We start from the raw sequence: 54,093 nt of genomic DNA, 5'->3' as shown, positions 1-54,093 counted from the left end.
CTCAAGGCGAATTACTGATCATGGCCTTCGCCCTGTCGCTTCCCTCGCTGCCGAAGCGTTACCAGCCGGCGGCCATCTGGCTGGTCTATGTGATCGGCCTCTGTCCCGGCATCTGGTATTTCTATCTCGCCGCAACCGGCGGCCTCGGCTTTAATCCGGTCAAGGATTTCGAGCACCTGCTCGGCATCTGGGCGCTGCGGTTCCTGTGCATCGGATTGCTGGTCACGCCGCTGCGCGACCTGTTCAACATCAACCTCATTGCCTATCGCCGTGCTTTGGGGCTGGTCGCCTTTTATTACGTGCTGGCGCATTTCACCGTCTATCTGGTGCTCGATCGCGGGCTGGTCTTCAGCTCCATCGCCGGCGATATATTGAAGCGGCCCTATATCATGCTCGGCATGGCCGGACTTGCCATGCTCACACCGCTGGCGCTGACCTCCAACCGCTGGTCCATCCGCAAGCTTGGCAGCCGCTGGAACACATTGCACAAGCTTGTCTATCTCGTGCTCATCGTCGGCGTGCTGCATTTCGTGCTGGCACGAAAATCGATCACGCTGGAGCCGGTGTTTTATATCAGCACGATGGTGGTGCTGTTGGGGTATCGGCTGGCGCGGCCGACGATCATGGCAGCGAAGCGTGCGAAGCGCGCCAGACCCGTCCGACAATGAAGGACGCGACCCCAATTCCCACGACATAACAGACGATATTCCACAGCGAAAAAACCCGGCCGAGCAGCAAAGCCCCGGCCGTCGTTGCACGAAACGCATCAAGCGACGGAAAATGAACAAGCCGTACGAGTTCCACAGCAACGGCGAGAAGAATCGCGGCTTGAACCTGATAGCCGTTCCAGCGCAAGGGAAAGACGGCCGCCAGCAGCAGATATACCATCGCGCCCCAGAGCACGGATCCGCCATATTTGACGACCACGAAAGGTAGCCCCACGTCGTAACCGAATACCCGCAGGCAAAGACCGCAAACGATCACCGTCATCGCAGCCGCTAGAAAGCCGATGCGCGCGAAATAAGACGGGGATAGGCGTGACAAACCCATGCGGGCTCCTTCCGGTTTTCGTATGAAACGTGACGGATGCAAATCGAGGCGGGAACATGAGCACGGGAACAAGTCCAGCCGCAAGCCGCCTCTCCTTCTTGGACAATCTGCTTTGCGATACCTATCCCTGGGGAGAACTCAAGGGTATCCGGCGCTTTATCTTCGAGTTTTTATACTTCGGCATCAAGGAAGCCCGCGCCTGCCTGTTTGCGGGATTGTTCTTCATTTCGATCTTCGTGGTGCCGCATGGCGGGCTGTTCGGCATTCCACGTTATGATGTGCTGCTGATAATCGCTCTGGCCATCCAGTTCTTCATGATCTGGAGCAGGCTGGAAACGCTCGATGAGGCCAAGGCCATCCTGCTGTTCCATATCGTCGGCTTCGCATTGGAGGTCTTCAAGACCTCCAGCGCTATCCAGTCGTGGTCCTATCCGGATTTCGCCTATAGCAAGGTCCTCGGCGTGCCGCTCTTTTCCGGCTTCATGTATGCCGCCGTGGGCAGCTACATCATTCAGGCGTGGCGTCTGCTGGATGTGCGCATTCGCCACTATCCCAGCTACTGGATGGCAACGCTGATCGGTATCGCCATCTATGCCAACTTCTTCACCCACCACTTCCTTGGGGACTACCGCTGGTATATCGCCGCCTGCGCCATCGGCCTTTATTCACGCGCAACCGTGGTCTACCGCCCCTATGATCGCGACCGCAAGATGCCGCTGCTGCTTGCTTTCATCCTCATCGGCTTCTTCGTCTGGCTGGCGGAAAACATCTCCACCTTCTTCGGCATCTGGAAATATCCCGATCAGATCGGCGCCTGGTCCGTCGTGCATATCGGAAAGTGGAGTTCATGGTCGCTGCTGGTCATCATGACTTTCACCATCGTTGCGCACCTCAAGCACATCAAGGCCCGCATCCACGTTCCTGAGTGAGAAAAGCTCTCTATCAAGGTGAAGAGGGTATTCGCCGCCCACGCGCTTACCGTGAACTGCATGCTCTCGCCTTTTGACGTCAATGCCATGGCCTAACGCAAAAAAGCCGGACGATCTCTCGCCCGGCTTTTCAACTCACGACGCCCAAAGGCGTCAGACCTTATGCAGCTTCGGCAGCAGCGATCTCAGCGGCAACGCGAGCCTTGTCGGCTGCGCCCTTGGCGTCGACGTCGCGCTCGACGAATTCAACGACGGCGAGAGCCGCGTTGTCGCCCTGGCGGTAGCCGGCCTTCATGATACGCAGGTAGCCGCCATTGCGGGTTGCGTAACGCGAAGCGATCGCGTCGAACAGCTTGCGAACGGCGTCCTGATCCTTGATCTGCGAGATCGCCTGACGACGAGCGTGCAGGTCGCCGCGCTTGCCGAGGGTCACGAGACGCTCGACGATCGGACGGATTTCCTTCGCCTTGGGAAGGGTGGTGACGATCTGCTCATGGGTGATGAGCGAAGCAGCCATGTTGGCAAACATTGCCTTACGGTGGCTGGCGGTTCTATTGAGCTTGCGGCCTGAATTACCGTGGCGCATTGCTATTCTCCTTCTACGCAGGTTTCCTTTTAGGGCCTGCCGTTTCCTGGCACATGCAGATGACTTATCTGCTGTTTGACGGGGAAAGGCAGTCTTTAAAGGGTCTGCCTTTTTTGCTTGTTAATATTGGTCTTCGTAACGCTTTGCGAGATCTTCGATGTTCTCTGGCGGCCATGCCGGCACTTCCATGCCGAGGTGCAGACCCATGGAAGCGAGAACTTCCTTGATTTCGTTCAGCGACTTGCGACCAAAGTTCGGCGTGCGGAGCATTTCGGCTTCGGTCTTCTGGATCAGGTCGCCGATGTACACGATGTTGTCGTTCTTCAGGCAGTTTGCCGAACGAACCGACAGCTCAAGCTCGTCGACCTTCTTGAGAAGCGCCGGGTTGAACGCGAGTTCGGTAACCGATTCTTCTTCTGCTTCCTTCTGCGGCTCGTCGAAGTTGACGAAGACGCCCAGCTGGTCCTGAAGAATACGAGCGGCGAAGGCAACGGCGTCTTCGCCGGAAACCGAACCGTTGGTCTCGATCGTCATGATCAGCTTGTCATAGTCGAGAACCTGGCCTTCACGGGTGTTTTCCACCTTGTAGGACACTTTCTTGACCGGAGAATAGAGGCTGTCCACCGGAATGAGGCCGATCGGGGCATCTTCCGCGCGGTTGCGCTCAGCCGGGACGTAACCCTTGCCGTTGTTGACGGTGAATTCCATGCGGATTTCAGCGCCATCATCCAGCGTGCAGATCACGTGGTCGGGGTTCAGGATCTCGATGTCGCCAACCGTCTGGATGTCACCAGCAGTCACGGCACCCGGACCCTGCTTGCGCACGACCATGCGCTTGGAATCGTCGCCATCCATCTTGATGGCGATTTCCTTGATGTTGAGCACGATATCCGTCACATCTTCCCGAACGCCGGGGATGGAGGAGAATTCATGCAGGACACCGTCGATCTGCACGGCCGTTACAGCGGCGCCACGCAGGGAAGACAACAGAACGCGACGCAGCGCGTTGCCGAGGGTAAGACCGAAACCACGCTCCAGCGGCTCGGCAACCAGCGTTGCCTTGGTGCGGCTGGACGAGGTGAACTCGACCTTGTTCGGCTTGATAAGTTCCTGCCAGTTCTTCTGAATCATCTTTAAACCTTCCGTTCGCCGCCACCATCCAATCGTGACGGACCGAGCATGAAAACACCGAGAGGAACCTAATTCAGTGGTTCATCAGTGGGTTCTTGAGCGCAAGTCCGTCGATCGAAATCGACGCGCACACGCCAGATACACGAAAATTCCGCCAGACCTGAGGTAAGGCGGAATTTCCGAACCACGGTCGCGTCAGACGCGGCGCTTCTTGCGCGGACGGCAACCATTGTGCGGGATCGGCGTCACGTCGCGAATGGAAGTGATCATGAAACCGGCAGCCTGCAGAGCGCGAAGTGCCGATTCACGGCCGGAACCCGGACCGCAAACTTCAACTTCAAGCGACTTCATGCCGTGTTCCTGAGCCTTCTTCGCGCAATCTTCAGCAGCGATCTGGGCAGCAAACGGGGTCGACTTGCGCGAACCCTTGAAGCCCTTGGCACCAGCAGACGACCAGGCAATGGCATTGCCCTGTGCGTCGGTGATGGTGATCATCGTGTTGTTGAAGGTCGAGTTGACGTGCGCGACGCCCGACGTGATATTTTTGCGTTCGCGACGACGGACGCGTGCGGCTTCCTTGGCCATTGTATACCTTTCATTGATCTCTTCACCGCCGTAACACCAGCGGCTACACCGGCGATCGACCCGTATCCGGGCTTCACGCCAAACTCAGAAAGGCTGGCGCGGACTGCACCAGCCTCCCCTTTCCGGAGAACCGGAAAATTACTTCTTCTTACCAGCGATAGCCTTCGCCGGACCCTTGCGGGTGCGGGCGTTGGTGTGCGTGCGCTGACCGCGGACCGGAAGGCCACGACGGTGACGCAGGCCGCGGTAGCAGCCGAGGTCCATCAAACGCTTGATGTTCATCGACGTGTCGCGACGAAGGTCGCCTTCGACCTGATAGTCGCGGTCGATGGCTTCGCGGATCTGAAGAACTTCAGCATCCGTCAGCTGATGAACGCGCTTGTCAGCCGGAAGACCGACCTTGTCCATGATTTCCTGCGCGAATTTCGGACCAATCCCGTGAATATAGGTCAGCGCAATAACAACGCGCTTCGCAGTCGGGATGTTGACGCCAGCGATACGTGCCACGTCTTTTCTCCTTGGTTCCAGTTGCCATCCGGCAAGTGGTGATTCCAGTCGAGCGACCAACAGGGCCGCCAGTTCAAAATTGATGTCCGTGACAGGTCAAAACGACCGTACCCGGATCTCCCTTCCCTAAGGGAAATCCGCGCCAGTCGCTTGGGATGTCGCGAGTTGACGCGGTGTTTAACGGAATCAGCGCAAAAAAGCAACCGGCTCCGCCAAGATTCTTTTGCTATCCAAAGGATGAGCTAGATCATGAGAGTGGCAAATCGGGCGAAAATCGCCAGCAGATTTTGCCACCCCGCCCCAGCCTTCAGGCTGAGGCCTTTTCGAGGACGTTTTCGATAGCCTCGGTCACGGCATCGACATCCGCCATGCCATCCAGCGTCACAAGCTCGCCCTGTTCGCTGTAATAGCTCGACAAAGGCGCGGTCTTCTCGCGATATTCCGTCAGCCGCTTGCGGAAAGCTTCCGGATTATCGTCCGAACGAACAGTGCCGCCGGCGGCAATGGTTTCCGCGACGCGGTTTTCGATTCGGCGAATCAACGCCTCCTCGTCCACCTTCAGTTCAATGACGGCATCAAGGGCAAGATTCTTCTTGCGCATGTTCTCGGCAAGCGCCTTGGCCTGCGGAACGGTGCGCGGATAGCCGTCGAGAATAAAGCCCTTGGCACAGTCAGGCGCTTCGATGCGTTCGGAAACGATCTGATTGACGATATCGTCGGAAACCAGCCCGCCGGCGTCCATGACGGCCTTGGCTCGTTTGCCGATTTCGGTGCCCGCGCTAACCGCAGCGCGAAGCATGTCACCGGTTGAAAGCTGCGGGATCCCGTACTTGTCAGTCAGCCGCTTGGCCTGGGTTCCCTTGCCCGCACCCGGCGGACCCAAAAATATCAGTCTCATCGTCCCCTCTTTCCTCCACGCAACTTCGACTTCTTGATCAGCCCTTCATATTGCTGCGCGATCAGGTGACCCTGAATTTGCGCAACCGTGTCCAGAGTTACACTGACAACGATCAAAAGCGAAGTACCACCAAGGGCTAATGGAATGCCCGTGCGTGCGATAAGTGTCTCAGGAAGGATACACACGAAGACCAGATAAACCGCGCCGACCACCGTGATACGGGTCAGGACGTAATCGATGTACTCCGCGGTGCGCTCACCCGGACGAATGCCCGGAATGAAGCCGCCATGCTTCTTGAGGTTATCGGCCGTGTCCTTCGGATTGAAGACGATAGCCGTGTAGAAAAACGCGAAGAACGCGATCAGCAGGCCGTAGAGCGCCATGAACAATGGCTGCCCGTGCTGCAGCGACGCAATGATCGCGGTCGCCCAGGACGGCAGATTGGTGTTTCCGGCGAAACCGGCAGCCGTCGCCGGCAGAAGCAGCAGCGAGGATGCGAAGATCGCGGGAATGACGCCGGCGGTGTTCAGCTTCAGCGGCAGATGCGAGGTATCGCCCTGGAACATCCGGTTGCCGACTTGTCGCTTCGGATATTGTATCAACAGGCGACGCTGGGCGCGTTCCACAAAGACGATCAGCGCGATAACGCCGATGGCGACGATGACGACCATGAGAATGAGCGGCGTCGACAGCGCACCGGTGCGGCCGAGTTCCAGGGTGCCGGCAAGCGCCTTGGGCAGGCCTGCGGCAATACCCGCGAAGATGATAAGCGAAATACCGTTGCCGATACCACGCGAGGTGATCTGTTCGCCGAGCCACATCAGGAACATCGTGCCACCGAGCAGCGTGATGACGGTGGAGACGCGGAAGAACCAGCCCGGATCGACCACAAGGCCACTGCCGCTTTCAAGACCGACTGCAATGCCATAGGCCTGCAGCGTGCCGAGCAGCACCGTGCCGTAACGGGTGTACTGGTTGATGATCTTGCGGCCGGCTTCGCCTTCCTTCTTCAACGCTTCGAGCGAGGGCACGACCGAGGTCATGAGCTGCACGATGATCGAAGCGGAGATGTAAGGCATGATGCCGAGGGCGAAGATCGCCATGCGCTCGACAGCGCCACCCGCAAACATGTTGAAAAGACCAAGAATACCGTTGGCCTGGCCCTGGAAGGCCTGCGCATAGGCTTCGGGGTTCAGGCCCGGAAGCGGAATATGGGTGCCAAGACGGTAGACGAGAAGTGCGGCAAGAGTAAACCAGAGACGCTTTTTCAGATCCTCCGCCTTAGCGAAGGTCGAAAAATTCAGGTTCGAAGCCAGTTGTTCCGCTGCGGACGCCATAAATTTCTCCGAATGACCCTTGCCAGCCAGCAAAACCGACCGATGCGGAAAGGTCTAAAAGATACCGGTTCAAAAACCGGGCTTCGGACGAACACGGCTCTGCGCCGCCATCATGCCTCACCCTGTTTTTTTATGTCCTATCCCCTCCCCTACGGAAGTTCAAGAACTGTGAGGCTCTCCCTGCAGCACTTTATGCCGCAAGCGGCGCGCATAACAGCTGCACCGCGAAGAGTTTGCCATGATGCATCTCTAAATCGATTTAGATCGAAAGCAACATAAGCCAGGGAGCGCAGACGCCCGGAGCACGAAGCCCCGGGCGCCTGAAGTCTATATATTACTCGGAAGCTTCGGCTGCAACCACGAGAAGCTTGATAGAGCCGCCGGCCTTCTCAATCTTTTCGAGTGCGGGCTTGGAAGCACCGGCAACTTCGAAGGCAACCTTGGCCTTCAGCTCGCCGTCGGCGAGAATGCGAACGCCGTCCTTGACGCGGCGGATGACGCCGGCTGCCTTGAGAGCAGCAGCATCGATCGTTGCGGAAGCGTCGAGCTTCTTGGCGTCGATGGCGGTCTGAATGCGGCCGAGCGACACAACAGCATATTCGGAACCGAAGATGTTGTTAAAGCCGCGCTTCGGCAGACGACGGTAGATTGGCATCTGACCGCCTTCGAAGCCGTTGATGGCGACGCCCGAACGAGCCTTCTGACCCTTCACACCGCGACCACCGGTCTTGCCCTTGCCAGAACCGATACCGCGACCTACGCGGATACGGTCCTTGGAGGAGCCTTCGTTGTCTCTGATTTCATTGAGTTTCATGATAGGTTACTCCGTCTCACTTCTCGTCAACGACGCGAACGAGATGCTGGACCGCACGGATCATGCCGCGAACCGCCGGAGTATCTTCCAGGGTGCGCTGACGATGCATCTTGTTGAGACCCAGACCGACCAGCGTCTGACGCTGGATTGCCGGGCGGCGAATAGGGCTGCCGATCTGTTCGACCGTGACAGTCTTCTTGGCTTCAGTAGTTTTCTTGGCCATGATCCAGCTCCTTATTCTTCAGAAGCGTTGCCGGACGCGGCGCGGCGAGCCTGAAGGGTCGCAAACTTCAGACCGCGCTGTGCAGCGATGTCCTTCGGATGAACCTGATGCTTCAGAGCGTCGAACGTTGCACGAACCATGTTGTAAGGGTTCGAGGAACCGGTCGACTTCGCAACGACGTCATGAACGCCCAGCGTTTCGAAAACAGCACGCATCGGACCGCCGGCGATGATACCGGTACCGGCCTTGGCCGAACGCAGCAGAACCTTGCCTGCGCCGTGACGGCCATTGACGTCGTGATGCAGCGTGCGGCCATCGCGCAGCGGAACGAAGATCAGATCGCGCTTTGCGCTTTCAGTTGCCTTGCGGATCGCTTCCGGAACTTCACGAGCCTTGCCGTGACCGAAGCCAACGCGGCCCTTCTGGTCGCCGACAACAACGAGAGCGGCGAAGCCGAAGCGACGGCCACCCTTAACAACCTTTGCAACGCGGTTGATCGCGACCAGCTTGTCGACGAATTCGCTATCGCGTTCTTCGCGGTTCTGGCGATCGTCGCGAGAACCTCTTTTTTCCTGTGCCATTGTCCTTGTCCTTTTTCTTTTACGGGTGGAACGGCAAACGAAAAGACCACCGGCCTCGATGAAGAGACCCGCATGGTCCGGTGAAATTCCGCCCGGATCGTTGTCCGGGCGGAATAAAAATTAAAAGTTCAGACCGCCTTCGCGGGCAGCATCTGCCAGGGCCTTGACGCGGCCGTGATAGATGAACGCGCCACGGTCGAATACAACATCCTTGACGCCAGCCTTGACGCCCCGCTCGGCAACCAGCTTGCCCACGACGGATGCCGCAGCAACGTCGGCGCCGGTCTTGAGCGAGCCGCGCAGATCGGCTTCGAGCGTGGAGGCAGACGCAAGCGTCTTGCCAGCAACATCATCGATGATCTGGGCGTAGATGTTCTTCGACGAGCGATGAACCGACAGGCGCGGGCGGCCATTGGCAACCGCCTTGATCTGGCGGCGCACACGGCTCGCGCGACGTGCAAGTGCTTCTTTCCTGCTAGCCATTTCGCGTGATCCTTACTTCTTCTTGCCTTCTTTGCGGACGATACGCTCTTCAGCGTACTTCACGCCCTTGCCCTTGTAGGGCTCGGGACCACGGTATTCGCGGATTTCCGCGGCTACCTGACCGACCTGCTGCTTGTTGATACCGGAAACGATGATTTCCGTCGGCTTCGGCACGGCAATGGTGATGCCGACCGGCGGCTCGTAAACCACGTCGTGGGAGAAACCGAGCGCCAGCTGCAGGTTCTTGCCCTGCAGAGCGGCACGATAACCAACGCCGTTGATTTCGAGCTTGCGTTCGTAACCGTCCTTAACACCCTTGAAGATGTTCTCGATCATCGTGCGGGACATGCCCCACTTCGAGCGAGCTTCCTTGGTGCCATTGGCCGGCGTTACGGAAACGCCGTTATCTTCGAGTTTCAGCTGAATATCGTCGTTAGCGACGAAAAACAGTTCACCCTTCGGGCCCTTCGCAGTGACCTTCTGGCCGTCGACATTGGCCGTCACACCTGCGGGAACCGGAACGGGCTTTTTACCGATACGAGACATTGTTCAATCCTGTCTGTTCGTTATGGAGATCCGTGCTCGATCTTAGAAGACCGAGCAAAGAACCTCGCCACCAACGTTCTGTTCGCGAGCCTGGTGATCGGCCATCACACCCTTCGGAGTCGAAAGGATGGTGATGCCGAGGCCGTTCGCGACCTGCGGAATGGACTTTACCGAGACATAGACTCGGCGGCCCGGCTTGGAAACGCGGCCGATCTCACGGATCACGGACGCGCCTTCGTAGTACTTCAGTTCGATGCTGAATTCGGACTTGCCGTTTTCGAAATCGACCTTGGAATAACCGCGAATGTAGCCTTCAGCCTGCAGCACGTCGAGAACGCGTGCGCGGAGGCTGGAAGCAGGCGTGCTGACCGCAGACTTGCGGCGAGCGGCACCATTGCGGATGCGGGTGAGCATATCACCCAAAGGATCAGTCATGGTCATGTGCCCGTCTCCTTACCAGCTCGACTTGACAATGCCCGGCACCTTGCCGGAATTGCCCAGCTCACGAAGCGCGATACGCGACATCTTGAGCTTGCGATAGAACGCGCGCGGACGGCCCGTTACTTCGCAGCGGTTGCGGATACGCGTCTTCGAACCGTCACGCGGCAGCGAAGCGAGCTTCAGAGTGGCCTTGAACCGGTCTTCGATCGGAAGGGACTGGTTCATTACGATCGCCTTGAGTGCAGCACGCTTGGTAGCCTGCTGGGCGACCGACTTGCGGCGGCGCTTGTTCTTTTCAACTGCGCTTGTTTTCGCCATATCGGAGTTCCTTTTCTACGCTCGTCGTTACGGTTAGTGACGGAACGGGAAGTTGAACTCTGTAAGCAGAGCCCGAGCTTCGTCGTCCGACGTCGCCGTCGTGCAAACGATGATGTCCATGCCCCACATCTGATCAACCTTATCGTAGTTGATCTCAGGGAACACAATGTGTTCCTTGATGCCCATGGCGAAGTTGCCACGGCCGTCAAAGCTCTTGGGGTTCAGACCCCGGAAGTCGCGAACGCGCGGCAGCGCGATGTTGATCAGACGATCAAGGAATTCATACATGCGTGCGCCACGAAGGGTAACCTTCGCACCGATCGGCATGCCTTCGCGAAGCTTGAAACCAGCGATCGAATTACGAGCGCGGGTAACGACCGGCTTCTGGCCGGCAATCGCAGCCAGGTCACCGGCAGCAATGGTCGGCTTCTTGGAATCGGCAGTCGCTTCGCCAACACCCATGTTGATCACGATCTTTTCAAGCTTCGGGATCATCATTACGTTGGCGTAGGAGAACTTCTCCTGCATGGCGTCACGGATACGCGACACGTATTCCGCCTTGAGACGCGGCTCGTACTTGTCAGCCATCGATCACTTCTCCCGAACGCTTGGCCACGCGGACCTTCTTGCCGTCTACAACAGAAAAGCCAACGCGGGTCGGCTTGCCATCCTTATCGGCGATGGCAATGTTGGAGATGTGCAAGGATGCTTCCTTGTTGATGATGCCGGCTTCCTGGCCCTGGGTCTGGCGCTGGTGACGCTTCACCATGTTTACGCCACGCACAACGGCACGGTCTTCTTTCGGCATAACCTGGATTACTTCGCCGGTACGGCCCTTGTCCTTACCGGTCAATACGACAACTTTGTCGCCTTTACGAATTTTCTGCATCGCAATTGCTCCTTACAGTACTTCCGGAGCCAGCGAGATGATCTTCATATGGTTCTTGGCGCGAAGTTCGCGCGGAACCGGTCCGAAGATACGGGTGCCGATGGGCTCTTTCTTGTTGTCGATAAGAACGGCTGCGTTGTTATCGAAACGGATGACGCTGCCGTCAGCGCGACGGATGTCCTTGGCGGTGCGCACGACAACCGCCTTCATCACATCGCCCTTCTTGACGCGGCCGCGCGGAATAGCTTCCTTGATGGAAACGACAATAATGTCGCCAACAGAAGCATATTTGCGCTTCGAGCCGCCCAGCACCTTGATGCACATGACACGACGTGCGCCGGAATTATCCGCCACGTCGAGGTTTGTTTGCATCTGAATCATGTCAGGTCGCCTTCTTGTTGTTACCGGAACGGTTGGGCAAACTCTCTCGAGTGAGCCCCCTGCCCCAGCTTATGAATATCTCTTTTTTTGCGCGGAAAAATCGTGACAGGGTGGTTTCCCGAGGGACCTTCCGTGCGCATCAAAGCAAAAGACGCTCGATTCACGAGCGTCCTTGCGGTGCTTCATACAGGAATTCGCGCCAAGTACAAGATGCCTGGCGCGATTCTGATGAAATTAAGCCTGGGCGGCAACAACCGTCCAGCGCTTGTCCTTGGAGATCGGTGCGCATTCCTCGATGGAAACGACATCGCCGACCTTGTATTGATTGTTTTCGTCGTGTGCCTTGTACTTCTTCGAACGACGAACGGTCTTTTGCATGAGCGGGTGAGCGAATCGACGCTCAACCCGGACCACGACAGTCTTCTCGTTCTTGTCGGACACTACGACGCCCTGCAGAATGCGTTTCGGCATATTATTTTTCCTTAGGCCTTGGCTTCTGCCGCCTTCTGGCGGGCAATGGTTTTAACGCGGGCGATGTCCTTGCGGACTTCGTTGATGCGCGAGGACTTCTCCAGCTGGCCGGTCGCCTTCTGGAAGCGCAGGTTGAACTGCTCCTTCTTCAGATCGGCGAGCTTGTCCTTGAGCTGGTCGGCGCTGAGGCCGCGAACTTCATCGGCTTTCATGTGCCTTGCTCCTTACTCTGCGATGCGCTGTACGAAGCGCGTCTTGACCGAGAGCTTGGCAGCGCCGAGACGAAGCGCCTCACGGGCGATCTCCTCGGTAACACCGTCGATCTCGAACATCATACGACCGGGCTTGACCTTGCATGCCCAGTATTCGACCGAACCCTTGCCCTTACCCATACGAACTTCGGTCGGCTTTGCCGTTACCGGAACGTCGGGGAATACGCGGATCCACACACGACCTGCGCGCTTCATGTAACGCGTGATCGCGCGGCGGGCCGCTTCGATCTCGCGTGCATTCACGCGGTTCGGTTCCTGCGACTTCAAGCCGAATTCACCGAATGCCAGGTCAAAGCCGCCCTTGGCGACGCCCTTGATGCGTCCCTTGAACTGCTTACGGTACTTAGTACGCTTTGGCTGCAACATTTTCTTACTTCTCCGAGCTTATCTTTCGCCAGCGTCAATCAAGCGTTTTCGCGACGACGATCGGGACGATCGCCACGCTCACGGCTTGCAGGGCCTTGAGCATCGCCTTCGAGACCGCGACGCTCAGAAGCCATCGGATCGTGCTCAAGGATTTCGCCCTTGAAGATCCAGACCTTGATGCCGCAGATGCCGAATGCGGTTTCCGCTTCAGCCGTGCCGTAGTCGATATCCGCACGCAGCGTGTGCAGCGGAACGCGACCTTCGCGATACCATTCGGTACGAGCGATTTCAGCACCGCCGAGACGGCCGCCGCAGGTGATCTTGATGCCTTCGGCGCCAAGACGCATTGCGGACTGAACCGAACGCTTCATCGCACGGCGGAAAGCCACGCGGCGCTCGAGCTGCTGGGCGATCGACTGGGCAACCAGAGTTGCGTCGATTTCCGGCTTGCGCACTTCAACGATGTTGAGGTGCGTTTCGGAGTTGGTCATCTCGGAAAGCTTCTTGCGAAGCTTCTCGATGTCCGCGCCCTTCTTGCCGATGATGAGACCCGGACGAGCCGAGTGGATCGTAACGCGGCACTTCTTGTGCGGACGCTCGATGACCACCTTGGCGATACCGGCCTGCTTGAGTTCCTTGATCAGGTAAGCCCGGATCTTCAGATCTTCATGCAGCAGCTTGCCGTATTCTGCGGTGTCAGCGTACCAGCGGCTATCCCAGGTACGGTTGATGCCGAGGCGGAAGCCGATCGGATTGATTTTCTGACCCATTATGCGGCCTCCCCTTTTTCTTCAACTTCACGAACAACGATCGTGAGGTGAGAGAACGGCTTTTCAATGCGGGACGCACGACCACGGCCACGGGCGTGAAAACGCTTCATGGTAATGGACTTGCCAACATAGGCCTCGGCGACGACGAGAGAGTCAACGTCGAGGTCATGGTTGTTTTCCGCATTGGCAATTGCAGATTCCAGCGTCTTCTTGACGGTGCCTGCAATGCGCTTGCGGGAGAATTCGAGCTCTGCGAGAGCGCGATCAACCTTCTTGCCACGGATAAGAGCGGCAACCAGGTTCAGTTTCTGGGGGCTGACGCGGAGCGTGCGGGCAATGGCCTGAGCCTCATTGTCCTTCAGCCGGCGTTCGGTCTTAGCCTTCGCCATGATTACTTCCTCTTTGCCTTCTTGTCCGCGCCGTGACCGTAGTAGGTCCGCGTCGGAGAGAATTCACCGAACTTGTGTCCGACCATGTCTTCGTTGACCGAGACGGGCACATGCTTGCTGCCGTTGTACACGCCAAACGTCAGACCGACGAACTGCGGCAGGATCGTGGAGCGACGGCTCCAGATCTTGATTACTTCATTACGTCCGCTCTCGCGCACCTTCTCAGCCTTGGTGAGAAGATAGCCGTCAATAAACGGACCTTTCCATACTGAACGAGCCATTAGTGACTACCTCTCTTACTTCTTACGCTGATGGCGCGAGCGCATGATGAACTTGTCGGTCGACTTGTTCGAACGGGTGCGCTTGCCCTTCGTGGGCTTGCCCCACGGAGTAACCGGGTGGCGACCACCCGACGTGCGACCTTCACCACCACCGTGCGGGTGGTCGACCGGGTTCATGACGACGCCGCGAACGTGCGGACGCTTGCCACGCCAACGCGAACGACCAGCCTTGCCGTCGTTGATGTTGCCGTGATCCGAGTTCGAAACAGCGCCGATCGATGCGAGGCAAGAGCCGTGCACCAGACGCTGTTCGCCCGAGTTGAGACGCAGGATGGCCATACCGGCATCGCGGCCGACGAGCTGGACATACGTACCGGCGGAGCGGGCAATCTGACCGCCTTTACCTGGCTTCATCTCGACGTTGTGGATGATCGAACCGACCGGAATGTACTGAAGCGGCATGGTGTTGCCGGGCTTCACGTCCACTGCCTTGTCGGAGGCGATTACCTTGTCACCAGCAGCAAGACGCTGTGGCGCGAGAATGTAAGCCTGTTCGCCGTCGGTATACGTAACCAGCGCGATGAACGCGGTGCGGTTGGGGTCGTATTCCAAACGTTCAACGGTGCCTTCAACGTCGAACTTGCGACGCTTGAAATCCACCAGACGGTAGGTCCGCTTGTGACCGCCACCCTGGAACCGGACGGTGATCCGGCCCTGGTTGTTGCGGCCACCCTTGGAGCTGAGGCCCTGGGTCAGAGCCTTTACCGGCTTGCCCTTGTAGAGCGAAGCGCGGTCCACGATAACCAGCTGGCGCTGGCTCGGCGTGGTCGGATTGAAACTTTTCAATGCCATTTTATTGTTCCCTTTTGGGTCTTTGCCCGCTTGGGCCTAACCTTTAGAGTCCGGTGGACACGTCGATGGATTGACCTTCGGCGAGCGTAACGACGGCTTTCTTGACGTCCTTAAGCTTACCGGCGAACCCACGGAAACGACGGGTCTTACCCTTGCGGATAAGCGTGTTCACAGCCGTGACTTTGACGCCGAAGAGAGCTTCCACGGCAGCCTTGATTTCAGGCTTGGAAGCGCTTTTGGCGACGTTGAATACGACCTGGTTCTGTTCGGAGACCAGCGTCGACTTTTCCGTGATCGAAGGAGATACGATCACATCGTAGTGGCGAAGATCCGTCATTTGAACCGCTCCTCCAGAGCCTCTACAGCAGCCTTGGAAAGCACCAGCTTGCCACGACGCAGGATGTCGTAAACATTGATGCCCTGTACCGGCAGAACGTCCACATTCGGGATGTTCTGGGCTGCGAGCTTGAAGTTGCCATCAAGTTCAGCGCCACCGATAACCAGAGCGTTGGTCAGGCCAAGCGAAGCGAAGCTGCCCAGCAGAGCCTTGGTCTTTGCTTCAGATGCAACGAGCTGATCGACGATGATCAGTTCTTCTGCCTTCAGCTTTGCAGACAGGGCGTGACGCAGAGCGAGCGCACGAACCTTCTTGGGAAGGTCATGGGCGTGGCTGCGAACGACCGGGCCGTGGGCCTTGCCGCCGCCGCGGAACTGCGGTGCGCGAGCCGAATGGTGACGAGCGCGGCCCGTACCCTTCTGCTTGTACATCTTCGCACCGGTGCGGGAAACTTCCGACCGGTTCTTCGTCTTGTGTGTTCCCTGCTGCTTCTTTGCAAGCTGCCAGCGAACCATACGGGCCAGGATGTCCTGGCGGGGATCGAGGCCGAAAATTTCGTCCGACAGAGAAACCTTGCCGGCGTCTTTTCCCTCGAGGGTCTTGACGTTCAATTCCATGATAAGGCTCCCTTACTTCGCAGCCGACTTGACGGCGTCGCGGACGATGATCCAGGAACCCTTCGAACCGGGAACTGCACCCTTAACAAGGATGAGGCCACGGTCTTCATCAGTCGAAACGACTTCGAGGTTCTGGGTCGTAACGCGCGTCTGGCCCATATGACCAGCCATGCGCTTGCCCTTCCAGACGCGGCCCGGATCCTGGTTGTTACCGGTCGAACCGTGTGCACGGTGCGATACGGAGTTACCGTGCGAAGCGCGGCCACCACCGAAGTTGTGACGCTTCATAGCACCGGCAAAACCTTTACCGATCGTGGTTCCAGTAACGTCGACCAGCTGGCCGTTCTGAAAATGATTTGCGGTCAGTGTTGCACCGATGTCGATCAGGTTCTCGGGGGAAACCCGGAACTCGACGAGCTTAGCTTTCGGTTCGACATTGGCAGCGGCAAAATGACCGCGAAGCGCCTTCGTCGTGTTCTTGACCTTGGACTGGCCGGCACCGAGCTGAACTGCGGTGTAGCCATTCTTGTCTTCCGTGCGCTGGGCAACGACTTGTACGTTATCCAGTCGCAATACTGTTACGGGGATATGTTCACCTGCGTCGTTATAGACGCGTGTCATACCCACTTTCTGTGCAATCACACCTGAACGCATTGGTTCATCCTCTTGCGAGCCTTGAAGGGAAAACCCTCTCTGGCCTTTGTTAAGGAGTGCCCTTCGACATCTCACGATGTTTCCGGTCTCCGGTTTGGAAGTCGTTGGATTTCTCCACGTACCTTCCTTGTTATTTCAGCCCTCACCAAGGATGGGTCGGGCCGGGTCTTAGAGCTTGATTTCCACGTCAACGCCAGCAGCGAGGTCGAGCTTCATAAGAGCATCGACAGTCTGCGGGGTGGGGTCAACGATATCGAGAAGACGCTTGTGCGTCCGCATTTCGAACTGTTCACGGCTTTTCTTGTCAACGTGAGGAGAGCGGTTGACGGTAAACTTTTCGATGCGTGTGGGGAGTGGAACCGGGCCGCGAACGCTGGCGCCGGTGCGCTTTGCGGTCGACACGATTTCACGGGTAGAGGCATCGAGGATCCGGTGATCGAACGCCTTGAGGCGGATACGGATATTCTGGCCGGTCATTCGTCTTGTCCTTGTTCTTTGTTATTCGTTTCCGCACGCGGAAACACATGAACTTCTATTGATCGTGGCGCCGCAGATTTTCAAAAATCGAGAGAGATGCGCCTCGCACCCCAATCATTTCAGTAGTCTGTATTGCTAAAACACCGCGTTTCGCAGTTGCTTGCGAATCCAGCGGGGAGTGTGAGTGCGCGTTTACGCGCTTTCACCGAATTTTTCAAGCACTAAAAATGCAACGCCGCCAGGCTTTTTGTCAAAAGCCCGACGGCGGTGTTTGTGACACCGCCGTCGGAGCGAATTTTAAAAGTCGAAATTACTCGACGATCGAAGCCACGATGCCGGCGCCGACGGTACGGCCGCCTTCGCGGATAGCGAAGCGCAGCTTTTCTTCCATCGCGATCGGAACGATCAGTTCGACTTCAACCGTGACGTTGTCGCCAGGCATAACCATTTCCGTGCCTTCCGGCAGCGAAACGATACCGGTAACGTCCGTCGTGCGGAAGTAGAACTGCGGACGGTAGTTCGTGAAGAACGGCGTATGACGGCCGCCTTCTTCCTTCGTCAGGATGTAGGCTTCTGCCATGAACTTCTTGTGCGGCTTGACCGAACCCGGCTTGCACAGGATCTGACCACGCTCAACGCCGTCACGGGTAACGCCGCGAACCAGCGCACCGATGTTGTCGCCGGCCTGGCCCTGATCGAGCAGCTTGCGGAACATTTCAACGCCGGTAACCGTCGTCTTCGAGGTCGGACGAATGCCGACGATCTCGACTTCTTCACCAACCTTGACGATACCGCGCTCAACGCGACCCGTCACAACCGTACCACGGCCCGAGATCGAGAACACGTCTTCGATCGGCATCAGGAACGGCTGGTCGATCGGACGCTCAGGCGTCGGGATGTAGGCGTCAACAGCGGCCATCAGCTCGCGGATTGCGTCTTCACCGATCTTCTTGTCGGAATCTTCAAGAGCGGCAAGTGCCGAACCCTTGACGATCGGAATATCGTCGCCCGGGAAGTCGTAGGACGACAGAAGTTCGCGAACTTCAAGCTCGACGAGCTCGAGAAGCTCGGCGTCGTCAACCTGGTCGACCTTGTTGAGGAACACGACGATCGCCGGAACACCAACCTGACGGGCGAGCAGGATGTGCTCGCGGGTCTGCGGCATCGGGCCGTCGGCGGCCGAGCAAACCAGGATCGCGCCGTCCATCTGGGCAGCACCGGTGATCATGTTCTTCACGTAGTCGGCGTGGCCGGGGCAGTCGACGTGCGCGTAGTGACGGGCAGGCGTTTCATATTCGACGTGGGCCGTCGAGATCGTGATGCCGCGAGCCTTTTCTTCAGGCGCAGCGTCGATCTGGTCATACGCCTTGAACTCGCCAAAATACTTCGTGATCGCAGCAGTCAGCGACGTCTTGCCGTGGTCGACGTGACCGATCGTGCCAATGTTGACGTGCGGCTTATTGCGCTCAAACTTGCTCTTTGCCATTAGTGGCTCTCCATTCTTGTCCCTTGACGGGAATAATCTTCAAATCTCTGGTGGGGCGTACCCCGATCACTTCTGACCGGAGTACTTTGCCTGAATTTCCTGCGCCACGTTCGACGGAACCGGCGAATAGTGATCGAACGTCATCGAGTACTGAGCGCGACCCTGCGACATGGAGCGCAGGTTATCCACGTACTTGAACATGTTCGCGAGCGGAACATGCGCATTGATGACGATCGTGATGCCACGCGATTCCTGGCCCTGGATCTGACCGCGACGCGAGTTCAGATCGCCGATCACGTCACCGACGTAATCTTCAGGGGTGACGACTTCGACCTTCATCATCGGCTCGAGAAGCTGTGCGCCAGCCTTCTTTGCTGCTTCACGGAAGCAGGCACGCGATGCGATTTCGAAGGCGAGAACCGAGGAGTCAACGTCGTGGTATGCGCCGTCGATCAGCGTCGCCTTGACGCCGAGCATCGGGAAGCCAGCGAGCGGACCGGAAGACAGAACGCTTTCGATGCCCTTCTGAACGCCCGGGATGTATTCCTTCGGAACAGCACCGCCGACGATCTTGGATTCGAACTTGAAGTCTTCACCGTCAGGGTTCGGTTCGAAGATGATCTTGACGCGCGCGAACTGACCGGTACCACCGGACTGCTTCTTGTGCGTGTAGTCTTCTTCGTGCTGACGGGTGATCGTTTCGCGATAGGCAACCTGCGGCGCGCCGACGGTTGCTTCAACCTTGAACTCGCGACGCATGCGGTCAACGAGAATGTCGAGGTGAAGTTCGCCCATGCCTGCGATGATCGTCTGACCGGATTCTTCATCCGTCTTGACACGGAACGAAGGATCTTCAGCAGCCAGGCGGTTGAGCGCGAGGCCCATCTTTTCCTGGTCGCCCTTGGTCTTCGGCTCGATCGCGATCTGGATGACCGGCTCGGGGAATTCCATGCGCTCGAGGATAACCGGCTTCAGCGGATCGCAGAGCGTATCGCCAGTGGTGGTTTCCTTGAGGCCGGCCAGAGCAACGATGTCGCCGGCAAAGGCTTCTTCGATGTCTTCACGCGAGTTGGAGTGCATCTGCAGCATACGGCCGACGCGCTCACGCTTGTCCTTGACCGTGTTGATGACAGACGTACCCTTTTCGAGCTTGCCCGAGTAGATGCGGGCAAAGGTCAGCGAACCGACGAAGGGGTCGTTCATGATCTTGAACGCGAGCATGGAAAGCGGCTCGCTGTCGTCAGCGTGACGCTCAATCTCGGCTTCGGTCTTGAAGTCGATGCCCTTGATCGCAGGAATGTCCATCGGCGAAGGCAGGTAATCGCAAACGGCGTCGAGAAGCGGCTGAACGCCCTTGTTCTTGAACGCGGTGCCGCAGAACATCGGGTGGAACTTCACATCGATGGTGCCGCGACGAACGAGCGCACGGATCTTGTCGTTGTCGGGCATGATGCCGTTCAGGTAGTCTTCCATCGCCTGTTCGTCGACTTCGACAACGGTCTCGATCAACTTTTCGCGATATTCGTCAGCCTTGGCCTTCATGTCGTCCGGAATCTCGACGACGTCCCACTGGGCGCCGAGCGACTCGTCGCGCCAGATGAGTGCGTTCATCTCGATCAGATCGATAACGCCCTTGAACTCGGTTTCCGCACCGATCGGCAGCTGCATGACGACAGCGATGGCGCCGAGACGGGTCTTGATCATCTCTACCGAGCGGTAGAAGTCAGCACCGGTCTTGTCCATCTTGTTGCAGAAGATCATACGCGGAACGTTGTACTTCTCAGCCTGACGCCAGACGGTTTCCGTCTGCGGCTCAACACCGGCGTTGGCGTCGAGAAGGGCAATCGCACCGTCGAGAACGCGCAGCGAACGCTCAACTTCAATGGTGAAGTCAACGTGGCCGGGGGTGTCGATGATGTTGAAACGGCGCATCTTGCCGTCGCGACCCTTCCAGAAGGTCGTGGTCGCAGCGGACGTGATGGTGATACCACGTTCCTGCTCCTGCTCCATCCAGTCCATCGTGGCTGCGCCATCATGAACTTCGCCGATCTTGTGCGACTTACCGGTGTAGTAGAGGATACGCTCGGTGGTCGTCGTCTTGCCGGCGTCGATATGCGCCATGATACCGAAATTGCGGTAGTCTTCGATTTTATATTCGCGAGCCATAATGGACTGCCTTTCGATATGCGACCGTTTAAGATTACCAGCGGTAATGCGAGAATGCGCGGTTGGCGTCGGCCATCTTGTGCGTGTCTTCGCGCTTCTTGACAGCAGAACCGCGGTTGTTCGCAGCGTCCATGAGTTCGCCGGAAAGGCGATCGACCATGGTCGTTTCGTTGCGCTTGCGCGCAGCAATGATCAGCCAGCGGATGGCCAGAGCCTGACGGCGCTCGGGACGAACGTCGACCGGAACCTGATAGGTAGCACCACCAACGCGGCGCGAACGCACTTCAACATGCGGAGCAACGTTGTCGAGGGCGGAATGGAAGATGCCGAGCGGCTCCTGCTTCGTCTTGCCCTGAACGACGTCGAACGCGCCGTAAACGATGCTTTCTGCGACCGACTTCTTGCCGTGAAGCATGATGGCGTTCATGAACTTGGTGACGATCAGATCGCCGAACTTCGGGTCCGGGTTGATCTCACGCTTTTCTGCACTATGGCGACGGGACATATTCTTTGTCTCTCAATGTTATTGACGCTTTACCACGCGGAGAACCTCGCGCAGCGCCGGAATTTGTTTAAACCCGAATTACTTCGGACGCTTCGCACCGTACTTGGAGCGGCGCTGCTTGCGGTTCTTGACGCCCTGGGTATCGAGAACACCACGGATGATGTGGTAACGAACGCCTGGCAAGTCCTTTACGCGGCCGCCGCGGATCATGACAACGGAGTGTTCCTGAAGGTTGTGACCTTCGCCGGGAATGTAGCCGATGACTTCGAAGCCGTTGGTGAGGCGGATCTTGGCAACCTTACGCAGAGCCGAGTTCGGCTTCTTCGGGGTCGTCGTGTAAACGCGGGTGCAAACACCACGCTTCTGCGGGTTTTCCTGAAGAGCAGGAACCTTGTTGCGCTTTACCTGTGCCTGGCGGGGCTTACGGATCAGCTGGTTTACGGTAGGCATATAACCATCCCTTGCAAAAACTACTTTAGCCACCCGAACGGGTGGCGGCTATGCCGTTGCCGGCGACGACGCACGCATATATCCTCATGCGCAAAACGTGGCCCGATCCGTTCTCACGGATGGACCACCAAGAGCAGAGGACACCTCGACGAGGCGTCTTGCATGCAACATTCGTGTCTTCTACGTGCAATGGAGTCTCGTTTGAGATGATGTTCAGGAAAAACATTCCCGAACGGCCAGCACGCATAGAGGCTCCGATGGCGGGCGTACTACTGTTTTAGCCAGCTTTCGTCAAGGCCGAATCCGCATTTAGCACCCGCGCCCGCGGCCGCAGAGCCCGCTGACAGGCCATTTCCCCCTCCATTTAGCAGAAGTCACCGCCGGCAACAGCGATTTTGCGCTCCGGCCTTTGGCTTTTCATAAAATCCGTCTATTGATTCCCTCAAGCGGCCAGACTTGGCCCGCCACGCGCAAGACCGGCTTCGGTCGGCCCGTATACATAGCAACGACAGATCAAGGAATCGCGTCATGACCACCCTCCCCGACAACGACAATGGACGCGACGAGCCGATGGTCTTCATCGTCATCGGCAAGGCTTACGAGACCGATAATTCAGACGGCATAGATATCCACGTCATCTTGCGGGCGCCAGATGAAGATACCGCTGTGCGCGAAACGCTGAATGCGCTCTCCGAGGAAGGCTTTATCGAAGCCGACCTAGACCAGATCGGCATGCTGACCGAAATCCCGGATGAAGAGCCGCACGCTTCCGCCTATCAGGGCGCGGTGGAAGGCGAAGTGGCCATCATCCGTTTCGCCTGAGGCGCGGCCATGACGGTGAGACGCATCGTCACCAACATCGCGACACCCGACCTTGAACGGGCGGGTGTCTTTTATGGCGATATTCTCGGCATGACCATCGCCATGGATCACGGCTGGATCGCAACCTATGCGAGCCCGGTTGAAACACCTGCCCAGATCAGCTTTGCCCGTGAAGGCGGCTCCGGCACGGCTGTTCCCGACATCTCCATCGAAGTCGACAATTTCGACGAGGTCCATGCCAAGATCCTGAAGGCGGGACTACCGGTCGAATACGGTCCAGCTCTAGAAAAATGGGGCGTGCGCCGCCTGTTCCTGCGCGATCCCTTCGGCAGACTGGTCAATATATTAAGTCACTTATAGACTATATACTTTAATTATAGTAGTATTATTTCATTTCTTGTTGAATAATATGAAAATGTTAGCTTAAAATAGTCCCGACATGAAATTCCGGTGGCGGGTTGAATAATATATCTTCAGCAGACATTATTGATGACATTTACGAGGCGGCGCTTTTTCCCGACCGCTGGGCGAAGGTCATCGCCACAATCGGTAAACGACTTGATTTCTGGGGCGGCGCCCTCACCTGGGGCAAGGGCGAGGAAGAAGCCTGGCTTTTCACGCCCAATTTCCAGGAATTGATGCAAGCCTTCATGGAGGGCGGCTGGAACCACCGTAATGATCGCCTCACCCGCGCGGTCCGCGAAGGACAATTTTCCTTCGTGCATGATTTCGATGTGTTCACCCATGATGAATGGGCCGGACTGCCGATCGTGCGTGACTTCCTGATGCCCCGCGGGCTTGGCTATGGCGCGGCCACCCAGATTGCTCCACCTGACCATCCGGAGATGACGGTAATTTTCGAACGCAAGCTCGACAGCGGCGTCATCGGTCCGGAGACCATGGCGGCACTTGGCGGGCTGAGGCCGCATATCGCCCGCAGCCTCACCCTCGCAACAGGGTTACAGCGCCAGAAGGCCAATGCGATGACACTCGGGCTCAACGCCATCGGCGCGCCAGCGGCAGTGCTTCAGGCAAGCGGACGCGTTCTTTCCGCCAACACGCTGTTTCAGTCAATCCAGAAATGTATCTCCACCCGTGCCCGCGACAGGATCCTCATCTCCGACGAGAGAGTAAACCGGCTGCTCTACAAGGCTCTTGCCGGACATAGCGTCAGTTCCTTCCCCCTGCCAACCGAAGACAGGGCCTGCATCCTGCACGTCATACCGTTGCGCAAGGATGCACTGGACCTGTCCCCGAACGGATCGGCCATCGTGCTGATCTCGCAACCATCAGACACGGTCTTCGACGTCACGCCGCTGCTGAAGGGGCTTTATGACCTCACCAGGGGCGAGGCCCGCGTCGCGCTGGAAATCATGAAGGGGCTTTCGCTTCCCTCCGTGGCGAAGCAATTGCAGATCTCCCACGAAACGGTACGCAGCAACGCCAAGTCGATCTACGCCAAGACCGGCAGTACCGGCCAGACAGATCTCGTCCGCCGCCTTTCCGTTCTGACCCGCTACACCATCGGCGAACAGGGCTGAAAACACGCCAGCGCTGACGATCTGCACGGTCGGATCGAACCAATAACCCGGCCCTAAAAAAAAACGCCCGGATTGCTCCGGGCGTCTTCACTGAATTTTGGCGGGGCTTCGTAAAGCCCCGACCCTGCTGACATTATTCGGCGGCCGGAACCTGATCCGTCATGTCCTGCAGCATCTGGTTCGCAGAAGCCGAACCCGAACCCTTGCGGCGTTCCTCGAGAATGAGGTCGTCGCGCGAGGTGGCGATGCGGCGGATCTGCGTCATGGTGCCGCCAGTACCGGCCGGGATGAGGCGGCCGACGATGACGTTTTCCTTGAGGCCCTGCAGCGTGTCCGTCTTGCCGGCGATCGCAGCTTCCGTGAGAACCTTGGTGGTTTCCTGGAAGGATGCGGCCGAGATGAAGGACGGCGTCTGCAGCGACGCCTTGGTGATGCCGAGCAGAACAGGATCGCCGTAAGCCGGCTTCTTGCCCTCTTCCATCAGGCGGTCGTTGTTGTCGTCAAGTTCGATACGATCGACATTGTCGCCAACGATGTAGTGGCTGTCGCCCGCATCGGTGATCTCGACCTTCTGCAGCATCTGGCGAACGATCACCTCGATGTGCTTGTCGTTGATCACAACGCCCTGCAGTCGGTAGACTTCCTGGATTTCGTTCACGAGGTAGGAAGCCAAAGCCTCCACGCCCTTGATTGCCAGAATGTCGTGCGGCGCCGGGTTGCCGTCGAGAATGTATTCGCCCTTCTCGATGTAGTCGCCTTCCTGAAGATGGAAGGGCTTGCCCTTCGGGATCAGGTATTCGACCGGCTCAACACCGTCTTCAGCAGGCTCGATCTGAACGCGACGCTTGTTCTTGTAGTCGCGGCCGAGGCGGATGGTACCGTCGATCTCTGCGATGACGGCGTGATCCTTCGGACGACGTGCTTCGAACAGTTCGGCAACACGCGGCAGACCACCGGTGATGTCCTTCGTCTTGGCGCTTTCCAGCGGCGAACGTGCAAGCACGTCACCCTGGGAAACCTTCGAACCCGGCTCAACCGAGAGGATGGCGTCCACGGACAGATGGAAGCGGGCTTCGCCACCACGGGAAAGCTTCGCAACAGCGCCGGAAGCATCCTTGATGATAATGGCAGGCTTCAAATCCGAACCGCGCGGCGTCGAGCGCCAGTCAATGACCTGGCGCTTGGTGATGCCGGTGGATTCGTCGGTGGCTTCCAGAACGGAAAGACCGTCGACCAGATCCTCGAAGTGAACGGTACCTTCCACTTCCGTCATCATCGGACGGGTGTAGGGGTCCCACTCTGCAAGACGCTGACCGCGCTTAACCTTGTCGCCATCGTCCACGAAGATTTTCGAACCGTAAGCGACACGCTGCGAGGAACGTTCCACGCCGCGCTCATCAAGGATCGTAACCGACATGTTACGGCCCATGGCGATGAGAACGCCTTCGGAGTTCCGCAGAATGTTGCGGTTCTTGATCTGGATCGTACCTTCATACGATGCTTCCAGGAACGACTGGTCGACCACGTTTGCCGTACCGCCAAGGTGGAAGGTACGCATGGTGAGCTGCGTGCCCGGTTCACCGATCGACTGCGCGGCGATGACGCCAACGGCTTCGCCCATGTTGACAGGCGTACCGCGTGCAAGGTCACGACCGTAGCAGACGCCGCAGACGCCGATCTGCACTTCGCAGGTCAGTGCCGAACGGATGCGGACGGACTGGATGCCGGCCTTCTCGATGACGGCAACGTCGGCTTCGTCGATCAGCGTGCCAGCCTTGACGATGTTCTCGCCAGTGACCGGGTTGTCGATGTCGTCGAGAGCCGTGCGGCCGAGGATACGGGCGCCGATCGAGGCAACGATCTGACCGGCATCGACGATGGCGGTCATGGTGAGGCCCTTGTCGGTGCCGCAATCCACGGAATTGACGATGCAATCCTGCGCCACGTCGACGAGACGACGGGTCAGGTAACCGGAGTTTGCGGTCTTCAGGGCGGTGTCTGCGAGACCCTTACGGGCACCGTGGGTCGAGTTGAAGTACTCGTTAACGGTCAGGCCTTCCTTGAAGTTCGAGATGATCGGCGTCTCGATGATTTCGCCCGAAGGCTTGGCCATCAGGCCGCGCATGCCGCCCAGCTGACGCATCTGGTTCGGTGAACCACGCGCGCCCGAGTGGGACATCATGTAGATGGAGTTCATCGGCTTCTGACGGCCCGTTTCCGGATCGAACTCGACAGCCTTGATGCGCGCCATCATTTCTTCGGCGACCTTCTCGGTTGCCTTGCCCCAGGCGTCGACAACCTTGTTGTACTTTTCGCCCTGGGTGATGAGACCATCATTGTACTGCTGTTCGTATTCCTTCACCAAGGCTTCGGTGTCACCGACGATCTTCACCTTGCTGTCCGGAATAACCATGTCGTCCTTGCCGAACGAAATGCCGGCGCGGCAGGCGTGGCTGAAGCCGAGCTGCATGATGCGGTCGCAGAAGATGACCGTGTCTTTCTGGCCGCAATGACGGTAGACCGTGTCGATCATCTTGGAGATGTTCTTCTTGGTCATTTCCTGGTTGCAGGTGTCGAAAGGCACGTTGACGTTCTTCGGCAGAAGTTCGCCGATCAGCATACGGCCAGGCGTCGTTTCATGGATCTTGGAAACCGGCTTGCCGTCGGCATCCACGGTCTTGAAGCGACCACGGATCTTGGCATGCAGCGTCACGACCTTGTTTTCAAGCGCGTGATGCAATTCGCCGATATCCGAGAAGGCCATGCCTTCGCCGGGCTCGTTCTGGTTCATGATCGACAGGTAATAGAGGCCGAGAACCATGTCCTGCGACGGAACGATGATCGGATGACCGTTCGCCGGATGCAGGATGTTGTTGGTCGACATCATCAACACGCGGGCTTCCAGCTGGGCTTCCAGCGAAAGCGGCACGTGAACAGCCATCTGGTCACCGTCGAAGTCGGCGTTGAAGGCCGTGCAGACGAGCGGGTGCAGCTGGATGGCCTTGCCTTCGACCAGCATGGGTTCGAAAGCCTGGATGCCCAGACGGTGCAGCGTCGGTGCGCGGTTCAGAAGAACAGGATGTTCGCGGATAACCTCGTCGAGGATATCCCAGACTTCCGGCTTTTCCTTTTCAACCAGCTTCTTGGCCTGCTTGACGGTCGAGGAATAACCCTTGGCGTCGAGACGGGCATAGATGAACGGCTTGAACAGTTCGAGCGCCATCTTCTTCGGCAGGCCGCACTGGTGCAGTTTCAGTTCCGGACCGGTCACGATGACCGAACGGCCGGAATAGTCGACGCGCTTGCCGAGAAGGTTCTGGCGGAAGCGGCCCTGCTTGCCCTTGAGCATGTCGGACAGCGACTTCAGCGGACGCTTGTTGGCACCCGTGATGACGCGGCCGCGACGGCCGTTGTCGAACAGCGCATCGACGGATTCCTGCAACATACGCTTTTCGTTGCGGATGATGATGCCAGGCGCGCGAAGCTCGATCAGGCGCTTCAGACGGTTGTTACGGTTGATGACGCGGCGATAGAGATCGTTGAGGTCGGACGTCGCAAAACGGCCGCCATCCAGCGGAACCAGCGGACGAAGGTCCGGCGGAATGACCGGAACGACCTTCATGATCATCCATTCCGGACGATTGCCCGATTCCATGAAGTTCTCGACGATCTTCAGGCGCTTCATGAACTTCTTCTGCTTGAGGTCAGAAGTCGTTTCAGCAAGCTCGGCGCGCAGGTCGCCGGCGATCTTTTCGAGGTTCATCGAAGCCAGCATCTCATAGATGGCTTCAGCGCCGATCATGGCGGTGAACTGGTCTTCGCCGAACTCGTCAACGGCGATCATGTACTCTTCTTCAGACAGAAGCTGGTTCTGCTTCAGAGAAGTGAGGCCGGGTTCCGTGACGATGTAGTTCTCGAAATAAAGAACGCGTTCGACATCCTTCAGCGTCATGTCGAGCAAGGTCGAGATACGCGAAGGAAGCGACTTCAGGAACCAGATATGGGCAACCGGCGCTGCGAGCTCGATATGGCCCATGCGCTCACGGCGAACGCGCGACAGCGTGACTTCGACGCCGCACTTTTCGCAGATGATGCCCTTGTACTTCATGCGCTTGTACTTGCCGCACAGGCACTCATAGTCCTTGATCGGTCCGAAAATGCGCGCGCAGAAAAGGCCGTCGCGTTCCGGCTTGAACGTACGGTAGTTGATGGTTTCCGGCTTCTTGATCTCGCCGTAGGACCACGACAGGATTTTTTCCGGCGAAGCGATCGAAATCCGGATGGAATCGAAATGCTGCGCAGGCACCTGAGGATTGAAAAGATTCATGACCTCTTGGTTCATGCCTTGTCTCCTTGAGAGGCTAGCTGCTGCCCCTGTTTGCATCTGGACCGGCTTCTTCCCGGGTCGCCGTCCAAAGCTTTAAATACGGATTAACCGCACAATGCGGCGAAAGTGTCCCACGCCAGCCGGGCTGACGGGAAACCGGCAGGCGCCCGGAAGGCGCCCGCCACTCTCATTTTTATTCCGCCGCGTCGGGCAGCTGGTCGTCGGACTGGTTCTCGATCTTCGAGTTTTCCAGTTCGACCGACAGACCGAGCGACCGCATTTCCTTGACGAGAACGTTGAAGCTCTCCGGAATACCGGCCTCGAAGGTGTCGTCGCCACGGACGATCGCTTCGTAGACCTTGGTGCGGCCGGCCACGTCGTCCGACTTGACGGTCAGCATTTCCTGCAGCGTGTAAGCTGCGCCGTATGCTTCCAGAGCCCAGACTTCCATTTCCCCGAAGCGCTGTCCGCCGAACTGCGCCTTGCCGCCCAGCGGCTGCTGGGTAACGAGCGAGTAAGGACCGATCGAGCGAGCGTGGATCTTGTCGTCGACAAGGTGGTTCAGCTTGATCATGTACATGTAGCCGACGGTGACCTTGCGGTCGAACGGCTCACCGGTACGACCGTCATAGAGGACGGACTGACCGGATTCATGCAGACCTGCCTTCTTCAGCATGGCGGCGACGTCAGGCTCATGCGCACCGTCGAAGACCGGGGTCGCGATGGAAACACCGCGCTTGGCTTCTTCGGCAAGCTTGACCAGCGAGTCGTCGTCGAAATGCTGAACCTCGTCATTGGCCTCAGACGCGTAGATTTCCGTCAGCTCGCCGCGAAGCTCGCTGATGTCCATCGTCTTGCGATACTCTTCGAGCATGTCGCCGATCTTCTTGCCCATACCGGCGCATGCCCATGCGAGGTGGGTTTCGAGGATCTGGCCGACGTTCATGCGCGAAGGCACGCCGAGCGGGTTCAAGCAGATGTCGACATGCGTGCCGTCTTCGAGGAATGGCATGTCCTCGACCGGAACGATACGCGAGACGACGCCCTTGTTACCGTGACGGCCGGCCATCTTGTCGCCCGGCTGGATCTTGCGCTTCACAGCGACGAAGACCTTGACCATCTTCATGACACCAGGAGGCATTTCATCGCCGCGCTGGACCTTTTCGACCTTGTCCATGAAGCGCTGTTCAAGGCGCGACTTGGATTCGTCGTACTGGCCGCGAAGCGCTTCCAGCTCGGACTGAGCCTTCTCGTCCTCGACTGCGAACATCCACCACTGCGAGCGGGGATATTCGGAGACGACGGCATTCGAAAGCTCGACGCCCTTCTTGAAGCCCTTCGGACCGGCGATGGAAACGTGGCCACGCAGCATGTCGATCAGGCGACCGTAGACGTTACGGTCGAGAATGGCCTGCTCGTCGTCGCGGTCCTTCGCCAAGCGCTCGATCTCTTCGCGCTCGATAGCCATCGCGCGCTCGTCCTTCTCCACACCGTGACGGTTGAAGACGCGGACTTCGACGACAGTACCGAACGTGCCCGGAGGCATGCGCATGGATGTGTCGCGAACGTCGGAAGCCTTTTCACCGAAGATGGCGCGCAGAAGCTTTTCTTCCGGCGTCATCGGGCTTTCGCCCTTCGGCGTGATCTTGCCGACGAGAATATCGCCCGGCTGAACTTCCGCACCGATGTAAACGATACCGGCTTCGTCGAGGTTCTTCAGCGCTTCTTCCGAAACATTCGGAATGTCGCGGGTGATTTCTTCCGGACCAAGCTTCGTATCGCGCGCCATCACTTCGAATTCTTCGATGTGAATGGAGGTGAACACGTCGTCGGAAACGATACGCTCCGACATCAGGATCGAGTCTTCGTAGTTGTAGCCGTTCCAGGGCATGAACGCGACGAGCGCGTTGCGGCCGAGTGCCAGGTCGCCGAGGTCGGTCGACGGACCGTCCGCGATGATGTCACCCTTGGAGATGGCGTCACCGACGGCGACCAGCGGACGCTGGTTGACGCAGGTGTTCTGGTTGGAACGCTGGAACTTCTGCAGACGGTAGATATCGACGCCCGACTTGCCGGCATCAAGGTCTTCCGTCGCGCGGATAACGATACGGGTCGCATCCACCTGGTCGACGATACCGCCACGGCGAGCCGCGATGGCAGCGCCGGAGTCGCGAGCGACGATCGGTTCCATGCCGGTACCGACGAACGGTGCCTCGGCGCGCAGAAGCGGCACGGCCTGACGCTGCATGTTCGAGCCCATGAGAGCGCGGTTGGCGTCGTCGTTTTCCAGGAACGGAATGAGAGCCGCCGCGACCGAAACGAGCTGCTTCGGCGAAACGTCCATCAGGTTGATGTTGTCGCGCGGTGCGAGCATAACTTCGCCCGAGTGACGGCAAACAACGAACTCTTCAGTGAAGGCGCCTTCGCCATCGAGCTCGGCATTGGCCTGTGCGACGTAATACTTGGCCTCTTCCATGGCGGAGAGGTAGATCACGTCAGTCGTCACCTTGCCGTCGATGATCTTGCGGTACGGGCTTTCAATGAAGCCGTACTTGTTCACGCGGGCAAAGGTTGCGAGCGAGTTGATCAGACCGATGTTCGGGCCTTCCGGCGTCTCGATCGGGCAAATACGGCCGTAATGGGTCGGGTGAACGTCGCGGACTTCGAAGCCGGCGCGCTCGCGGGTCAGACCACCCGGTCCAAGAGCCGAAAGACGGCGCTTGTGGGTGATTTCCGAAAGCGGGTTCACCTGGTCCATGAACTGCGACAGCTGCGAGGAACCGAAGAATTCGCGAACGGCGGCAGCTGCCGGCTTCGCGTTGATCAGGTCCTGCGGCATCACGGTGTCGATTTCGATCGAGGACATACGTTCCTTGATCGCACGTTCCATGCGCAGAAGGCCCAGACGATACTGGTTTTCCATCAGCTCGCCGACAGAACGAACACGGCGGTTGCCGAGGTTGTCGATGTCGTCGATTTCGCCCTTGCCGTCGCGCAGTTCGACCAGCATCTTGACGACAGCGAGGATGTCTTCCTTGCGCAGCGTACGCACGGTGTCTTCCGCGTCGAGGTCGAGGCGCATGTTCATCTTCACGCGGCCAACGGCCGAGAGGTCGTAACGTTCGGCATCGAAGAACAGCGAGTTGAACATCGCTTCAGCCGAATCCATGGTCGGCGGCTCACCCGGACGCATGACGCGGTAGATATCGAACAGCGCTTCCTGGCGGTTCTGGTTCTTGTCCGCAGAGAGCGTGTTGCGGATATAGGCGCCAACATTGACGTGGTCGATATTGAGGACCGGAATCTCGTCGAAGCCGGACTTAAGAATAAGGCCGAGCGTCTTCTCGTCGATTTCGTCGCCGGCTTCGAGATAGATTTCACCCGTCTCGTAGTTGACGATGTCTTCGGCAAGGAAGTTGCCGTAGAGATCCTCATCCGTCGCCTTCAGCGCCTTCAGGCCCTTGTCGACGAGCTGGCGGATAAGGCGCGGGGTCAGCTTCTTGCCACCTTCGACAACGACTTCGCCGGTATCGGCGTCGATCATGTCGGTGATGACCTTGGCGTTCTTCAGCGTCTCGGGCTGGAACGGAATGCGCCAGCCGTCGCCGGAGCGCTCATAGGAAGCCTTGGTATAGAAGGTCGACAGGATTTCTTCGCCGTCCATGCCAAGCGCCATCAGGAGCGAGGTCACGGGCAGCTTGCGGCGACGGTCGATACGCGCATAGACGATGTCCTTGGCGTCGAACTCGATGTCGAGCCAGGAACCGCGATACGGGATCACGCGTGCGGCAAACAGAAGCTTGCCCGACGAATGGCTCTTGCCCTTGTCGTGGTCGAAGAACACGCCCGGCGAACGGTGCATCTGCGAAACGATGACGCGCTCGGTGCCGTTGACGACAAAGGTGCCGTTATTGGTCATGAGCGGCATGTCGCCCATGTAGACGGACTGTTCCTTGATGTCCTTGATGGACTTCGCGCCCGTATCCTCGTCGATATCGAACACGATGAGGCGCAGCGTCACTTTCAGCGGCGCAGCATAGGTCAGATCGCGCTGACGGCATTCCTCGACGTCGAACTTCGGCGCTTCGAATTCGTAGGATACGAATTCGAGCATGGATGCGCCCGAGAAGTCGGTGATCGGGAATACGGATTTGAATACGGCATTCAATCCCTCGTCGGGACGACCGCCCTTGGGCTCGTCAACCATGAGAAATTGGTCATACGAAGCCTTCTGAACCTCAATGAGGTTCGGCATTTCCGCTACTTCTGGAATTTTGCCGAAAAACTTGCGTACGCGCCTGCGACCATTATACGAAAGGGTCTGAGCCATCGTCGCTCCTTTAAAATTGCATCCGGGCCTGCAACGGACGGGAACCGATGGCCAGTCGATCCCGTCAAGCAATGGGTGTCATCAATCTCGTTCCACATCCCGGATCGATCAGGCCGGATTGCCTAGATGAGCCGGTTCGGAACCATTCTCTTGAAGAACCCATTACCCAAAAGCCATTTTCACGCGGCTTTTGGGTAATAAGGTTTAAAACGATGACAGACGGGGAAGGCTGAGACAGCCTCCCCCGCAAGCAATCGCAAGATTACTTAACGTCGACCTTGGCGCCTGCGTCTTCAAGCTTCTTCTTGAGGTCAGCAGCTTCAGCCTTGGAAACAGCTTCCTTGACAGCCTTCGGAGCGCCTTCAACGAGGTCCTTGGCTTCCTTCAGGCCGAGACCCGTGATAGCGCGGACTTCCTTGATGACGTTGATCTTGTTGGCGCCAGCGTCAACCAGGACAACGTCGAACTCGGTCTTTTCTTCTTCAACAACAGCAGCAGCGCCACCGCCAGCAGCAGCAACAGCTACCGGAGCAGCAGCGGAAACGCCCCACTTTTCTTCAAGAAGCTTGGACAGTTCTGCAGCTTCCAGAACGGTCAATGCGGAGAGGTCGTCTACGATCTTTGCGAGATCAGTCATTTGTCAGTTCCTTTAATTCGGTTCGAACCGGTTTGAATAATTACAGCGAAAAACCGCCTTAAGCGGCTTCGTCCTTCTTGGCGTAAGCCGAAAACACGCGTGCAAGCTGGCTTGCAGGTGCGGCGACAACCGTAGCGACGCGAGTTGCCGGGGCATTGAGAAGGCCCAGCAGCTTTGCGCGCAGCTCGTCCAGCGAAGGCAGGGTCGCAAGCGACTTGACTGCTTCGGCGTTGAGCGTGGTTGCACCCATGGAACCGCCGAGAACAACGACTTTATCGTTGGTCTTTGCGAAATCCATAACGACTTTCGGAGCGATCATCGGGTCGACGCTGTATGCAATCAGCGTCTGGCCCTTGAAGAGATTTGTCATCCCTTCCGACTCCGTGCCCTGAAGAGCGATCTTGGCCAGGCGGTTCTTCGCGACCTTGACGGTGCCTCCGGCAGCGCGCATCTTCGAACGGAAGTCGTTCATCTGCGCAACGGTGACACCAGCATAGTGGGCCACGACAACCGAACCGGAAGCCTTGAAGACTTCGTTCAGCTCCGTGACGAATTCGCGTTTTTCCGCTCTTTCCACTGTCTGTCTCCAGTAGACGGGACCACATGATTGTGAACCCGTCGGGTTTGCCTTTGCCCCAGGGGACCTTTTTACAAAGATCCCGAGCGACGCTCGAGGATCCTGTCCCCCGCTCTGTCGCCGCAAACGGCTTCAGGCACAGGCACACCAGGTTCGAACCGGACAGTCAGACATCCTGAAGATGTCTCAAATCCAGCCTCACCCGTCTCATGCAGGTTGAATGATTAAGGCCAGATCCCGAAAGACGTGGCCACCTGCAATCTCGGACAGGAGTTCCGGGTTTCCCCGGAAATCTCCGGCTCCCTGAGAGCCGGAAATTCTTTTAATCACACGCCCCGAAAGACGCGCGAGAATTGATTAAGCCGAAACCGACGAAGGGTCGATCTTGACGCCCGGACCCATGGTCGAGGAGATGGCAACGCGCTTGACGTAGTTGCCCTTGGCGCCCGTCGGCTTTGCCTTGATAACTGCGTCAGCGAAAGCCTTGATGTTCTCTTCAAGAGCCTTGGCGTCGAACGATGCCTTGCCAATGCCAGCGTGCACGATACCGGCCTTTTCGACGCGGAATTCGACAGCGCCGCCCTTGGACGCCTTGACGGCGCCGGCAACATCCATGGTCACCGTACCGACCTTCGGGTTCGGCATCATGCCACGCGGGCCGAGTACCTTGCCGAGACGGCCGACGAGCGGCATCATGTCCGGGGTCGCGATGCAACGATCGAAGTCGATCTTGCCGCTCTGAACGATTTCAACCAGATCTTCCGCACCGACGATGTCAGCACCGGCAGCCGTGGCTTCATCAGCCTTGACCCCACGGGCGAAAACGGCGACGCGAACGTCACGGCCCGTGCCGTTCGGCAGGTTGACAACGCCACGAACCATCTGGTCCGCATGGCGCGGGTCAACGCCGAGGTTCATCGAAACTTCAACGGTTTCGTCGAACTTGGCAACCGCACGCTCCTTGACCATCGAAATGGCGTCGGTGAGAACGTAGAGCTTGTTGGGATCCACGCCTTCGCGGATCTTCTGAATGCGCTTTGCTACCTTGGCCATGATCAACCTACCACTTCCAGGCCCATGGCGCGGGCGGAGCCCTCAACCATTGCCATTGCGCCTTCGATGTCGGCTGCGTTCAGATCCTTCATCTTGGCTTCTGCGATCGTCTTGACCTGAGCCTTGGTGATGGAGCCGACCTTGGCGCCCTTGCCAGGCGTCTTGGAACCGGAGGTGATCTTTGCTTCCTTCTTCAGCCAATAAGTCATCGGCGGCTGCTTCATGATGAAGGTGAAGGACTTGTCCTGGTAATAGGTGATGACGACCGGGATCGGCATACCCTTTTCCATTTCCTGCGTGGCGGCATTGAACGCCTTGCAGAATTCCATGATGTTAACGCCACGCTGACCAAGTGCCGGACCGATCGGCGGGGACGGATTGGCCGACCCAGCCTTTACCTGCAACTTGAGCTGGCCTGCAACTTTCTTAGCCATATCTCTCTGCCTTTCAATTCAAACCGGTTACCCGGCTTCTCTGGCCGGATCGCTCCGGCGGCTGCGGTTGCGTGGTGCGGCGCCCTGCCCCGGCTTAAAGGGCCAGATTGCCTTCCACGCGCTTGGGGTTTCACCCCTCCAGTCAGACCTTCTCGACCTGACTGTATTCCAGCTCGACCGGCGTAGCGCGGCCGAAAATCGACACTTCCACCTTCAGGCGCGAACGCTCTTCGTCGACATCCTGCACCACGCCGTTGAACGACGCGAACGGACCGTCGGAAACGCGAACCTGCTCGCCGATCTCGAACGAAACCGAAGACTTCGGACGCTCGACACCTTCCTGAACCTGACCGAGAATACGATCGGCTTCATAATCGGGAATCGGAACAGGCTTATTGTCCGAACCGAGGAAACCGGTAACCTTCGGCGTGTTCTTGATGAGGTGATAGGCCTCATCCGTCAGATTGGCGCGCACCAGCACGTAACCTGGAAAGAACTTGCGTTCGCTATCGACCTTACGGCCGCGACGCACCTCGACAACCTTTTCGGTCGGCACGAGGATTTTCTCGAAAAGATGATCAAGGCCCTTCTGGCGGGCCTTTTCTTCGATCGACTCAGCGACCTTCTTTTCGAAATTCGAATATGCGTGAACGATATACCAGCGTGCTGCCATTTTTATTCTCCGTTCAATCCTTTGACCGTGCCGTTACCGGCCGACGTTCAGCACGAGGCTCAGCAGCCAGCCGATGAGCTGGTCCGCAGCAAAGAAGAACAGAGCCGCGAAAATGACCATCACCAGCACCATAGCCGTCGAAATCATGGTCTCGCGGCGCGACGGCCAAGTAATTTTAGACGCTTCGGCGCGAACCTGCTGCAGAAACGTAAACGGATTGGTTTTGGATGCCATTGACTGCCCACGCAATTACGGCACGTAAAGCCGAATTAATCAGCCCCACGCACCGCGTGTCTGTTTTGACCTACATAAACACCGATTCCACTTTTAACAAGAGGAAATCGACATTCCGCGAAATTCGCCGGAAATCCGGCATCCATCTGCCTTGCAGCGAAGACCCGCGCTTGCGAATGGAAAGTGGCAGGGGCAGTAAGGCTCGAACTTACGACCTGCGGTTTTGGAGACCGCCGCTCTACCAACTGAGCTATACCCCTTCATCACCGTAACCGGCCGCGAAAATCGCTTGGCCAGTTCGATATGCGTTCCTTTAAGGCGCAGGGAAAAGAATGGCAAGGGTGTTTTTCGTTTTTTCACAATGTCTGGCAAAATACACGGACAAGCCGCCTGCCCCACCCGGCACAATGCCTACTCCTTTGATCTTCCTCATACTCCCCCACAGGAAAAACCCATGAGTATCTATCTCGTCCGTCACGGCCAGACCGAATTTAATGCCGCCCAGCGCTGGCAGGGTCAGGTCGATTCGCCCCTTACGGAATTGGGACGGCAACAGGCCGCACGCATGGGGCGCCGGCTGGCCGGGCTGACCGGAACCGATGAAGCGCATATTTTCTCCAGTCCGCTCGGGCGGGCAAGACAGACCTGTGAGATCATAGCGAGTGAGATTGGCATGATCGACGGCATCACCCTTGATCCCGGCCTGATGGAAATCGGTATGGGCGCTTGGGACGGCATGACGGATTACGAGATCGATCACGAATATCCCGGCCTGCGCGACGGGCTGGATCGGCATGAATGGTTTTTTCACGCGCCTGGCGGCGAAACATTCGAAAAAATGGCGGACCGGGTGAGCCGTAGCCTTGAGACGATCAAACAGAGACAGGCCCGCGATGCGATCATCATCTGCCACGGCATCACCAGCCGGATATTACGCGGCGTTTATGCGAGCCTGCCGAAAGACGAAACACTTCGCCTCGAAGTACCACAGGACGCGTTCTTCCATCTCAGGGATGGTGACATTGCGCGGATCGACTGCTGAGATTTTCTCGCAATAAAAAACCCCGCTGTCTCCAGCGGGGTTTTCTCAAATCCCTTGCGGGAAAAGATTACTCGACGATCGAAGCCACGATGCCGGCGCCGACGGTACGGCCGCCTTCGCGGATAGCGAAGCGCAGCTTTTCTTCCATCGCGATCGGAACGATCAGCTCGACTTCAACAGTGACGTTGTCGCCAGGCATAACCATTTCCGTGCCTTCCGGCAGCGAAACGATACCGGTCACGTCCGTCGTGCGGAAGTAGAACTGCGGACGGTAGTTCGTGAAGAACGGCGTATGACGGCCGCCTTCTTCCTTCGTCAGGATGTAGGCTTCTGCCATGAACTTCTTGTGCGGCTTGACCGAACCCGGCTTGCACAGGATCTGACCACGCTCGACGCCGTCACGGGTTACACCGCGAACCAGCGCACCGATGTTGTCGCCAGCCTGGCCCTGATCGAGCAGCTTGCGGAACATTTCAACGCCGGTAACCGTCGTCTTCGAGGTCGGACGAATGCCGACGATCTCGACTTCTTCACCAACCTTGACGATACCGCGCTCAACGCGACCCGTCACAACCGTACCACGGCCCGAGATCGAGAACACGTCTTCGATCGGCATCAGGAACGGCTGGTCGATCGGACGCTCAGGCGTCGGGATGTAGGCGTCAACAGCGGCCATCAGCTCGCGGATTGCGTCTTCACCGATCTTCTTGTCGGAATCTTCAAGAGCAGCAAGAGCCGAACCCTTGACGATCGGAATATCGTCGCCCGGGAAGTCGTAGGACGACAGAAGTTCGCGAACTTCAAGCTCGACGAGCTCGAGAAGCTCGGCGTCGTCAACCTGGTCGACCTTGTTGAGGAACACGACGATCGCCGGAACGCCAACCTGACGGGCAAGCAGGATGTGCTCGCGGGTCTGCGGCATCGGGCCGTCGGCGGCCGAGCAAACCAGGATCGCGCCGTCCATCTGCGCAGCACCGGTGATCATGTTCTTCACGTAGTCGGCGTGGCCGGGGCAGTCGACGTGCGCGTAGTGACGGGCAGGCGTTTCATATTCGACGTGGGCCGTCGAGATCGTGATGCCGCGAGCCTTTTCTTCAGGCGCAGCGTCGATCTGGTCATACGCCTTGAACTCGCCAAAATACTTCGTGATCGCAGCAGTCAGCGACGTCTTGCCGTGGTCGACGTGACCGATCGTGCCAATGTTGACGTGCGGCTTATTGCGCTCAAACTTGCTCTTTGCCATGTGAATTGCTTCCTGTGAACGTGAAGTAGGTTCCCCGGCGAACCGGTTTGGTGTCGCCGTTTAAGGCTTTGTAAGCGAATGCGCAAGACTTAATTGTGAAAGCCTCTGCGTACGCGCTTCAAGCGTGCCCTGAGGCCCGTATATGGTGTGTTGTTTGCGACATTTAAAACCTCGGGAGGAGGACACCGACGCGAGGCGCGGGCGAACGCTTTCCCGCCATTGCCGATCACTAATTAAGGTATTTTCATCACAACTTCTTTACCTGCACCGCCATGATGGCTTAAGGACAGTCCATCGCCCGGGGGGAGACAGGCGATTGGAACGCGGCGCCAGGCGCCACCCCATGCCATATCTCGATCCGTCGCTTTCCCTCGCGACCTTGTCTATCCGTTTCAGGACCATCCCATGGAAATCTTCACAGCCGCCGGTTTCACGGCATTCTTACAGGTCATTGCGATCGATCTCGTTCTGGCGGGCGACAATGCCATCGTCATCGGCCTTGCCGCTGCGGGGCTTCCCGCCCATCTTCGCCGCAAGGCGATCCTGGTGGGCATCATCGCCGCCACCGTTCTGCGCATCGCCTTTGCCGCCGTCACCGTACAGCTTCTCGCCATTGTCGGCCTGCAATTGTTCGGCGGCCTGCTGCTCGCCTGGGTATGCTGGAAGATGTGGTCCGAACTGCGCGAGGCGGCCGGCTCCATCGAAGACGAGGTGACCGACGAGGAAGCCGATCTGACCAAAGGCCACAAGACCTTCCTGCAGGCCGCGATCCAGATCGTCATCGCCGACGTCTCCATGTCACTGGACAACGTTCTTGCCGTTGCCGGCGCCGCACAGGAACATGTGACGGTACTGGTGATCGGGCTTATCGTCTCGATCGCCCTCATGGGTCTTGCCGCCAACTTCGTCGCCAAACTGCTGCACCGCTATCGCTGGATTTCCTATATCGGCCTGATAGTCATCATCTACGTGGCGCTCAACATGCTCTACCACGGCGTGATCGAAGTCTTGCCTTACATCAAGCCTTATTTCGGCTGAAATCCCCTAAAGCAGCGCATTGTCGAAAGGCCCGGAAACGCAAGTTTTCGGGCCTTTTTTTTGACATGTGGGCATCAAACCTTCTCAATCGCACAGCGGCGCAAGCCGCCCTCGCCGCCCGTAACACCGCACCGTCCGCCTTGAGAACCACTTACCACGAGAGGTATCGGCAGCTACGGGAATCACTCACCGCGCGTGCTGCAACATACGGACAAGACAGGGAAATCATGATTTCTCGCCTATGGCTTTTGGCAATTGAGGTCAGCCACGAGCAAGCCTAGGGAGCTAGTAATAAGTCATAATAATAAAAAGAAAGGTAAAGCTGCCAATGGCTTATGACTGGAGCGGCGGTCGTACCCGCCGCCTTAGACGGGTGAAGCTTGGCGTTGTCGCAAGCTCTCTCATCCTGCTGGCGCTTCTTGCGTCGCTCGTTCTTGGCTGAACGCGCCGCGCGCGCAATCCAACGCTGACCGGCGGCATGGCAAGGTTTTATGACCGCCCTGCCGCCGCTCCTTTAAGGGCAGCCGACGGCGATCAGGATTTCTTCTTTTCCACGCAATGAACCGGCTTCTTCATCTCCGGATCCGCCATCAGATCGTAAAGATCGGCCTCCTCACCCTTCGACCACCAGACATGGACGCCGCCCTGATATCTGGCCCCCGATCCTGAAATGACATTCGCTGCAACAATGACGCCATCCTTCAACCCCAGTCGCACGAGGCTGATCTCGCCGGCATTAAAATAAACGGCCTCCACCGTGTCGGCGGCGCATTGATAGACAGCCTCGACCTTCTCAATCGTCGTGTCCTTCGGAAGCGGAATCACCAGATCTTCCGCCAGAGCGCTGGAAGCTACCGGTGACGACAAGATTGCAAGACACGTGACGGCGATGGATTTTCTCATGACGACCCTTTCCTGATCCGGTCGAAACATAAGGTCACGACAGCAAAGCCAAAATTGGGCCAACCGTCCTCACTTTTGGAATGTCCGGGAATATAAACGACGGAGACATACCGCAGCTATCGGCGACACATGTCAATCCGCTGCCCGTTCGTGCCGGCGGTCGCAACAGCCGCCCTTACCAATACATCCAATAAGCGACGCCAAGAATCACCGCCCACATCAGCAATGATATGGTCAGCACCGCGAGATAGTTTCGAAATCGTCTGGTCATCCGCCCACATTGCCGGTCGGCCGTCATGGGACAGCCTTCACCGTTGAATTGCTGGATGCGGGCCGAACCGCAGGATCAACTCTTTCTACCAAGATACTGAATCACAGACTATTCGCAGATTTTACCCGCCCGAAAACGGGGTTGTCCGATGCCCAGGATTTGTACCCGCCTGCAAGAAGTCACCCCCCTTTACGCACGATCATAATGCGGGCATTGCCCCACCTGGTGATGGCGATGGACAGTGCACGAACAAAACCCCGCCATTATCGGCAGGGTCTGCAAAAAGCGATAAGGGCGCACAACTTCGGAGGTGGCGCAAACACGGACTCACCGGCTGAAACGGCACTCCGCCTGTCGGTATGATTTTGGAATCATCCTGATGGTCGGGCGACGGCAGTCAGTCGCCGCCCCGCCCCTTGTCAGCTCTTCAGCGCCGTGTTGCACAGGCTCCAGTAGCCGCCGCCCTTCTGAATCCATTTCAGATCGCCGAGCGTGCCGTCATCCTTGTTCTTGTGATAGGAATCGACACAGGTCTTCAGGCGAGCCTTGCCGGGCGTTTCGCTTGAGTATTTCTTATCGACAGCACTCGGAAAAGCGACGCCCTTCGGGGCCTTTATCGTCGCTTTTTCGGGTTCTTTGTCGGGTGTGGCCGCGACCTGCTTATTGTCAGCGGCATCTTCAGCCGCCGCGTCGCTGCCGCAGAACTTGGCGCGATAGTCGTTCCACTTGACGTCCTTCGCGGACCCGTCGGTTTTCGCCGCCTGATATTTCACGCTGCACTCTTTCATGGTGAGTGCGGCTGCGGGGGAGACGAACGCTGCAGATGCCAGCAGCGCAAAGGATGAGAGAATGACAACCCTGTTAAACATTGAAGACTCCCGTTTGCATGATTGCCGGCCGACTATCCGACCGGATTTTCCGCTTGTCAACGAGCAGTGCGGGAAGGACGAAAAGTCAAATTGACGAGGGAATGAAACGCGTTCACGGGACACGGCATCTTCCTGATGGAGACGGCATCATGCCGGCTCACATTTGCGCGTGGACGCGTCATGCCTAACAGCCGTCGCAGGCAACCTCTCCAATCCCGCCGCCTCACCTTTTTGCCAATCCCGAAGAATCACGTGTTCGTGTGGCGTCAACCCTCTCAGGGAACGAATTTCCTAAATTTTCGTTAGCATCCCGAACGAATAACGAGGATTTATCGATGTTGAGGATGCCGAAGACTATCTCCGCACTCGCTCTTGGCGTCGCATTATCTGGCGCTTCCGTCATGCCCGCCCACGCGCTCAGCCTCATACAGCCGGCCTATGAACCGCCGGAACAGGCGCAGGATTTGAACCAGCGCGGCTACCCCGCATCCGCCTTCGCCGCGGGAAAGGGTGAAGAAGCTACGTCCAACGGTTACGCCCTGTCACAGGCGGAGATAAACCACGTCAAATGGTGTGCGGCGCGATACACCTCCTACCATCCGACCGATAACAGCTATATGGCCCCTGCGGGGACACGCACCCAATGTCTTTCTCCCTACTGACTTGGCCGTAAGAACAGCCACCTAAAATGACGGGCGACATCTCACGCGTTGTCGGCAGCAGGATTTGATCACTCATCTTCCGGCATGAAACCGCCGATCTGGCGTTTCCAGAGCCGGGCAAACAGCCCGTTCCGCTCGACCAGATCCTCCGGCCGCCCCTCTTCGACAATCCGGCCGTGATCCAGCACGATGATCCTATCCATTCTGGCGATGGTAGACAGGCGGTGCGCGATCGCGATCACGGTTTTGCCTTCCATCACAAGATTGAGCTTTTCCTGAATAGCGGCTTCGGACTCGCTGTCCAGCGCAGATGTGGCCTCATCGAGGATCAGGATGGGCGCATCTTTCAAGAGTACCCGAGCGATGGCGACCCGCTGACGCTGCCCGCCGGAAAGCTTGATGCCGCGGTCCCCGACAAACGCCAGATACCCTTTTCGGCCCTCGCTATCGGCAAGATCAGCGATGAAAGCATCGGCCTTGGCCACTATCGCCGCCCGCTCGATATCTTCCTGCCTCGCCTCCGGCCGCCCGTAGCGAATATTGTCGCCGACGGAACGGTGCAGTAGCGCTACATCCTGGGCGATAACCCCGATATTACGGCGCAGACTCATCTGCGTGACATCACGGATATCCTGACCGTCGATGCGAATTGCACCCTCCTGAATGTCGTAAAACCGCAGGAGCAGATTAACCAGCGTCGTTTTTCCAGCTCCCGACAGACCTACAAGTCCAACCTTCTCCCCGGCGCGCACGGTCAGCGACAGATCATCAATCACCGGCCTGCCTGACTTATAAGCAAAGCGGATATGGTCGAAATCAATATTCCCATGCGAAACACTCAGTTCCGCAGCGCCTGCCCTGTCAGTAATGGTGGGCGGCGTCGTCATGACAGGCATGGCGTCCTTGATGGTGCCGATCGCCTGAAATATCTGCTGCCCCATCTGCAGGAAGGTGAATGTGTGCCCAGACAGGCGTTGCAGAATATAGACGGCACCGACAAACTCCCCAACCGTGAGGAAGCCCTTCACCAAACCGGAAAAACCGACCGACAAAATCGCCAGCCATAACGCCATGTTGAGCGCCACGACGACCAGTTCGGACGCGCGGTAGACACGCTGCTCCCTGTGTTGCGTCTGCACCGCCTTCATCAGGATGCGGCGGATTGCGCCCGCCTCGCTATCTTCAGCGGCGAATTGCTTGATCATCTGCATATTGCTGTAGAGATCGGTGATCGCGCCCGAGACAAGGCTCTTTTGTTTGGCCGAACGGCGTGACCGCTCCGTGAAGACGGGAGCCAGTTTAACGGCGAGAACCACATTCAGCACGATCCAGACCAACACCGGCAGAGCCAGTTGCCAGGATAGTGCGGCCAGCAGAACCAGAGAGCCGACCATCTGTAACAGGAAGCGCGGTCCTGTCTGGAATGCATTGATGATCTGCTGCTGGACCGCCGACGACACCTGTGAAAGACGCGAGGCGACCTGCCCGGCATAAAGCTCATGGAAAAATGCCAGATCCTGCCGCTCCACGGCCTTGTGGCCCTGCCACTGAATGGCCGCCGGCATCGCGATGCCAAGGGTGTGCGAATTGAGCGTGTTAAGAAGAAATGACGCGATCGGCATGGCGGGAAAAATCAGCAGTCCGAGGACAGCGAGCAGCCGCCATTCATTGCGCAGAAAAGCCTCCGCTCCCTGCGCCGTCACGCCATCAACGATGACGGACAATCCCCAGATGATGGAGAGATTGATGGCTTCCACCGCCATGGAGGACAAAGCAAGTGCGATAAGGACGCCGCGAAACATCGCGATAAAATGCAGCAGCACCGCCACGGGGCCTTTCGACGGCAACGGGCGGAAAGGAATGTCAAGCGGCCGTATCAGCCTCTCGAAAGGGCGGAAGATCGTATCTGAAATCGACATGGGCCTCTCGGATCAAGCTTGGCATCGACGGGGAGGAATCAGCTACGCGCCCGGCATCGAACCATGATCGGCCCTTGATCTCAATTGCAAAGAATGGCCGGCGCTGCCTTCGCGGCCAGGCACCAGAACTTAACGTCAAATGTGCGGATGAGCCGATGCGGATCATCGGCCGGTAAAACAAATGCCGATGGCTACGACTGCGCGTATCCGCACATACGATAAAAGCGCTTAAAAATCTAAGCTTTGTACGCGATACATAATGCTGGGAAGAGTAAATGGAGCGGGTGCCCCGAACCTGCTCTGAAAGTCTGCGAGTGTCTTGCCTCGCCATTGGGAGGCAAGTTTTCGGTATGGTGACAGCATCGCAGTAACGACACCATCATTCGCGTTGTTGATGGCCGACGATGTCTGATTCAATGCGGTGCGTCCAGTCAGGAACAGAGATCCGAAAATAATGGAGGAGAATGATTTCAACATCTTCATTAATTACAGCAGTGTCTTCTACAATGAATTGGAATTACCCCAACCTTCATCAAAACCGCCCTTCGCTATGATCGTCATTAAATATGGATTTGTACTCAACAAGCGCTTCGATAGTGGATTTAATATCCAAATTATATTCTAGATTCTGCCTTTCAAAATCCCTCAAAACAATAATACTATCATCAATACAATAATTTGTCCGAGACATTCCATAGAATGTTTCAAAAATATTTTTTAACCATAGCTTTTACCACATTTTGCCTTTTTAAACTATTCTATCAAAATATATCCTGAAACGTTTATCGTTTTTCCATAGTAAAAAGTAGACAAAAATGCCGATATTCTTTCTTCTGAATCATTGTCAATACGCGACAAAATCGCGATAACTTCTTTTTCCGTTCTGTTTTCTGGCGATTTGTACTTCACTTGACAGGCCTCCCTTTAGCCGTGAACGGCCCAGCACGGATAAGTGCATTTTCCTCGGACTGCCGCAGCTCGTTCCAAGAAGACGGAAGAAGACTGCAGGAACAATCAAGCTGACACCGCTCCGGCTATCCGAACTAGGTTTCGGTGCCCGGGTGTACGACCGGCTATTTTGTGAATTCTTGTGAAAGAAGTTTCATACTCTTCTTATCAAACCGCGATGTAAATCCGTCCCAATGCTGAGCACGAAGCTCCGGCCCTTCCAACCAAATTTCAATCACCACGCTGGTATTTGGCTCTTTTACTGCCTCTTGATACTTAATCGTCAGATTAGTATTCTTAATTGAAGCCAGAGTGCATGCTAATAGACAACCCGTCGGTTCACGTAGCACCAAATTCAGGAGACCTGCAGCCGAAAGCCTGTCTGCCGATTTGCATGTGTAGAGTTCTATGGAACCGTAATCCAACTCCACAGATTGTTTGCAATCCGCAGGAGCAATGAGCGATTCTAAATTGTTATAGTGGCTTAACATCGGCCCAGCCTTTCTCTACTCGATCCAACAGTTAGAACTGTGTTCCATCTTCCTTACCCGGTAACATCGAGGTCTTCGCGTCGTTCGATGACAGGCGGTTGATCTGGTCCAAGCCCTGCTCAATATCGCGAATATTGGCGACCTCACCCTTCATGCCGGGAAAAGCCGCTGCGAATGAACCGTTTCGCCCGGCCGGTTGACCGTTAAGGTAGATATCCGAGATGGCAGCAAGGTGATCGCGTTTCTTAGCCAACGACGGGTCCAAACCCTCAGCCAGTTTTTTCTTGGCCTCGTCACGCAGTCGTCGGGCATCCGCCAGCCCCACCGTCGGGCACGCCCCAATCGTCAGCGTTTTTCGTTTCCCGAAAAAATCATAATCAAACCGCCAAGACTTTCCGCCAGCAACCGATATATAGAGGTAAAGCCCCTTCTCATCAGATAGCTTCTGCGGCTTGCTGTCGGCTTTGGCGTTCTTAACCTGAAAGTCTGTCAGTGCCATTTTACGGTATCGGCTTTCCACCACGATGACGAATACCGTAATTTTTACCGACAAAAGTGCTGGATGTCACTGCATACCGTTGCACGACCTTACGCACGCGCGAGGCAAAAACGCTGAAAAATCAACGCTTTTTGACGTCATTGATCTTGTTGGAAAGGTCGCTGGAGCGGGTAGCGGGAATCGAACCCGCGTATTCAGCTTGGAAGGCTGCTGCTCTACCATTGAGCTATACCCGCGGTGGTGATTTCGATCCGTGCAGAATGGTGGAGGGAGTTGGATTTGAACCAACGTAGGCGTAGCCAACGGATTTACAGTCCGTCCCCTTTAACCACTCGGGCATCCCTCCAGCTTTCTGCTAGGATCGAGCTACCAAGCTCTTCAGATTTCGCTGCGGCGAAGCGCCGTTGCGTCGTCTGTGGCGCGTATATGACGGCCTCGTTCGTTTCTGTCAACACGCCCTTTCACGAATTTTCGGGAAAAAATTCAAACATCTTTACAGCCCTGTGGATTATCGCAGGGGCTGGTGCGCGCCTCTTCCCGGAGATATAAGGCGGCATGAGCAAAGACGATCCCAACGACAAATCCACCCGCGACACGCACTACGCCACCCTGCGCCGTGCCGTGCGCGACGCCAAACGCGAAAGGGGCGAAATCCCCACTCCGCCACAGCAGAGGCGCAGAAGCCGCAGCGCGGACGACTGGAAGCCGCCGCAGCTTGCGCCGGATCAGGTGCATCTTTACGGCCTGCATACCGTGCGTGCGGCGCTGTCCAATCCCGAACGGCAGATCGTCAAGCTCTCCGTCACCCAGAACGCGCTTGCGCGTCTGGATATCGGCGAGGCGGATGCCCAGCCCTTCCCGGTCGAAATGGTTTCCCCGCAGGATATCGACAAGGTCCTCGGCCCCGAGGCGATCCATCAGGGTGTGATGCTGGAAACCAGGCCGCTGCCGGTCAAGAAGCTCGATGCGCTGAAGAAAAGCCCACTGATCCTCGTGCTCGATCAGGTCACCGACCCGCACAATGTCGGCGCCATCATGCGCTCGGCGGTCGCCTTCAACGCCGGCGCCGTCATCACCACCATGCGCCACAGCCCGACCGAGTCAGGCGTACTGGCGAAATCCGCATCCGGCGCGCTGGAACTCATTCCCTATATCCAGGTCACCAATCTGGCCGATGCGCTGGGCGAGTTGCACAAGCTTGGCTTCTTTTCGGTCGGGCTGGATTCGGAAGGCCCCGGCCCCATCGAACAGACTTTCAGCGGCGCAAAAATTGCGCTGGTGCTGGGAGCCGAAGGCAAGGGCCTGCGCCAGAAGACGCGAGAAACCGTCTCGGCGCTCGCCCGTCTCGATATGCCCGGCGAGATCAAATCGCTCAACGTGTCGAATGCGGCGGCCATCGCCCTCTACGCAACGCAGCAATTTCTGGGCAAAGCGTCGTCCTGACGCTTGCCCTTCCTTGCGAAATCGCAAAGCGCAACGCATGCTGCGCCTTTCTCATTCGCAAGGAGCAAATCTCGACATGACCGACCTGCCCATCAAACCGACCGGCGAGCTAACCCTGCGGACGCTCGCCATGCCGGCCGACGCCAATCCGGCCGGTGATATTTTCGGCGGCTGGGTCATGTCGCAGATGGACTTGGCGAGCGGCATCCGCGCAGCGGAACGCTCGCGCTGTCGCGTGGTTACGGCGGCGGTCAAGGAGATGGCCTTCGAACTGCCGGTAAAGATCGGCGATACTTTGTCCATCTATACCGATATCGCCCGCGTCGGCCGCACCTCCATCACATTGACGGTTGAGGCCTGGGCGCAGCGGTCGCGTTTCGACAAGCTGGAAAAGGTCACCGCCGGCACCTTCATCATGGTGGCCATGGACGAAAACGGGCAGCCGACGCCCATTCCTCCGGGGGAGTAGGCACGATGGAGGCCGCCGTCAACGCCGCAGAAGCCTATTCGCACATCCGTGCCGTCATGGGCATGGTGGTCGGCCTCAGCCTCGCCCGCCTGCTGACCGGCCTTGCCGGTTTCGTGCAACATCCAAAAAAGGAACACATCTATCCGCTGCATCTCGGCTGGGTGGCGTTCCTGTTTCTGATGCTGGTGCATTTCTGGTGGTGGGAACACCGGCTTTCCGCCACCGGCCACGTGCTGGGCTTCGGCGCCTTCCTGTTTCTCATCCTGTTCTGCTCGCTGTTTTATTTCCTCTGCGTGCTGCTGTTTCCGACTGAGATGAAGGAATACAAGGGATATGAGGACTACTTCTTTTCCCGCAAAAGCTGGTTCTTCGGTTTTCTGGCAGCGCTTTTCGTCACCGATGTCGGTGACACGCTGCTGAAGGGACAGGACTATCTTGCAACGCTCGGCCCGGAATATCTCATCCGTACCGCCATTTACGTCGTTCTTTTCACGTCCGCTGCCTTCATCGGCAACCGCCGCTTCCACCGCTTCCTCGTCGTCTTCGCGCTGATCTACCAGATCGCCTGGATTTTCCGCACCTACGACCTGCTGGCCTGAAGACCACAACGCCCTGATGCCGTCATTGTGTCGCGGTGACATTTCGCCGCGACTATGGCATTCCGGCCTTATGGGATACATTCGCAGGATCATGCAGGACAGAAGCTCAGCTGGCGCCATCGCCACGCTGGCCGTCCTGCTTTTCCTTTTGCAGGGTCTCGCCAATGGTCTGACCAGCGGCAACATGGCGATGGCCGCGCTCGCGGCGGATGAGGTCATCTGTTCCAGCCACATGCCGGAAGGCCCCGCAAAGCAGGACCCGGCGGGCAAGATTGCCGCCGACTGCTGCGGAACGCTGTGCCGACTGGCATCAGCCACCATTGCCACTCTTCCGGTTACGCCTGTCGAACGCGCAGACACGATCGTTACGACGGACGAAGTCGCCTTTTTGAACTTCGACGCGGCATTGCCGCCATCGCCGCCCAATCTGGAATCGCGCCCACGCGCACCGCCCCTCCCTCCGCAGAACTGAAACACTCCCGGCCTGCCGGAAATCACTCTTCTTGCGGAGACATCCATGTCCGTTACGACCTCTTTCGAGGGCGAGCGCGCGCCTGCGCATTCCTCGTCCATCAATCTTTACCGCGCCGTGTGGCGCTGGCATTTCTATGCCGGTCTCTTCGTCCTGCCCTTCATGATATCGCTCGCCGTCACCGGCGCCCTTTATCTCTTCCGGGACGAATTCGATAACCTCATCCATTCGGATTTGAAGCGGATAGAGGTGGTGCAGAACGCACCGAAAGCGCTGCCTTCCGAAATCGTTGCCACTGCGCTGACTGCGGTTCCAGGCACGGCTGTCAAATATACGACCCCGGCCGATCCCGGCGCATCGACGGAAATCACCGTCAATACGGCGGATGGCAAGCGCGCCGTCTACGTCAATCCCCATACGGCTGAGGTTGCCGGCTCCCTGCCGGATCGCGGCACCGTCATGTGGACGATCCGCTATCTCCACAGCCTGAAATATTTCGGCACCTATGCCCGCTATCTGATCGAGATCGCCGCCGGTTGGTCCATCCTTCTCGTCGCCACCGGCATCTATCTCTGGTGGCCGCGAAAACAGACCGGCGGTGTCGTCACCGTGCGCGGCACGCCGAAAAAGCGGGTCTTCTGGCGCGATACCCATGCCGTCACCGGCATCTTCGTCGGACTTTTCATCGTCTTCCTCGCCGTCACCGGCATGCCCTGGTCGGGCGTCTGGGGCGCGAAGGTCAATGAATGGGCGAATGGCAGCAATTTCGGATATCCGGCCGGCGTCCGCACCGATGTTCCGATGTCCGGCGACCATCTCGATCACGTGGCCAAAACAAGCTGGTCGCTGGAACAGGCAAAAATCCCGGAATCCATCGCACCAGCCACCGGCCAACCGGTCGGAATCGACGCGGCCATGGCGCGTTTCGACGCCTTGGGCCTCGCTGCCGGTTACGCCGTCGCACTGCCCACCAAATCGTCCGGTGTCTATAGCGGCTCCGCCTATCCTGACGATCTGACGCAGCAACGCGTCGTCCACCTCGATCAATATAGCGGCGAACCTCTGATCGATATGAGCTACGCCGATTACGGTCCGCTCGGCAAGGCGCTGGAATGGGGCATCAACGTGCATATGGGCCAGCAATATGGCCTCGCCAACCAGATCGTGCTGCTGGCCGCCTGTTTCGGCATCGTCCTGCTTGCCGTGTCCGCCGGTATCATGTGGTGGAAACGCCGCCCGCAAGGCTCGCTCGGCGTGCCGCCCCTGCCGCAGGAAAAACGTGTGCTGCGCGGGCTCCTCGCTGTGCTCGCCATCGTCGGCATCCTTTTCCCGCTGGTGGGTGCGAGCCTGCTGGTGATGCTGGCGCTGGACCTGATCGTGCAGTCTCGCCAGAAGCGGCGGGCCGTTTAAAAAGGCATCCTCTAAAATGAAAACAGCCGGGCGAAAATCCCGGCTGTTTCCCTCGATATCAAAGAAAGCCCGACCTAGAACATCGTATTGTTGTTCGCCGCCGTCTCCGGCACCGGCTGGATCACATCCCAATGTTCGGTGATCTTGCCATCCGTGACGCGGAAGATGTCGACAATCGCCCTGCCGCGATCACCGTCGCTCTCTGTCGAATGAATATGCAGATAGACGAGGTCGCCATCCGTGGCGCTGCGGACAATCCGTGCTTTCGACTGCGGGTTTTCCTTAAAGAACCCCGTAAAATAATCGACAAACGGCTTCTTGCCGTCAGGTACATTGGGGTTGTGCTGCTTATAGCTGTCGACAACAACGGCAGCACCCTTCTCCACCTCGTGCTTGTTGAAGACAGTGTCGTAAAATTCGATCACCAGCTTGCGGTTGGCTTCTTCCTGAGCCAGATCGCGGTTTGCTGTTTGCGCCAGAACCGGCGCGGCCACCAAAGCGGGTACGAGGGCGAAAGCGGCGATGGCAAGACGACGTGTTACAAAATTCATGGGTGGTACCTCTCAATAACCGACGGTGAAACGCTGGCGGGAATGCTGCGGCTTCTCGATTTCATCGACAAGCGCGATGGCATAATCTTCGAAGGAAATACGGCTGCCTTCGTCATTGCTGAGCAGGCTGTCCTTGCCGATCCGGAATTTGCCGGTTCTTTCCCCCGGCACAAATTCGGCTGAGGGTGACAGGAAGGTCCAGTCAAGCTGCTTTTCCTGTTTCAGCAGATCCAGAAACTCCGCGCCCTTGGTTGCCTCGGCCTTGTAGGCGGCCGGGAAATCCGGAAGATCGACCACGCGCTGGCCGGGCGCGATTTCAAGGCTGCCGGCACCGCCGACCACGAGATAACGCTGAACGCCGGAAGCGCGTACCGCCTCGATGAGCTTCAAGGGATCGCTGGCAGTAAAGTGCACCGAGCTTATCACAGCATCGTGACCCCTCAGCAGCTCAGAAAGCGCCGCCTGATCGAAGACATCGCCCTTTTTGGCCACCACATTCGGCAGGCTGGCGATCTTCTCAGGAGCGCGGGCAATCGCCGTTACCTGATGCCCCCGGTCGGAAAGTTCCTTCAAAATGCGGGAGCCGGCATTGCCGGAAGCGCCGACGAGCGCGATTTTAGCCATGGCTTCTGTCCTTTCGTCACAATCGTTATCGGTCTAGATAATAGACCGCGAAAGAGAGCTATGATATCGCAACCATAGTCGCAAGAAGTCAGCGGCGGCTGATCTGGTCACATGGCGATGACCTTAAAGGGTGAAAAAGGGCAAGGGGTAGAACAGTGTCGGACACGCAAACAAAGGAAATCTTCACCTTCGAGCAGCCCTGCCCGATCCGCGACGTGTTGGACCGCATCGGCGATCAGTGGAGCCTGCTGGTTTTGGAGGCCCTGCAGGGCGGCGTGCTACGCTTCAACGAACTGAATCGCAGGATCGACGATATTTCCAAGCAGATGCTGTCGCGCACGCTGAAGCGGCTGGAAGAAGACGGCTTCATCCGCCGCACGCTTTATGCCGAAGTGCCGCCGCGTGTGGAATACGAACTCACCAATCTCGGCCGCTCATTTCTGGTGCCGATGCAATTGCTGGTGCAATGGGCCGACGAGAACCACGTTCGTATCTGCAAGGCGCGCCTGCAATATTCCGAAAACGACAATCGCGGCTGATCGGATTGCCGGCACGGGCGGGGTCGCAAACCGTACCTAGGCCAGACGATAGACCTTGCAGACCAGCCCTTCCGGCTGACGATAGGTCGTGAAGCCCATAGCCTCGTAATAATTCTGCCCGAGCCTGTTATCCGCGCCGATGCTGGCATCGATATTTTTCAGGCCACGAGCCTCCGCCGCCTTTCCGGTTGCCGTAAAGAGCGCGGACCCCACGCCCCCTCGCGCCGCATGCGGACTGACATGGGTGCCGATGATACCCCAGCCTTCCGCCACGCCGTAGGGATTGTCCGCCCGCGCGTAACGCAGCGACTGGAAGCCCAGAATACGCCCGTCCCCGTCCTCGGCGACCGAACACTCGATACGGTCGGCATGCCGGATGTAATTTTCCAGCACCTCACCGATATCAGTCGGTGCCTTTCGGAGGCCTGCCGAGAATATCTCGTTCTGGACCGCCGCCATTCCAGCCGCATCATCGTCTCTCGCAGGGCGTATCTTCATCGATGTATCAACCTCATACTTGCGACTGCTGATATATTGTCCGGGGCCGCAGCCTCACCATGCGGGATCAGGAGCGGAAAATGAAGGACGCACCGAAAGCGATCAGGGCAAAACCGATCACATGATTGATGGTGATGCTCTCCTTCAGCCAGAAGATCGAGAACAGCGCAAAAACCGCGAGTGTAATGACTTCCTGAATGGTCTTGAGCTGCGCGGTGGAATAGACCTCCGAGCCGATGCGGTTCGCCGGGACGGCGAGCATATATTCGAAGAACGCGATGCCCCAGCTTGCGATGATCGCCAGGAAGAGCGCGCTGCCCTTGTGCTTGAGGTGGCCATACCAGGCGAAAGTCATGAAAACGTTTGAGGCGACGAGCATCAGGACAGGCCAGATGTGGGCGGGACTGATCGAGAACGGCATGATGATTCCTGAAAATTGGGAGGGATGTCATGAAAGGCAGTTTGAAAACGCAACCATCATTCTGCCGGTAGGGATTTGCTCTAGCGCATCGCAGCGAAAACCGGAATCGATTTTCGGCATGTTCCGATAAAGCTGCATTCAGCCGCTACGCAACGCATCCGCCCGAATTTCGTTCCGGACACTTCGTTTCCTTTTTGTACTCATTTTTTCACGTCCTCCCCTTCCCTTTGCGCGTGACTCCCTCCATATTTCGCGCATGGCCAGATCACCGAAAAATCCCCCGTCCTCGCCCTCCGGCTTTGAGGAAGCCCCGCAATCGTCGTTCGAAGGCGCACCGCTCAGCGGCAGCGTCGCCGATTGGGTGAAGCAGCTGGAGGCGGAAGCCGAGGCGGGTTCGGTGGAAACCCAGCGCGAAGTCGCCTCGAAAGCCGGCAAACACCGCAAGAAGATCGAGATCGAGGCCCGAAAGGAAGCCGAGAAGGCAGCCTCCAAGACAGCAAAGAACACCACCGCGTCCAAAACCGCACGCGGCGTTTCCATCGGCGCATCGAGTGATCCGAAAACCCGCGCGGCGGCCGGTCTCAATCCGGTGGCGGGCATGGACATGTCGCTGGAGGAGGCCGCCAACCTCGCGCCCGGCGCCGTCACGGCTACCGTCGAGGCGCTGTCGGCGCTGATCGAGAGCGGCAATCCGCTGTTCAAGGACGGCAAGATGTGGACGCCGCACCGGCCCGCCCGTCCGCCGAAATCGGAAGGCGGTGT

General features: G+C 57.7%; 65 protein-coding genes, 3 tRNA genes and 2 pseudogenes (2 of these 70 running past the window's edge). 16 read left to right on the top strand and 54 right to left on the bottom strand.

Annotated elements, in window-relative coordinates; translation table 11 throughout:
* Positions 1–18 carry the final stretch of a protein-methionine-sulfoxide reductase catalytic subunit MsrP gene (gene msrP, locus JZX89_RS10315; protein ID WP_207133987.1) on the top strand. The gene continues 924 nt to the left of window position 1, outside the view, so 18 of the gene's 942 nt are visible here — the last part of the coding sequence; its start codon lies beyond the left edge, outside the window; its stop codon occupies positions 16–18.
* A gap of 2 nt (positions 19–20) precedes the next feature.
* Positions 21–668, top strand: a complete 648-nt coding sequence (gene msrQ, locus JZX89_RS10310; protein WP_207133986.1) for a protein-methionine-sulfoxide reductase heme-binding subunit MsrQ — start codon at positions 21–23, stop codon at positions 666–668.
* Here msrQ and JZX89_RS10305 read toward each other — a convergent pair.
* Complete coding sequence (locus JZX89_RS10305) at positions 622–1,050, bottom strand: ribosomal maturation YjgA family protein (RefSeq protein ID WP_207133985.1); 429 nt, start codon at positions 1,048–1,050, stop codon at positions 622–624. The two genes, msrQ and JZX89_RS10305, sit on opposite strands and share 47 nt — an antisense overlap.
* 56 nt (positions 1,051–1,106) lie before the next feature.
* On the opposite strand from JZX89_RS10305, the gene JZX89_RS10300 reads away from it, so the two are divergent.
* Complete coding sequence (locus JZX89_RS10300; RefSeq protein ID WP_207133984.1) at positions 1,107–1,979, top strand: DUF817 domain-containing protein; 873 nt, start codon at positions 1,107–1,109, stop codon at positions 1,977–1,979.
* Between the two features lie 160 nt (positions 1,980–2,139).
* Here the strand turns inward: JZX89_RS10300 and rplQ are convergent, their stop codons facing one another.
* From rplQ to rpsL, 31 genes are all read right to left on the bottom strand, one after another.
* A complete protein-coding gene (gene rplQ / locus JZX89_RS10295; protein ID WP_149897268.1) occupies positions 2,140–2,565 on the bottom strand; it encodes a 50S ribosomal protein L17 in 426 nt (141 codons plus the stop codon).
* 120 nt (positions 2,566–2,685) lie between these two features.
* A complete protein-coding gene (locus JZX89_RS10290) occupies positions 2,686–3,696 on the bottom strand; it encodes a DNA-directed RNA polymerase subunit alpha (RefSeq protein WP_003495228.1) in 1,011 nt (336 codons plus the stop codon).
* Between the two features lie 195 nt (positions 3,697–3,891).
* Positions 3,892–4,281 carry a 30S ribosomal protein S11 gene (rpsK, locus tag JZX89_RS10285; protein WP_003495225.1) on the bottom strand — a complete coding sequence of 130 codons (390 nt, stop codon included), beginning with the start codon at positions 4,279–4,281 and terminating at the stop codon, positions 3,892–3,894.
* Between the two features lie 138 nt (positions 4,282–4,419).
* Positions 4,420–4,788, bottom strand: a complete 369-nt coding sequence (gene rpsM, locus JZX89_RS10280) for a 30S ribosomal protein S13 (protein WP_003507791.1) — start codon at positions 4,786–4,788, stop codon at positions 4,420–4,422.
* Between the two features lie 307 nt (positions 4,789–5,095).
* Positions 5,096–5,686 carry an adenylate kinase gene (locus JZX89_RS10275; protein WP_149897267.1) on the bottom strand — a complete coding sequence of 197 codons (591 nt, stop codon included), beginning with the start codon at positions 5,684–5,686 and terminating at the stop codon, positions 5,096–5,098.
* Positions 5,683–7,023 carry a preprotein translocase subunit SecY gene (gene secY, locus JZX89_RS10270; RefSeq protein WP_149897266.1) on the bottom strand — a complete coding sequence of 447 codons (1,341 nt, stop codon included), beginning with the start codon at positions 7,021–7,023 and terminating at the stop codon, positions 5,683–5,685. The genes JZX89_RS10275 and secY overlap by 4 nt, the downstream gene beginning before the upstream one ends.
* A 334-nt stretch (positions 7,024–7,357) precedes the next feature.
* Positions 7,358–7,837 carry a 50S ribosomal protein L15 gene (rplO, locus tag JZX89_RS10265; protein ID WP_046798172.1) on the bottom strand — a complete coding sequence of 160 codons (480 nt, stop codon included), beginning with the start codon at positions 7,835–7,837 and terminating at the stop codon, positions 7,358–7,360.
* 16 nt (positions 7,838–7,853) lie between these two features.
* A complete protein-coding gene (gene rpmD / locus JZX89_RS10260; protein ID WP_003495212.1) occupies positions 7,854–8,060 on the bottom strand; it encodes a 50S ribosomal protein L30 in 207 nt (68 codons plus the stop codon).
* Between the two features lie 11 nt (positions 8,061–8,071).
* Entirely contained in the window at positions 8,072–8,641 is a 570-nt protein-coding gene (rpsE, locus tag JZX89_RS10255; protein ID WP_149897265.1) for a 30S ribosomal protein S5, read from the bottom strand.
* A 120-nt stretch (positions 8,642–8,761) separates the two neighbouring features.
* Positions 8,762–9,124, bottom strand: coding sequence for a 50S ribosomal protein L18 (gene rplR / locus JZX89_RS10250; protein WP_046798170.1), 363 nt, complete (start codon positions 9,122–9,124; stop codon positions 8,762–8,764).
* Positions 9,125–9,136: 12 nt separating this feature from the next.
* Entirely contained in the window at positions 9,137–9,670 is a 534-nt protein-coding gene (rplF, locus tag JZX89_RS10245; protein ID WP_006313979.1) for a 50S ribosomal protein L6, read from the bottom strand.
* Positions 9,671–9,712: 42 nt separating this feature from the next.
* On the bottom strand, positions 9,713–10,111 hold the full coding sequence (gene rpsH, locus JZX89_RS10240; protein ID WP_149897264.1) for a 30S ribosomal protein S8: 399 nt from the start codon (positions 10,109–10,111) through the stop codon (positions 9,713–9,715).
* Between the two features lie 12 nt (positions 10,112–10,123).
* Positions 10,124–10,429 carry a 30S ribosomal protein S14 gene (gene rpsN, locus JZX89_RS10235; RefSeq protein WP_003495202.1) on the bottom strand — a complete coding sequence of 102 codons (306 nt, stop codon included), beginning with the start codon at positions 10,427–10,429 and terminating at the stop codon, positions 10,124–10,126.
* A gap of 33 nt (positions 10,430–10,462) precedes the next feature.
* Positions 10,463–11,017 (bottom strand): 50S ribosomal protein L5, encoded by a 555-nt coding sequence (gene rplE / locus JZX89_RS10230; protein ID WP_149897263.1) that lies wholly within the window; start codon positions 11,015–11,017, stop codon positions 10,463–10,465.
* Positions 11,010–11,318: a 50S ribosomal protein L24 gene (gene rplX, locus JZX89_RS10225; protein ID WP_149897262.1), complete on the bottom strand. Its 309-nt coding sequence runs from the start codon at positions 11,316–11,318 to the stop codon at positions 11,010–11,012. The genes rplE and rplX overlap by 8 nt, the downstream gene beginning before the upstream one ends.
* Before the next feature lie 12 nt (positions 11,319–11,330).
* Positions 11,331–11,699 carry a 50S ribosomal protein L14 gene (rplN, locus tag JZX89_RS10220; protein WP_003495199.1) on the bottom strand — a complete coding sequence of 123 codons (369 nt, stop codon included), beginning with the start codon at positions 11,697–11,699 and terminating at the stop codon, positions 11,331–11,333.
* Positions 11,700–11,933: 234 nt separating this feature from the next.
* The gene (gene rpsQ / locus JZX89_RS10215; RefSeq protein WP_006313974.1) at positions 11,934–12,170 is read right to left on the bottom strand and encodes a 30S ribosomal protein S17; all 237 of its coding nucleotides are present in this window, start codon (positions 12,168–12,170) and stop codon (positions 11,934–11,936) included.
* Between the two features lie 11 nt (positions 12,171–12,181).
* The gene (gene rpmC, locus JZX89_RS10210; RefSeq protein ID WP_003495193.1) at positions 12,182–12,382 is read right to left on the bottom strand and encodes a 50S ribosomal protein L29; all 201 of its coding nucleotides are present in this window, start codon (positions 12,380–12,382) and stop codon (positions 12,182–12,184) included.
* 12 nt (positions 12,383–12,394) lie between these two features.
* Positions 12,395–12,808 carry a 50S ribosomal protein L16 gene (rplP, locus tag JZX89_RS10205; protein WP_006313973.1) on the bottom strand — a complete coding sequence of 138 codons (414 nt, stop codon included), beginning with the start codon at positions 12,806–12,808 and terminating at the stop codon, positions 12,395–12,397.
* Between the two features lie 38 nt (positions 12,809–12,846).
* Positions 12,847–13,578, bottom strand: coding sequence for a 30S ribosomal protein S3 (gene rpsC / locus JZX89_RS10200; protein ID WP_003516138.1), 732 nt, complete (start codon positions 13,576–13,578; stop codon positions 12,847–12,849).
* On the bottom strand, positions 13,578–13,967 hold the full coding sequence (rplV, locus tag JZX89_RS10195) for a 50S ribosomal protein L22 (protein ID WP_149897261.1): 390 nt from the start codon (positions 13,965–13,967) through the stop codon (positions 13,578–13,580). The genes rpsC and rplV overlap by 1 nt, the downstream gene beginning before the upstream one ends.
* Positions 13,968–13,969: 2 nt before the next feature.
* Complete coding sequence (gene rpsS, locus JZX89_RS10190; protein ID WP_149897260.1) at positions 13,970–14,248, bottom strand: 30S ribosomal protein S19; 279 nt, start codon at positions 14,246–14,248, stop codon at positions 13,970–13,972.
* A gap of 15 nt (positions 14,249–14,263) precedes the next feature.
* On the bottom strand, positions 14,264–15,100 hold the full coding sequence (rplB, locus tag JZX89_RS10185) for a 50S ribosomal protein L2 (RefSeq protein ID WP_003507771.1): 837 nt from the start codon (positions 15,098–15,100) through the stop codon (positions 14,264–14,266).
* 43 nt (positions 15,101–15,143) lie between these two features.
* The gene (locus JZX89_RS10180; protein ID WP_003495178.1) at positions 15,144–15,437 is read right to left on the bottom strand and encodes a 50S ribosomal protein L23; all 294 of its coding nucleotides are present in this window, start codon (positions 15,435–15,437) and stop codon (positions 15,144–15,146) included.
* Positions 15,434–16,054: a 50S ribosomal protein L4 gene (gene rplD / locus JZX89_RS10175; RefSeq protein ID WP_010971963.1), complete on the bottom strand. Its 621-nt coding sequence runs from the start codon at positions 16,052–16,054 to the stop codon at positions 15,434–15,436. The genes JZX89_RS10180 and rplD overlap by 4 nt, the downstream gene beginning before the upstream one ends.
* 12 nt (positions 16,055–16,066) lie before the next feature.
* Positions 16,067–16,708 carry a 50S ribosomal protein L3 gene (gene rplC / locus JZX89_RS10170; protein WP_149897259.1) on the bottom strand — a complete coding sequence of 214 codons (642 nt, stop codon included), beginning with the start codon at positions 16,706–16,708 and terminating at the stop codon, positions 16,067–16,069.
* Between the two features lie 168 nt (positions 16,709–16,876).
* Positions 16,877–17,185, bottom strand: a complete 309-nt coding sequence (rpsJ, locus tag JZX89_RS10165) for a 30S ribosomal protein S10 (RefSeq protein WP_003495158.1) — start codon at positions 17,183–17,185, stop codon at positions 16,877–16,879.
* Positions 17,186–17,495: 310 nt separating this feature from the next.
* Positions 17,496–18,671, bottom strand: a complete 1,176-nt coding sequence (tuf, locus tag JZX89_RS10160; protein WP_174373528.1) for an elongation factor Tu — start codon at positions 18,669–18,671, stop codon at positions 17,496–17,498.
* A 66-nt stretch (positions 18,672–18,737) separates the two neighbouring features.
* A complete protein-coding gene (gene fusA, locus JZX89_RS10155; RefSeq protein WP_149901720.1) occupies positions 18,738–20,837 on the bottom strand; it encodes an elongation factor G in 2,100 nt (699 codons plus the stop codon).
* Between the two features lie 34 nt (positions 20,838–20,871).
* Positions 20,872–21,342 carry a 30S ribosomal protein S7 gene (rpsG, locus tag JZX89_RS10150; protein WP_149901719.1) on the bottom strand — a complete coding sequence of 157 codons (471 nt, stop codon included), beginning with the start codon at positions 21,340–21,342 and terminating at the stop codon, positions 20,872–20,874.
* 78 nt (positions 21,343–21,420) lie between these two features.
* Positions 21,421–21,792, bottom strand: coding sequence for a 30S ribosomal protein S12 (rpsL, locus tag JZX89_RS10145; RefSeq protein ID WP_003507760.1), 372 nt, complete (start codon positions 21,790–21,792; stop codon positions 21,421–21,423).
* A gap of 528 nt (positions 21,793–22,320) precedes the next feature.
* Between rpsL and JZX89_RS10140 the strand changes: the two genes are divergently transcribed.
* The 3 genes from JZX89_RS10140 to JZX89_RS10130 all read left to right on the top strand — a co-directional run bounded on the left by JZX89_RS10140 (position 22,321) and on the right by JZX89_RS10130 (position 24,155).
* Complete coding sequence (locus tag JZX89_RS10140; protein WP_149901718.1) at positions 22,321–22,614, top strand: transcriptional regulator; 294 nt, start codon at positions 22,321–22,323, stop codon at positions 22,612–22,614.
* A 9-nt stretch (positions 22,615–22,623) separates the two neighbouring features.
* Positions 22,624–22,974: a VOC family protein gene (locus JZX89_RS10135; protein ID WP_207133983.1), complete on the top strand. Its 351-nt coding sequence runs from the start codon at positions 22,624–22,626 to the stop codon at positions 22,972–22,974.
* Between the two features lie 98 nt (positions 22,975–23,072).
* Positions 23,073–24,155: a helix-turn-helix transcriptional regulator gene (locus tag JZX89_RS10130; RefSeq protein ID WP_174373530.1), complete on the top strand. Its 1,083-nt coding sequence runs from the start codon at positions 23,073–23,075 to the stop codon at positions 24,153–24,155.
* Positions 24,156–24,288: 133 nt separating this feature from the next.
* On the opposite strand, the gene rpoC is transcribed toward JZX89_RS10130, so the two are convergent.
* The 9 genes from rpoC to JZX89_RS10085 form a co-directional block, all read right to left on the bottom strand.
* The gene (rpoC, locus tag JZX89_RS10125; RefSeq protein WP_153517153.1) at positions 24,289–28,497 is read right to left on the bottom strand and encodes a DNA-directed RNA polymerase subunit beta'; all 4,209 of its coding nucleotides are present in this window, start codon (positions 28,495–28,497) and stop codon (positions 24,289–24,291) included.
* A 178-nt stretch (positions 28,498–28,675) separates the two neighbouring features.
* Complete coding sequence (gene rpoB, locus JZX89_RS10120) at positions 28,676–32,812, bottom strand: DNA-directed RNA polymerase subunit beta (protein ID WP_149901714.1); 4,137 nt, start codon at positions 32,810–32,812, stop codon at positions 28,676–28,678.
* 262 nt (positions 32,813–33,074) lie between these two features.
* Positions 33,075–33,449 carry a 50S ribosomal protein L7/L12 gene (gene rplL, locus JZX89_RS10115; RefSeq protein WP_149901713.1) on the bottom strand — a complete coding sequence of 125 codons (375 nt, stop codon included), beginning with the start codon at positions 33,447–33,449 and terminating at the stop codon, positions 33,075–33,077.
* Between the two features lie 58 nt (positions 33,450–33,507).
* Positions 33,508–34,026, bottom strand: a complete 519-nt coding sequence (rplJ, locus tag JZX89_RS10110) for a 50S ribosomal protein L10 (RefSeq protein ID WP_003507705.1) — start codon at positions 34,024–34,026, stop codon at positions 33,508–33,510.
* 357 nt (positions 34,027–34,383) lie between these two features.
* Positions 34,384–35,079, bottom strand: a complete 696-nt coding sequence (gene rplA / locus JZX89_RS10105) for a 50S ribosomal protein L1 (RefSeq protein WP_149901712.1) — start codon at positions 35,077–35,079, stop codon at positions 34,384–34,386.
* Between the two features lie 2 nt (positions 35,080–35,081).
* Complete coding sequence (rplK, locus tag JZX89_RS10100; protein WP_045024949.1) at positions 35,082–35,513, bottom strand: 50S ribosomal protein L11; 432 nt, start codon at positions 35,511–35,513, stop codon at positions 35,082–35,084.
* Positions 35,514–35,655: 142 nt separating this feature from the next.
* Positions 35,656–36,186, bottom strand: coding sequence for a transcription termination/antitermination protein NusG (nusG, locus tag JZX89_RS10095; RefSeq protein WP_149901711.1), 531 nt, complete (start codon positions 36,184–36,186; stop codon positions 35,656–35,658).
* A gap of 33 nt (positions 36,187–36,219) precedes the next feature.
* On the bottom strand, positions 36,220–36,420 hold the full coding sequence (gene secE, locus JZX89_RS10090; RefSeq protein WP_003523719.1) for a preprotein translocase subunit SecE: 201 nt from the start codon (positions 36,418–36,420) through the stop codon (positions 36,220–36,222).
* Between the two features lie 184 nt (positions 36,421–36,604).
* Positions 36,605–36,680 (bottom strand) — tRNA-Trp (locus tag JZX89_RS10085).
* Positions 36,681–36,874: 194 nt separating this feature from the next.
* On the opposite strand from JZX89_RS10085, the gene JZX89_RS10080 reads away from it, so the two are divergent.
* The gene (locus JZX89_RS10080; RefSeq protein ID WP_149901710.1) at positions 36,875–37,462 is read left to right on the top strand and encodes a histidine phosphatase family protein; all 588 of its coding nucleotides are present in this window, start codon (positions 36,875–36,877) and stop codon (positions 37,460–37,462) included.
* Positions 37,463–37,529: 67 nt separating this feature from the next.
* Here the strand turns inward: JZX89_RS10080 and tuf (JZX89_RS10075) are convergent, their stop codons facing one another.
* A complete protein-coding gene (gene tuf, locus JZX89_RS10075; RefSeq protein WP_174373528.1) occupies positions 37,530–38,705 on the bottom strand; it encodes an elongation factor Tu in 1,176 nt (391 codons plus the stop codon).
* A 405-nt stretch (positions 38,706–39,110) separates the two neighbouring features.
* Between tuf (JZX89_RS10075) and JZX89_RS10070 the strand changes: the two genes are divergently transcribed.
* Positions 39,111–39,743, top strand: a complete 633-nt coding sequence (locus tag JZX89_RS10070) for a TerC family protein (protein ID WP_149900272.1) — start codon at positions 39,111–39,113, stop codon at positions 39,741–39,743.
* 534 nt (positions 39,744–40,277) lie between these two features.
* Here the strand turns inward: JZX89_RS10070 and JZX89_RS10065 are convergent.
* Positions 40,278–40,646 carry an MliC family protein gene (locus JZX89_RS10065; protein ID WP_207133982.1) on the bottom strand — a complete coding sequence of 123 codons (369 nt, stop codon included), beginning with the start codon at positions 40,644–40,646 and terminating at the stop codon, positions 40,278–40,280.
* A gap of 690 nt (positions 40,647–41,336) precedes the next feature.
* Positions 41,337–41,786, bottom strand: coding sequence for a hypothetical protein (locus JZX89_RS10060; RefSeq protein ID WP_149900269.1), 450 nt, complete (start codon positions 41,784–41,786; stop codon positions 41,337–41,339).
* A gap of 335 nt (positions 41,787–42,121) precedes the next feature.
* Between JZX89_RS10060 and JZX89_RS10055 the strand changes: the two genes are divergently transcribed.
* Complete coding sequence (locus JZX89_RS10055) at positions 42,122–42,448, top strand: BA14K family protein (protein ID WP_207133981.1); 327 nt, start codon at positions 42,122–42,124, stop codon at positions 42,446–42,448.
* A gap of 68 nt (positions 42,449–42,516) precedes the next feature.
* Here the strand turns inward: JZX89_RS10055 and JZX89_RS10050 are convergent, their stop codons facing one another.
* The 6 genes and pseudogenes from JZX89_RS10050 to JZX89_RS10025 all read right to left on the bottom strand — a co-directional run bounded on the left by JZX89_RS10050 (position 42,517) and on the right by JZX89_RS10025 (position 46,651).
* Positions 42,517–44,367 carry an ABC transporter ATP-binding protein gene (locus JZX89_RS10050; protein WP_207133980.1) on the bottom strand — a complete coding sequence of 617 codons (1,851 nt, stop codon included), beginning with the start codon at positions 44,365–44,367 and terminating at the stop codon, positions 42,517–42,519.
* 1,073 nt (positions 44,368–45,440) lie between these two features.
* Complete coding sequence (locus JZX89_RS10045) at positions 45,441–45,806, bottom strand: hypothetical protein (RefSeq protein ID WP_207133979.1); 366 nt, start codon at positions 45,804–45,806, stop codon at positions 45,441–45,443.
* A gap of 40 nt (positions 45,807–45,846) precedes the next feature.
* Positions 45,847–46,029: pseudogene (locus JZX89_RS10040) on the bottom strand (POTRA domain-containing protein); the annotation flags it as partial.
* A 27-nt stretch (positions 46,030–46,056) separates the two neighbouring features.
* A pseudogene (locus JZX89_RS10035) lies at positions 46,057–46,305 on the bottom strand (Arm DNA-binding domain-containing protein); the annotation flags it as partial.
* 162 nt (positions 46,306–46,467) lie between these two features.
* Positions 46,468–46,541, bottom strand: a tRNA-Gly gene (locus tag JZX89_RS10030).
* Positions 46,542–46,566: 25 nt separating this feature from the next.
* Positions 46,567–46,651: transfer RNA gene (locus JZX89_RS10025), tRNA-Tyr, on the bottom strand.
* Positions 46,652–46,860: 209 nt separating this feature from the next.
* Between JZX89_RS10025 and rlmB the strand changes: the two genes are divergently transcribed.
* The 5 genes from rlmB to JZX89_RS10000 all read left to right on the top strand — a co-directional run bounded on the left by rlmB (position 46,861) and on the right by JZX89_RS10000 (position 50,698).
* A complete protein-coding gene (gene rlmB, locus JZX89_RS10020) occupies positions 46,861–47,748 on the top strand; it encodes a 23S rRNA (guanosine(2251)-2'-O)-methyltransferase RlmB (protein WP_153515109.1) in 888 nt (295 codons plus the stop codon).
* Between the two features lie 76 nt (positions 47,749–47,824).
* The gene (locus tag JZX89_RS10015) at positions 47,825–48,217 is read left to right on the top strand and encodes an acyl-CoA thioesterase (RefSeq protein WP_149900265.1); all 393 of its coding nucleotides are present in this window, start codon (positions 47,825–47,827) and stop codon (positions 48,215–48,217) included.
* A 5-nt stretch (positions 48,218–48,222) separates the two neighbouring features.
* Complete coding sequence (locus JZX89_RS10010) at positions 48,223–48,816, top strand: hypothetical protein (RefSeq protein ID WP_149900264.1); 594 nt, start codon at positions 48,223–48,225, stop codon at positions 48,814–48,816.
* A 70-nt stretch (positions 48,817–48,886) separates the two neighbouring features.
* Positions 48,887–49,288 carry a DUF2946 family protein gene (locus tag JZX89_RS10005; protein WP_149900263.1) on the top strand — a complete coding sequence of 134 codons (402 nt, stop codon included), beginning with the start codon at positions 48,887–48,889 and terminating at the stop codon, positions 49,286–49,288.
* 45 nt (positions 49,289–49,333) lie between these two features.
* On the top strand, positions 49,334–50,698 hold the full coding sequence (locus tag JZX89_RS10000; RefSeq protein ID WP_207133978.1) for a PepSY-associated TM helix domain-containing protein: 1,365 nt from the start codon (positions 49,334–49,336) through the stop codon (positions 50,696–50,698).
* A 74-nt stretch (positions 50,699–50,772) separates the two neighbouring features.
* On the opposite strand, the gene JZX89_RS09995 is transcribed toward JZX89_RS10000, so the two are convergent.
* Complete coding sequence (locus JZX89_RS09995; protein ID WP_149900261.1) at positions 50,773–51,249, bottom strand: nuclear transport factor 2 family protein; 477 nt, start codon at positions 51,247–51,249, stop codon at positions 50,773–50,775.
* Positions 51,250–51,261: 12 nt separating this feature from the next.
* A complete protein-coding gene (locus JZX89_RS09990) occupies positions 51,262–51,873 on the bottom strand; it encodes an NAD(P)-dependent oxidoreductase (RefSeq protein ID WP_153515106.1) in 612 nt (203 codons plus the stop codon).
* A 155-nt stretch (positions 51,874–52,028) separates the two neighbouring features.
* Between JZX89_RS09990 and JZX89_RS09985 the strand changes: the two genes are divergently transcribed.
* Positions 52,029–52,412, top strand: a complete 384-nt coding sequence (locus JZX89_RS09985; RefSeq protein ID WP_142840194.1) for a winged helix-turn-helix transcriptional regulator — start codon at positions 52,029–52,031, stop codon at positions 52,410–52,412.
* Positions 52,413–52,448: 36 nt separating this feature from the next.
* Here JZX89_RS09985 and JZX89_RS09980 read toward each other — a convergent pair whose 3' ends face one another.
* Together JZX89_RS09980 and JZX89_RS09975 are read right to left on the bottom strand one after the other, a co-directional pair.
* Positions 52,449–52,871, bottom strand: a complete 423-nt coding sequence (locus JZX89_RS09980; protein ID WP_207134045.1) for a GNAT family N-acetyltransferase — start codon at positions 52,869–52,871, stop codon at positions 52,449–52,451.
* A gap of 106 nt (positions 52,872–52,977) precedes the next feature.
* Positions 52,978–53,331 (bottom strand): DMT family protein, encoded by a 354-nt coding sequence (locus tag JZX89_RS09975; RefSeq protein WP_003495099.1) that lies wholly within the window; start codon positions 53,329–53,331, stop codon positions 52,978–52,980.
* Positions 53,332–53,587: 256 nt separating this feature from the next.
* Here JZX89_RS09975 and uvrB point away from each other — a divergent pair, with 256 nt between their 5' ends.
* On the top strand, positions 53,588–54,093 hold the beginning of the coding sequence (uvrB, locus tag JZX89_RS09970; RefSeq protein WP_207133977.1) for an excinuclease ABC subunit UvrB. Its footprint extends 2,455 nt past the window's final position; the window shows 506 of its 2,961 coding nt (coding positions 1–506); it begins with the start codon at positions 53,588–53,590; its stop codon lies off the right edge, out of view.

The organism is Agrobacterium burrii (assembly GCF_017313405.1).
Taxonomy (GTDB): domain Bacteria; phylum Pseudomonadota; class Alphaproteobacteria; order Rhizobiales; family Rhizobiaceae; genus Agrobacterium; species Agrobacterium burrii.
This window is presented reverse-complemented; position numbering and strand designations above follow the sequence as displayed.

Coding starts and splice junctions, on each gene's coding strand:
- msrQ (WP_207133986.1), top strand. CDS start 21: ATGGCCTTCGCCCTGTCGCTTCCCTCGCTGCCGAAGCGTTACCAGCCG.
- JZX89_RS10305 (WP_207133985.1), bottom strand. CDS start 1,050: ATGGGTTTGTCACGCCTATCCCCGTCTTATTTCGCGCGCATCGGCTTT.
- JZX89_RS10300 (WP_207133984.1), top strand. CDS start 1,107: ATGAGCACGGGAACAAGTCCAGCCGCAAGCCGCCTCTCCTTCTTGGAC.
- rplQ (WP_149897268.1), bottom strand. CDS start 2,565: ATGCGCCACGGTAATTCAGGCCGCAAGCTCAATAGAACCGCCAGCCAC.
- JZX89_RS10290 (WP_003495228.1), bottom strand. CDS start 3,696: ATGATTCAGAAGAACTGGCAGGAACTTATCAAGCCGAACAAGGTCGAG.
- rpsK (WP_003495225.1), bottom strand. CDS start 4,281: ATGGCCAAGGAAGCCGCACGCGTCCGTCGTCGCGAACGCAAAAATATC.
- JZX89_RS10275 (WP_149897267.1), bottom strand. CDS start 5,686: ATGAGACTGATATTTTTGGGTCCGCCGGGTGCGGGCAAGGGAACCCAG.
- secY (WP_149897266.1), bottom strand. CDS start 7,023: ATGGCGTCCGCAGCGGAACAACTGGCTTCGAACCTGAATTTTTCGACC.
- rplO (WP_046798172.1), bottom strand. CDS start 7,837: ATGAAACTCAATGAAATCAGAGACAACGAAGGCTCCTCCAAGGACCGT.
- rpmD (WP_003495212.1), bottom strand. CDS start 8,060: ATGGCCAAGAAAACTACTGAAGCCAAGAAGACTGTCACGGTCGAACAG.
- rpsE (WP_149897265.1), bottom strand. CDS start 8,641: ATGGCACAGGAAAAAAGAGGTTCTCGCGACGATCGCCAGAACCGCGAA.
- rplR (WP_046798170.1), bottom strand. CDS start 9,124: ATGGCTAGCAGGAAAGAAGCACTTGCACGTCGCGCGAGCCGTGTGCGC.
- rplF (WP_006313979.1), bottom strand. CDS start 9,670: ATGTCTCGTATCGGTAAAAAGCCCGTTCCGGTTCCCGCAGGTGTGACG.
- rpsH (WP_149897264.1), bottom strand. CDS start 10,111: ATGACCATGACTGATCCTTTGGGTGATATGCTCACCCGCATCCGCAAT.
- rpsN (WP_003495202.1), bottom strand. CDS start 10,429: ATGGCGAAAACAAGCGCAGTTGAAAAGAACAAGCGCCGCCGCAAGTCG.
- rplE (WP_149897263.1), bottom strand. CDS start 11,017: ATGGCTGACAAGTACGAGCCGCGTCTCAAGGCGGAATACGTGTCGCGT.
- rplX (WP_149897262.1), bottom strand. CDS start 11,318: ATGCAGAAAATTCGTAAAGGCGACAAAGTTGTCGTATTGACCGGTAAG.
- rplN (WP_003495199.1), bottom strand. CDS start 11,699: ATGATTCAGATGCAAACAAACCTCGACGTGGCGGATAATTCCGGCGCA.
- rpsQ (WP_006313974.1), bottom strand. CDS start 12,170: ATGCCGAAACGCATTCTGCAGGGCGTCGTAGTGTCCGACAAGAACGAG.
- rpmC (WP_003495193.1), bottom strand. CDS start 12,382: ATGAAAGCCGATGAAGTTCGCGGCCTCAGCGCCGACCAGCTCAAGGAC.
- rplP (WP_006313973.1), bottom strand. CDS start 12,808: ATGTTGCAGCCAAAGCGTACTAAGTACCGTAAGCAGTTCAAGGGACGC.
- rpsC (WP_003516138.1), bottom strand. CDS start 13,578: ATGGGTCAGAAAATCAATCCGATCGGCTTCCGCCTCGGCATCAACCGT.
- rplV (WP_149897261.1), bottom strand. CDS start 13,967: ATGGCGAAGGCTAAGACCGAACGCCGGCTGAAGGACAATGAGGCTCAG.
- rpsS (WP_149897260.1), bottom strand. CDS start 14,248: ATGGCTCGTTCAGTATGGAAAGGTCCGTTTATTGACGGCTATCTTCTC.
- rplB (WP_003507771.1), bottom strand. CDS start 15,100: ATGGCATTGAAAAGTTTCAATCCGACCACGCCGAGCCAGCGCCAGCTG.
- JZX89_RS10180 (WP_003495178.1), bottom strand. CDS start 15,437: ATGACGGATCTTCGCCACTACGATGTGATCGTATCTCCTTCGATCACG.
- rplD (WP_010971963.1), bottom strand. CDS start 16,054: ATGGAATTGAACGTCAAGACCCTCGAGGGAAAAGACGCCGGCAAGGTT.
- rplC (WP_149897259.1), bottom strand. CDS start 16,708: ATGCGTTCAGGTGTGATTGCACAGAAAGTGGGTATGACACGCGTCTAT.
- rpsJ (WP_003495158.1), bottom strand. CDS start 17,185: ATGACCGGCCAGAATATCCGTATCCGCCTCAAGGCGTTCGATCACCGG.
- tuf (WP_174373528.1), bottom strand. CDS start 18,671: ATGGCAAAGAGCAAGTTTGAGCGCAATAAGCCGCACGTCAACATTGGC.
- fusA (WP_149901720.1), bottom strand. CDS start 20,837: ATGGCTCGCGAATATAAAATCGAAGACTACCGCAATTTCGGTATCATG.
- rpsG (WP_149901719.1), bottom strand. CDS start 21,342: ATGTCCCGTCGCCATAGTGCAGAAAAGCGTGAGATCAACCCGGACCCG.
- rpsL (WP_003507760.1), bottom strand. CDS start 21,792: ATGCCTACCGTAAACCAGCTGATCCGTAAGCCCCGCCAGGCACAGGTA.
- JZX89_RS10140 (WP_149901718.1), top strand. CDS start 22,321: ATGACCACCCTCCCCGACAACGACAATGGACGCGACGAGCCGATGGTC.
- JZX89_RS10135 (WP_207133983.1), top strand. CDS start 22,624: ATGACGGTGAGACGCATCGTCACCAACATCGCGACACCCGACCTTGAA.
- rpoC (WP_153517153.1), bottom strand. CDS start 28,497: ATGAACCAAGAGGTCATGAATCTTTTCAATCCTCAGGTGCCTGCGCAG.
- rpoB (WP_149901714.1), bottom strand. CDS start 32,812: ATGGCTCAGACCCTTTCGTATAATGGTCGCAGGCGCGTACGCAAGTTT.
- rplL (WP_149901713.1), bottom strand. CDS start 33,449: ATGACTGATCTCGCAAAGATCGTAGACGACCTCTCCGCATTGACCGTT.
- rplA (WP_149901712.1), bottom strand. CDS start 35,079: ATGGCCAAGGTAGCAAAGCGCATTCAGAAGATCCGCGAAGGCGTGGAT.
- rplK (WP_045024949.1), bottom strand. CDS start 35,513: ATGGCTAAGAAAGTTGCAGGCCAGCTCAAGTTGCAGGTAAAGGCTGGG.
- nusG (WP_149901711.1), bottom strand. CDS start 36,186: ATGGCAGCACGCTGGTATATCGTTCACGCATATTCGAATTTCGAAAAG.
- secE (WP_003523719.1), bottom strand. CDS start 36,420: ATGGCATCCAAAACCAATCCGTTTACGTTTCTGCAGCAGGTTCGCGCC.
- JZX89_RS10080 (WP_149901710.1), top strand. CDS start 36,875: ATGAGTATCTATCTCGTCCGTCACGGCCAGACCGAATTTAATGCCGCC.
- tuf (WP_174373528.1), bottom strand. CDS start 38,705: ATGGCAAAGAGCAAGTTTGAGCGCAATAAGCCGCACGTCAACATTGGC.
- JZX89_RS10070 (WP_149900272.1), top strand. CDS start 39,111: ATGGAAATCTTCACAGCCGCCGGTTTCACGGCATTCTTACAGGTCATT.
- JZX89_RS10065 (WP_207133982.1), bottom strand. CDS start 40,646: ATGAGAAAATCCATCGCCGTCACGTGTCTTGCAATCTTGTCGTCACCG.
- JZX89_RS10060 (WP_149900269.1), bottom strand. CDS start 41,786: ATGTTTAACAGGGTTGTCATTCTCTCATCCTTTGCGCTGCTGGCATCT.
- JZX89_RS10055 (WP_207133981.1), top strand. CDS start 42,122: ATGTTGAGGATGCCGAAGACTATCTCCGCACTCGCTCTTGGCGTCGCA.
- JZX89_RS10050 (WP_207133980.1), bottom strand. CDS start 44,367: ATGTCGATTTCAGATACGATCTTCCGCCCTTTCGAGAGGCTGATACGG.
- JZX89_RS10045 (WP_207133979.1), bottom strand. CDS start 45,806: ATGTTAAGCCACTATAACAATTTAGAATCGCTCATTGCTCCTGCGGAT.
- rlmB (WP_153515109.1), top strand. CDS start 46,861: ATGAGCAAAGACGATCCCAACGACAAATCCACCCGCGACACGCACTAC.
- JZX89_RS10015 (WP_149900265.1), top strand. CDS start 47,825: ATGACCGACCTGCCCATCAAACCGACCGGCGAGCTAACCCTGCGGACG.
- JZX89_RS10010 (WP_149900264.1), top strand. CDS start 48,223: ATGGAGGCCGCCGTCAACGCCGCAGAAGCCTATTCGCACATCCGTGCC.
- JZX89_RS10005 (WP_149900263.1), top strand. CDS start 48,887: ATGGGATACATTCGCAGGATCATGCAGGACAGAAGCTCAGCTGGCGCC.
- JZX89_RS10000 (WP_207133978.1), top strand. CDS start 49,334: ATGTCCGTTACGACCTCTTTCGAGGGCGAGCGCGCGCCTGCGCATTCC.
- JZX89_RS09995 (WP_149900261.1), bottom strand. CDS start 51,249: ATGAATTTTGTAACACGTCGTCTTGCCATCGCCGCTTTCGCCCTCGTA.
- JZX89_RS09990 (WP_153515106.1), bottom strand. CDS start 51,873: ATGGCTAAAATCGCGCTCGTCGGCGCTTCCGGCAATGCCGGCTCCCGC.
- JZX89_RS09980 (WP_207134045.1), bottom strand. CDS start 52,871: ATGGCGGCGGTCCAGAACGAGATATTCTCGGCAGGCCTCCGAAAGGCA.
- JZX89_RS09975 (WP_003495099.1), bottom strand. CDS start 53,331: ATGCCGTTCTCGATCAGTCCCGCCCACATCTGGCCTGTCCTGATGCTC.